The organism is Marinobacter sp. SBS5, assembly GCF_048285575.1.
GTDB lineage: Bacteria > Pseudomonadota > Gammaproteobacteria > Pseudomonadales > Oleiphilaceae > Marinobacter.
Window position 1 is genome coordinate 56,252 of sequence record NZ_JBLWAZ010000002.1, and the last position, 57,671, is coordinate 113,922.

Annotated in this window: 44 protein-coding genes and 2 tRNA genes (2 of these 46 running past the window's edge); 14 read left to right on the forward strand and 32 right to left on the reverse strand. The window is 53.1% G+C overall.

Annotated elements, in window-relative coordinates:
• From ACNQ6O_RS05895 to ACNQ6O_RS05905, 3 genes are all read left to right on the forward strand, one after another.
• Positions 1–24, forward strand: partial view of a peptidylprolyl isomerase gene (locus ACNQ6O_RS05895; RefSeq protein ID WP_418052329.1) — the 3' portion only. The gene continues 582 nt to the left of window position 1, outside the view; only the last 24 of its 606 coding nucleotides appear in the window; its start codon lies off the left edge, out of view; it ends in the stop codon at positions 22–24.
• A 5-nt stretch (positions 25–29) separates the two neighbouring features.
• Positions 30–1,916 carry a bifunctional tRNA (5-methylaminomethyl-2-thiouridine)(34)-methyltransferase MnmD/FAD-dependent 5-carboxymethylaminomethyl-2-thiouridine(34) oxidoreductase MnmC gene (gene mnmC, locus ACNQ6O_RS05900; protein WP_418052535.1) on the forward strand — a complete coding sequence of 629 codons (1,887 nt, stop codon included), beginning with the start codon at positions 30–32 and terminating at the stop codon, positions 1,914–1,916.
• Between the two features lie 97 nt (positions 1,917–2,013).
• Complete coding sequence (locus tag ACNQ6O_RS05905) at positions 2,014–2,649, forward strand: CBS domain-containing protein (protein ID WP_418052330.1); 636 nt, start codon at positions 2,014–2,016, stop codon at positions 2,647–2,649.
• A gap of 30 nt (positions 2,650–2,679) precedes the next feature.
• Here the strand turns inward: ACNQ6O_RS05905 and ACNQ6O_RS05910 are convergent, their stop codons facing one another.
• From ACNQ6O_RS05910 to ACNQ6O_RS05930, 5 genes are all read right to left on the reverse strand, one after another.
• Positions 2,680–5,349 carry a hypothetical protein gene (locus tag ACNQ6O_RS05910; RefSeq protein ID WP_418052331.1) on the reverse strand — a complete coding sequence of 890 codons (2,670 nt, stop codon included), beginning with the start codon at positions 5,347–5,349 and terminating at the stop codon, positions 2,680–2,682.
• Positions 5,350–5,503: 154 nt separating this feature from the next.
• Positions 5,504–7,540, reverse strand: coding sequence for an NAD-dependent DNA ligase LigA (ligA, locus tag ACNQ6O_RS05915; protein WP_418052332.1), 2,037 nt, complete (start codon positions 7,538–7,540; stop codon positions 5,504–5,506).
• Positions 7,541–7,563: 23 nt separating this feature from the next.
• Positions 7,564–8,559 carry a cell division protein ZipA gene (gene zipA / locus ACNQ6O_RS05920; protein ID WP_418052333.1) on the reverse strand — a complete coding sequence of 332 codons (996 nt, stop codon included), beginning with the start codon at positions 8,557–8,559 and terminating at the stop codon, positions 7,564–7,566.
• A gap of 120 nt (positions 8,560–8,679) precedes the next feature.
• Positions 8,680–12,174, reverse strand: a complete 3,495-nt coding sequence (smc, locus tag ACNQ6O_RS05925) for a chromosome segregation protein SMC (RefSeq protein ID WP_418052334.1) — start codon at positions 12,172–12,174, stop codon at positions 8,680–8,682.
• Position 12,175: 1 nt separating this feature from the next.
• Positions 12,176–12,853, reverse strand: a complete 678-nt coding sequence (locus ACNQ6O_RS05930) for a GntR family transcriptional regulator (RefSeq protein WP_418052335.1) — start codon at positions 12,851–12,853, stop codon at positions 12,176–12,178.
• 265 nt (positions 12,854–13,118) lie between these two features.
• On the opposite strand from ACNQ6O_RS05930, the gene ACNQ6O_RS05935 reads away from it, so the two are divergent.
• The gene (locus ACNQ6O_RS05935; RefSeq protein ID WP_418052336.1) at positions 13,119–14,045 is read left to right on the forward strand and encodes a GGDEF domain-containing protein; all 927 of its coding nucleotides are present in this window, start codon (positions 13,119–13,121) and stop codon (positions 14,043–14,045) included.
• Between the two features lie 11 nt (positions 14,046–14,056).
• Here ACNQ6O_RS05935 and rluB read toward each other — a convergent pair whose 3' ends face one another.
• The 13 genes from rluB to sdhC form a co-directional block, all read right to left on the reverse strand.
• Entirely contained in the window at positions 14,057–15,064 is a 1,008-nt protein-coding gene (rluB, locus tag ACNQ6O_RS05940; RefSeq protein WP_418052337.1) for a 23S rRNA pseudouridine(2605) synthase RluB, read from the reverse strand.
• A 39-nt stretch (positions 15,065–15,103) separates the two neighbouring features.
• Positions 15,104–15,766 (reverse strand): SMC-Scp complex subunit ScpB, encoded by a 663-nt coding sequence (gene scpB / locus ACNQ6O_RS05945; RefSeq protein WP_418052338.1) that lies wholly within the window; start codon positions 15,764–15,766, stop codon positions 15,104–15,106.
• A 16-nt stretch (positions 15,767–15,782) separates the two neighbouring features.
• Positions 15,783–16,610 carry a segregation and condensation protein A gene (locus ACNQ6O_RS05950; protein WP_418052339.1) on the reverse strand — a complete coding sequence of 276 codons (828 nt, stop codon included), beginning with the start codon at positions 16,608–16,610 and terminating at the stop codon, positions 15,783–15,785.
• Positions 16,611–16,648: 38 nt separating this feature from the next.
• Positions 16,649–17,863: a tryptophan--tRNA ligase gene (locus ACNQ6O_RS05955; protein ID WP_418052340.1), complete on the reverse strand. Its 1,215-nt coding sequence runs from the start codon at positions 17,861–17,863 to the stop codon at positions 16,649–16,651.
• Positions 17,864–18,058: 195 nt separating this feature from the next.
• Entirely contained in the window at positions 18,059–18,931 is an 873-nt protein-coding gene (gene sucD / locus ACNQ6O_RS05960) for a succinate--CoA ligase subunit alpha (RefSeq protein WP_418052341.1), read from the reverse strand.
• A complete protein-coding gene (gene sucC / locus ACNQ6O_RS05965; protein WP_114335559.1) occupies positions 18,931–20,097 on the reverse strand; it encodes an ADP-forming succinate--CoA ligase subunit beta in 1,167 nt (388 codons plus the stop codon). Before sucC ends, sucD begins: the two co-directional genes overlap by 1 nt.
• A 195-nt stretch (positions 20,098–20,292) precedes the next feature.
• Positions 20,293–21,735, reverse strand: coding sequence for a dihydrolipoyl dehydrogenase (lpdA, locus tag ACNQ6O_RS05970; protein WP_418052342.1), 1,443 nt, complete (start codon positions 21,733–21,735; stop codon positions 20,293–20,295).
• A 35-nt stretch (positions 21,736–21,770) separates the two neighbouring features.
• Positions 21,771–22,994, reverse strand: a complete 1,224-nt coding sequence (gene odhB, locus ACNQ6O_RS05975) for a 2-oxoglutarate dehydrogenase complex dihydrolipoyllysine-residue succinyltransferase (RefSeq protein ID WP_418052343.1) — start codon at positions 22,992–22,994, stop codon at positions 21,771–21,773.
• A 25-nt stretch (positions 22,995–23,019) separates the two neighbouring features.
• The gene (locus tag ACNQ6O_RS05980) at positions 23,020–25,857 is read right to left on the reverse strand and encodes a 2-oxoglutarate dehydrogenase E1 component (RefSeq protein ID WP_418052344.1); all 2,838 of its coding nucleotides are present in this window, start codon (positions 25,855–25,857) and stop codon (positions 23,020–23,022) included.
• Between the two features lie 315 nt (positions 25,858–26,172).
• Entirely contained in the window at positions 26,173–26,877 is a 705-nt protein-coding gene (locus ACNQ6O_RS05985; protein WP_418052345.1) for a succinate dehydrogenase iron-sulfur subunit, read from the reverse strand.
• A gap of 15 nt (positions 26,878–26,892) precedes the next feature.
• Positions 26,893–28,665, reverse strand: a complete 1,773-nt coding sequence (sdhA, locus tag ACNQ6O_RS05990; protein ID WP_418052346.1) for a succinate dehydrogenase flavoprotein subunit — start codon at positions 28,663–28,665, stop codon at positions 26,893–26,895.
• 3 nt (positions 28,666–28,668) lie between these two features.
• A complete protein-coding gene (gene sdhD / locus ACNQ6O_RS05995) occupies positions 28,669–29,010 on the reverse strand; it encodes a succinate dehydrogenase, hydrophobic membrane anchor protein (protein ID WP_418052536.1) in 342 nt (113 codons plus the stop codon).
• Complete coding sequence (gene sdhC / locus ACNQ6O_RS06000; protein WP_114335565.1) at positions 29,007–29,384, reverse strand: succinate dehydrogenase, cytochrome b556 subunit; 378 nt, start codon at positions 29,382–29,384, stop codon at positions 29,007–29,009. The genes sdhD and sdhC overlap by 4 nt, the downstream gene beginning before the upstream one ends.
• Positions 29,385–29,860: 476 nt before the next feature.
• Here sdhC and gltA point away from each other — a divergent pair, with 476 nt between their 5' ends.
• Together gltA and ACNQ6O_RS06010 are read left to right on the forward strand one after the other, a co-directional pair.
• Entirely contained in the window at positions 29,861–31,135 is a 1,275-nt protein-coding gene (gene gltA / locus ACNQ6O_RS06005; protein ID WP_418052347.1) for a citrate synthase, read from the forward strand.
• An 82-nt stretch (positions 31,136–31,217) separates the two neighbouring features.
• Positions 31,218–32,090 carry an NAD(P)-dependent oxidoreductase gene (locus ACNQ6O_RS06010; RefSeq protein ID WP_418052348.1) on the forward strand — a complete coding sequence of 291 codons (873 nt, stop codon included), beginning with the start codon at positions 31,218–31,220 and terminating at the stop codon, positions 32,088–32,090.
• A 91-nt stretch (positions 32,091–32,181) separates the two neighbouring features.
• Here ACNQ6O_RS06010 and topA read toward each other — a convergent pair whose 3' ends face one another.
• The 3 genes from topA to fadB form a co-directional block, all read right to left on the reverse strand.
• Positions 32,182–34,821, reverse strand: coding sequence for a type I DNA topoisomerase (topA, locus tag ACNQ6O_RS06015; protein ID WP_418052349.1), 2,640 nt, complete (start codon positions 34,819–34,821; stop codon positions 32,182–32,184).
• Positions 34,822–35,087: 266 nt separating this feature from the next.
• A complete protein-coding gene (gene fadA, locus ACNQ6O_RS06020; RefSeq protein WP_114335569.1) occupies positions 35,088–36,263 on the reverse strand; it encodes an acetyl-CoA C-acyltransferase FadA in 1,176 nt (391 codons plus the stop codon).
• A 33-nt stretch (positions 36,264–36,296) separates the two neighbouring features.
• Positions 36,297–38,444, reverse strand: coding sequence for a fatty acid oxidation complex subunit alpha FadB (gene fadB, locus ACNQ6O_RS06025; RefSeq protein ID WP_418052350.1), 2,148 nt, complete (start codon positions 38,442–38,444; stop codon positions 36,297–36,299).
• 341 nt (positions 38,445–38,785) lie between these two features.
• Between fadB and ACNQ6O_RS06030 the strand changes: the two genes are divergently transcribed.
• A complete protein-coding gene (locus ACNQ6O_RS06030; protein ID WP_418052351.1) occupies positions 38,786–39,604 on the forward strand; it encodes a hypothetical protein in 819 nt (272 codons plus the stop codon).
• Positions 39,605–39,711: 107 nt separating this feature from the next.
• Positions 39,712–40,143, forward strand: coding sequence for a universal stress protein (locus ACNQ6O_RS06035; RefSeq protein ID WP_418052352.1), 432 nt, complete (start codon positions 39,712–39,714; stop codon positions 40,141–40,143).
• Positions 40,144–40,178: 35 nt separating this feature from the next.
• Here ACNQ6O_RS06035 and ACNQ6O_RS06040 read toward each other — a convergent pair whose 3' ends face one another.
• The 4 genes from ACNQ6O_RS06040 to ACNQ6O_RS06055 all read right to left on the reverse strand — a co-directional run bounded on the left by ACNQ6O_RS06040 (position 40,179) and on the right by ACNQ6O_RS06055 (position 43,851).
• Complete coding sequence (locus tag ACNQ6O_RS06040; protein WP_418052353.1) at positions 40,179–42,116, reverse strand: ATP-binding cassette domain-containing protein; 1,938 nt, start codon at positions 42,114–42,116, stop codon at positions 40,179–40,181.
• 5 nt (positions 42,117–42,121) lie between these two features.
• A complete protein-coding gene (locus tag ACNQ6O_RS06045) occupies positions 42,122–42,919 on the reverse strand; it encodes an MOSC domain-containing protein (protein WP_418052354.1) in 798 nt (265 codons plus the stop codon).
• Between the two features lie 138 nt (positions 42,920–43,057).
• Positions 43,058–43,133 (reverse strand) — tRNA-Gly (locus ACNQ6O_RS06050).
• Positions 43,134–43,248: 115 nt separating this feature from the next.
• Positions 43,249–43,851 carry a DUF924 family protein gene (locus tag ACNQ6O_RS06055; protein WP_418052355.1) on the reverse strand — a complete coding sequence of 201 codons (603 nt, stop codon included), beginning with the start codon at positions 43,849–43,851 and terminating at the stop codon, positions 43,249–43,251.
• Positions 43,852–43,905: 54 nt separating this feature from the next.
• On the opposite strand from ACNQ6O_RS06055, the gene ACNQ6O_RS06060 reads away from it, so the two are divergent.
• From ACNQ6O_RS06060 to ACNQ6O_RS06070, 3 genes are all read left to right on the forward strand, one after another.
• A complete protein-coding gene (locus tag ACNQ6O_RS06060; protein ID WP_418052356.1) occupies positions 43,906–44,283 on the forward strand; it encodes a sirohydrochlorin chelatase in 378 nt (125 codons plus the stop codon).
• A gap of 36 nt (positions 44,284–44,319) precedes the next feature.
• Positions 44,320–45,225: a TIGR01777 family oxidoreductase gene (locus ACNQ6O_RS06065; RefSeq protein ID WP_418052357.1), complete on the forward strand. Its 906-nt coding sequence runs from the start codon at positions 44,320–44,322 to the stop codon at positions 45,223–45,225.
• An 86-nt stretch (positions 45,226–45,311) separates the two neighbouring features.
• Positions 45,312–45,387: transfer RNA gene (locus ACNQ6O_RS06070), tRNA-Glu, on the forward strand.
• Positions 45,388–45,398: 11 nt separating this feature from the next.
• On the opposite strand, the gene ccoM is transcribed toward ACNQ6O_RS06070, so the two are convergent.
• Entirely contained in the window at positions 45,399–45,554 is a 156-nt protein-coding gene (ccoM, locus tag ACNQ6O_RS06075) for a cytochrome c oxidase subunit CcoM (protein WP_418052358.1), read from the reverse strand.
• A 287-nt stretch (positions 45,555–45,841) separates the two neighbouring features.
• Between ccoM and ACNQ6O_RS06080 the strand changes: the two genes are divergently transcribed.
• Genes ACNQ6O_RS06080 through pta form a run of 3 tightly spaced genes read left to right on the forward strand, consistent with a single transcriptional unit; the run spans position 45,842 to position 51,646 of the window.
• Positions 45,842–48,259 carry an EAL domain-containing protein gene (locus tag ACNQ6O_RS06080; protein ID WP_418052359.1) on the forward strand — a complete coding sequence of 806 codons (2,418 nt, stop codon included), beginning with the start codon at positions 45,842–45,844 and terminating at the stop codon, positions 48,257–48,259.
• Between the two features lie 20 nt (positions 48,260–48,279).
• Complete coding sequence (locus ACNQ6O_RS06085) at positions 48,280–49,464, forward strand: acetate kinase (RefSeq protein ID WP_418052360.1); 1,185 nt, start codon at positions 48,280–48,282, stop codon at positions 49,462–49,464.
• A 28-nt stretch (positions 49,465–49,492) separates the two neighbouring features.
• Positions 49,493–51,646, forward strand: a complete 2,154-nt coding sequence (pta, locus tag ACNQ6O_RS06090; protein ID WP_418052361.1) for a phosphate acetyltransferase — start codon at positions 49,493–49,495, stop codon at positions 51,644–51,646.
• A gap of 33 nt (positions 51,647–51,679) precedes the next feature.
• Here the strand turns inward: pta and der are convergent, their stop codons facing one another.
• The 6 genes in view from der to ACNQ6O_RS06120 are tightly spaced (at most 60 nt apart) and all read right to left on the reverse strand, a layout consistent with a single transcriptional unit that may run on beyond the window.
• Positions 51,680–53,101, reverse strand: coding sequence for a ribosome biogenesis GTPase Der (der, locus tag ACNQ6O_RS06095; RefSeq protein ID WP_418052362.1), 1,422 nt, complete (start codon positions 53,099–53,101; stop codon positions 51,680–51,682).
• 60 nt (positions 53,102–53,161) lie between these two features.
• A complete protein-coding gene (gene bamB, locus ACNQ6O_RS06100) occupies positions 53,162–54,331 on the reverse strand; it encodes an outer membrane protein assembly factor BamB (protein ID WP_418052363.1) in 1,170 nt (389 codons plus the stop codon).
• Entirely contained in the window at positions 54,331–54,984 is a 654-nt protein-coding gene (locus tag ACNQ6O_RS06105) for a YfgM family protein (protein WP_418052364.1), read from the reverse strand. Before ACNQ6O_RS06105 ends, bamB begins: the two co-directional genes overlap by 1 nt.
• A gap of 49 nt (positions 54,985–55,033) precedes the next feature.
• The gene (gene hisS / locus ACNQ6O_RS06110; RefSeq protein WP_418052365.1) at positions 55,034–56,308 is read right to left on the reverse strand and encodes a histidine--tRNA ligase; all 1,275 of its coding nucleotides are present in this window, start codon (positions 56,306–56,308) and stop codon (positions 55,034–55,036) included.
• 39 nt (positions 56,309–56,347) lie between these two features.
• Entirely contained in the window at positions 56,348–57,466 is a 1,119-nt protein-coding gene (ispG, locus tag ACNQ6O_RS06115; RefSeq protein ID WP_418052366.1) for a flavodoxin-dependent (E)-4-hydroxy-3-methylbut-2-enyl-diphosphate synthase, read from the reverse strand.
• 34 nt (positions 57,467–57,500) lie between these two features.
• Positions 57,501–57,671 carry the end of a RodZ domain-containing protein gene (locus ACNQ6O_RS06120; protein WP_418052367.1) on the reverse strand. The gene runs 822 nt beyond the window's last position, so only the last 171 of its 993 coding nucleotides appear in the window; its start codon lies beyond the right edge, outside the window; its stop codon occupies positions 57,501–57,503.

Consider the following 57,671-nt stretch of genomic DNA (forward strand, 5'->3'; position numbering starts at 1 on the left):
ACCCGGATTACCGCTGAAGACTGATGTCGATCACTGGCCCCCTGAAACCGCCGGCCACAGAGCCGGCGGAATTGATTTGGCAAGATGGCGTTCCCGAATCGGCCCGTTTTGGCGATGTCTATTTCAATCGCAACGATGGTCTCTCCGAAACCCGGCATGTGTTTATCGAACCCAACAACCTGTCTGGGCGTTTCGCTCAACTGCCGAGCCATGGCCACTTTGTGATCGGCGAAACAGGGTTTGGATCGGGTCTGAGCTTTTTGACAGCTTGGGATGAATGGCAACGGCAAACTTCGCACCAGCAAAACACCGTACTGCACTTTATTTCCTTTGAGCGTTACCCGTTAACCCGCGAAGAACTGAAACTCGCATTAGCGCGCTGGCCAGAAGTCACCCCGTTATCAGTACAATTAATCAGCCACTATCCACCGCTAATGAAAGGTGTTCACCGCCTGGTTTTCGATGGCGGGCGAGTCAGACTCACTTTGTTTTTTGGTGAGCTTCGCAACGGTCTGGACCAACTCCCGTTTTATGCAGATGCGTGGTTTCTCGATGGCTTTGACCCACAGTACAACCCGGAGATGTGGTCCGATGAGGTCATTCAATCCGTGCGGGCTCACAGCCAACCGGGCACAACGTTCGCTACCTTCACCGCCGTGGGCCGAATTCGGCGATCCCTTGAAGCTGCAGGGTTCGAGACTCGAAAACTAACGGGCTTTGGCCGAAAACGTGAAATGCTCTCCGGAGCCTTAGCGAACGCCCCTAAGGCCACTGTACCAGCCCCCCTCTCCAATGACCCCGTTGCCATCATAGGCGCAGGTATCGCAGGAACGCTTTTAGCCCGCAATCTAGCCGAACGCGGCATCCCGGTATTGTTGATCGACAAAGCGGCCAATGCCGGCTCAGCGGCGTCAGGTAACCTACAGGGCGCGCTGTATGCAAAGCTCGGCATTGAATACAACGCACAAGCCGAATTGGCGGCAACTGCTCTGAGTTTCAGCCAGCGCTACTATCGCCCTTGGCAGGATGATTTCTGGCACCCCACCGGTTTGTTGCAACTGGCCACGACCGATAAAGAGTCCGATCGCCAGCGTAAATTTTGTGAACGGAACCAATATCCTGAAAACTTTTTGACCCCGGTGAGCGCGGCGAAAGCCTCAGAGCTTGCCGGCATTGACATCCCTGTTGAAGGACTTTGGTTTCCACAGTCAGGCTGGCTAGAACCCGCCAAAGCCTGTGAGCGTCTATCCCAGCACCCCCTGATCACACCCTTGTTTGGTTTTGAAGTTGCGCAGATTGAACGCGTCGAAGGCGGCTGGTCTCTGCAGGGTACTCAAAATACAAGCCATCAGGTTTCGCGATGGATCATCGCTTGTGGCCATCAAACGGCCGAGATTGCCCCTGTAACCGGCACGCTACGACTAAAGCCTATTCGTGGGCAGGTCACTTATTTGCCAGAGAGTACCGTGAACCCACCCGCCACGGTTATCTGTGGCTCAAAGTATTTAAACCCTGTTGCCCATGGGCAAGCGACCACCGGCGCAACGTTCGACATCAGAAATGACAACCCTGAGGTAACCGTCGAAGGCCATCAAGAGAACATGGACGAGCTCCTGCGCATGCTACCGAACCTTCCTGTATCGCAGGCGCCTTCAGCTCAGGCTCTTAAGGGCCGTGTCGCTTTCCGATGCACCACCCATGATTATCAACCGGTGGCTGGGGAACTACGCACGGCATCGGGCACCAAAGTAGAAGACGCGTACCTATTTACAGGGCTTGGCAGTAAGGGCTTGGTTTGGGGGCCGTTACTCGCGGAATATCTGGGCGACCTGATCGCAGGGCAACCACCTTGTTTACCCAATCACCTTAGTCGGCGCGTGGCTACTCTGCGCTTGTACCCCAAGCCTGAGACTTAGCACTGGAGCAATAAAACTGAAGTTTTCGACGCTGCGGCCGATAAGCGTTTAATGAAGCTCACAAGGATATGGTCGAGCGACCATTGCAGGTGTTGTTATGTCTATTCATGTCAGTGAACCCGGCCGTCCCATCGGTACTCGCCTTCCAGAGATATTTCGGAATCGTAGCGTTGGCGACGTGACCGAACTTGAGCCTTCCAGCGCGGTGTCGAATAGCCATAACGAAGCCACGGACGCAGAGTTTCAGCAAGCGGCCAACAGCGGCCGGCACAGGGCGTTGCAACAGTACGGCACGGTTGCGGCCGGAGAAAGAAAAGAAGAACGGGTTTACCTTCCGGTCTCGGAGATCGCTTCCCCGGCGCAGTACGCCATTCCCGCCACTGCCACCATGAGCCAAGCACTAGCGGTGATGGAAGACAATGCCGTACACCACTTGGTGGTGATGTCGGACGATAACATTGCGGGATTAATCGACTTCAGATGGCTACTATCCTGGATACACGAAAACCGTGCTGAAACCGACACCCAAAGCCTGCTCAACATAGAGCTGCCTGCTTTTCTGACCGCATTCCCGGAGACCGATGCGCACCAACTGGCCCGGTTGATGCTCGCCCACCGTCTTGATGCAGCGCTTATTGTAGATGCCGCTAGTGGTCAGCCCTCTGGCATTGTCACAAGCACTGACTACTTAAAACTCTATGCCAGCGCGAGCAGACACGAGAGAGCCGTCTAGGCTCCCTCTTTCCTACCTCACCTGTTCTTATCATGGCGCAACAGATGTCAACAATACGCCTTCAGGGCTGAAGACGAGCAGCTGCCGTTCGCCTGCCACATTCACCAGCGCCATTATCTCGTCGTCACGGTAATTCAGCATATCCAGGAATGTCATATCCGTGGGGATCTGAGTACTCCAGTTTCGGTAGGCTAAACCATCCTGTGCGCTTCTGCGCGCCAGAATGCCATCGTTGCTGGTCGCACTTGGAGAACCTTCCTCCAGCTGCCCATCCGTATTGCCCCCCAGCACGATATCACCGTCAAATAACAGGCTTTGCGTGAGTGTTTCATTCGATGTGTCAGAAAAATCATTCACTTGATAGACGTACCTGGGTGCACCATTGCCCCCTAGCCCCCATACAAACCCGGCTTGGCTATTTTGGCTATGGCTCCGTGTCAGCTCATTGACCTCGTCCTCGACTTCCTTAATGTCGTAGCTCAACCCATTTGAATTACCCACCAACCAGGCCAAACCAGCACCGTACACACCGTTTTGCAATATCTCTGAGGCATCTTCGCCAACCTGCACAACATTCAGCTCTGCATTTACACGGCCTGTGGCAAAAAACGGCCCAATAGCACTGGTGCCGTCGAGCGTAACTGGCGCTTGGCCAAACAAAACCAGAGAAGAAGAGCTCAGGTCACCAGCCACTAATTGATCATCAGCATTCGACCCAAGCACCCTGGTGCCTTTCAGCTCAGGGGTGCCGGCGTTGTCTCCAACTTCGACCAAAAACACATCTATACCTCCGGCATTGCTCTGACCTACCCAGCTACCCTCGGTATCACCCGCCAACACCACCACGGGCTTGCCCCGGTCTGAGCTCAAACCTACCCAACGGACATAATCATCAGCGTTTGAACCGGCTTCGTACGCATTGCTCCAGACAGGCAAGTAAGTCGAACCATCAAACCGGAAGAGACCCGCATAGGCGTCGTGGCCGCCTTTGGCACCTGGCGAGGAGTAACCAACGGCCAATTCCTGATAGGTCACTCTCGGGGTTGCGCTACTGTCGATTCGCTCAGCAACACTGATGTACACGTCGGCATTGGTCACCCCTGCTCCAACAGTAACTGTGTCTAGCAAGGTGCCTGCTTGATCGTATATACGAACTTCAGAATCCGTATCGGTATACCCGGCCACAAACAACCGGCTGGCATGGCCCAGCTCGATATCCGTTGGTGTAAACCCGGTAAAAGTTTGCGCGGAAATCAGCCGATTCAGGTTAACCCGTAGCAGGCTATCGCCGGCGCCCCGCGCATACCCTTGGCGCCCAGCTTGGTAGGCATCATCCACCGCCAGGATTAAAAACAAATCGTCATAACCGTCGTCTGAGTCCAGGTTGTATGCCTTACCCTGAATACCGAACTCGACCTCATTCTGATCCGCTGGAAACACAAGTTCCGGCATCGGCAATCCATCGGAGTCTAAGATTTCGAAGTGCGTACCTTTCTTGGCACCGGAGCCTTTACCCTGCTCCGCAAACCGAACCATCACCTCGCCGTCTCTATCACCGGTCAATATCGCTTTATAGGTGGTGGGAGTGCCGCGGTCATCCGCGTTGATGGCATCTTTTGCTCCACCCTTCAATGTTTGAACGGAAACCACAGGCTCATTATCAGCGATGGTGATTCCAGCGCGGGTGCCTGTGTTTTTTGCCCCGAGCGACGCAATACCTTCGCGCACTTCCGTCAAACGGATGAACGCTAGCTCACTGGGCTCTGGAATGCGGTCATCGACTACCTCTAAGGGGATGTAGCATTCGGTGATGCCCGGTTCTAACGTCAGTACGCCACGATCGTAAACCTTGGCGTTATTCTGCTGGTAGGTGATGTAGGCAAGTGGATTCCCGTCTTTATCAACGGCTTTATCTGATTCAGAGCCAAGGACGACAATATCCTGACCTACAATCGCGCGCCCAGTATTGGATGTGCCGTATTCGCATTTTTGGTGGGGAGCACTGATGCCGGCGTCGCAATTTTCCGGATCGAAATCGCTATCCAGTTGAAACGCAACGAGTATACGAGTAACAGATGGTTTCTCCAGCGACACCTTTGCATAGGTACGGTGAGTTGTAGTGGTGGTTTCTTCCGTTTGGTCGAAAGAACCATCATCCTGATAGGTGTTCAGGTCAAAAGAATGCTTTCCGGCAGCACTAAGATCCGGTGCCGCACAAGTACGCGCGTTAGACTTTTGCTCAACCTCAGCAGCCTCACCTTCGGTGAACTCCGCCGCCTCAATCGACATCATGTTGCGCTTAACTTCAATATCGAACGGTTGGAAGCCCGACATTTTGCCATCGGTGCTGACAATTTCGACATTCGTGTTTTTGCCAAGATCCGCTTCACCGCGGTTCCCGCCGGAAAGACCGGGTACGCCCCGCATAATAATGCCTTGCCGGGCTTTGTTTGAGGTATCTTCCAGCGCAAGCCAAGAGGGGGCGTTAACCAACGAATAATCGAGGATATCCTCACCGCCGTAGGCGCCCCAATTGTAGTAATACTCAACACCAAGATAGGCGGTCGGCGCCGGTGTGCCTATTAAAGTAGGCTGATCGGGATCTTTTTCGGTTTTGCAGCCAGCAGTCACTAAAGCGAGAAGCGCAAGGCTGGCCAAGCGGCCTGCCAGAAAGGTACGGGGAGACAAATCGGCACGCATGCAAAAATCCGTTTCTTGACGTTGTTGTTAGGACGGTGGCTAGGCCCGCGGTTACGAACCTGAATTACACACCGTTACAGATCAACGTCATGGTAGCCAATTTGCTTAGAGCAGGACCTGCGCGAGTTCTCAGATTCACCCGGCAGGCATGTGGTCAGATTTCCACTCCGTGTTGATTTAAAAAGGCCAAAAGCGCATCTTCATCCAACACCTTCACACCAAGCTGCTCGGCTTTCACAAGCTTGGAACCTGCAGCTTCACCGGCTACCACGCAGGCGGTTTTCTTGGAGACACTGCCGGCAACTTTTGCACCCAGGCTTTCCAGCTTCTCCTTCGCCTGATCCCGGGTCATTTGTGACAAGGTGCCCGTCAAAACCCAGGTTTCACCAGCCAACGGCTGCTCATCGGCATCAGCCACCTGCTCTTCTTGCCAAGTCACGCCTGCGTCTTTCAAAGCCTGCAAGGTTTCCTGGTTGTGCGCTTGATCGAAGAAGCTTCGAATGTGCCCGGCCACGATAGGGCCAACATCTGGCACTTGCTGCAACGACTCTTCATTCGCTTCTGAAATAGCTTCCAGCGTACCGAACCAAGAAGCCAGAGATTTAGCAGTGGCCTCACCGACTTCCCGAATCCCCAGAGCATATAGGAAGCGCCACAACACGGGGTTGCGGGAGCGATCAATCGCTGCGACAAGATTGCTGGCCGATTTATCGCCCATGCGTTCCAGACTGGATATCTGGAATTTGGTTAAACGGTAAAGGTCTGCAACGGTGGCAACCATATCTTCATCCACCAACACTTCAATCAGGCGGTCACCCAAGCCTTCAATGTCGAGGGCTTTACGGGAGGCATAGTGGCGAATGGCCTCTTTACGCTGCGCGGGGCAATATAGGCCGCCAGAACAACGTGCGACCGCTTCGCCTTCAATTTGCACGATGTCCGACTCACACACCGGACATTGAGTGGGCATCATTACCCCTTCGGCGTTTTCTGGGCGCTTCTCAGGCACCACTTTTACGACTTGGGGGATCACATCACCAGCCCGGCGAATAAACACCGTGTCACCAATATGGACATCCAACCGACGCACTTCGTCCATGTTGTGAAGCGTTGCATTGGATACGGTCACACCGCCTACAAACACTGGTTTCAAACGGGCGACGGGAGTCACTGCGCCTGTTCGTCCAACCTGAAACTCCACGCCTTCAATGGTCGTAAGCTCTTCCTGAGCCGGAAACTTCTGGGCGATGGCCCATCTGGGCGCGCGAGACACGAAGCCAAGCTGGTTTTGAAGATCCAGACGGTTCACTTTGAACACAATGCCATCAATCTCATAGGGCAAGCTGGCCCGCTTATCCATCAAGTCGTTGTAGGCTTCGAGGCAGGCTTTGGCTCCTGTCGCCAAACGCATTTCAGGATTAATCCGAAAGCCCCACTCTTTTACCCGCTGCAAACTTTCCCAATGCGTGGCCGGCAATTGCTCTTCGTCCAGAACCGCCATGCTATAGGCGCACATCTCCAAAGGCCGCTTAGCTGTGACGGTCGACTTTTTCTGGCGCAAGCTTCCCGCCGCTGCGTTGCGCGGATTCACAAAGGTTTTCTCACCTTGGTCCGCCAGCCCTTTGTTGAGCTTTTCGAATCCGGCTTTGGGCATGTAAACCTCGCCCCTCACCTCCACGAGATCAGGGAAATCATCCCCACGCAATTTGAGAGGCACCGACGGAATGGTTCGAATGTTGGCGGTAATGTCTTCACCGGTAGTCCCGTCACCGCGGGTTGCCGCTCGCGTGAGTATGCCTTTCTCGTAGTGAAGACTGACTGCCAAACCATCCAGCTTAGGCTCGCACACGTACTCGACGGGCTCGTCCGTACCCAACCTGTCTCGCACCCGGCGGTCGAATTCCTGAAGCTCTACTTCACTGAAGGCATTGTCCAGCGAAAGCATGGGAACACGATGGGTGACCTCAGCGAAACTGGTATCAGCGGCACTACCGACTCTGCGGGTGGGTGATTCTTCAGAGGCAAGTTGCGGGTGCTCTGCTTCTAGTGCTTGCAGCTCCCGGAACAGACGGTCGTATTCAGCATCTGGGATTCTAGGGTCATCCAGAACGTAGTATTGGTAATTATGATCATCGAGCACTGCGCGTAGTTCTTCTACGCGCAGCTGAACTTCTGAAGGGATTTGTGTCATCAGGTGGGTGTCCTGGTTAAGCGTTACACCCGGTGGAAACGCTGTTTACGTTCAAACTCACGGATGCGCTGGCGACAATGTTCAATGGTTTGGGGGGTCATGACACTTCGACGCTCGTCTTTCAGTTCACCGCCCATGTTACGAACCACGCACTGGGCGGTCTCAAGCATGAATTCGAACGCTTGCATCGCATTGGTCGGACCGGGCAAGCTCATGAAGAAACTGATGCCTGGAGTGCTGAGCGCAGGCATATCTTCCGGACGGAAGGTACCGGGCTCAACCGCACTGGCCACACTGAATTGGACCGGCGTAGTGGTATCACTGCCTTCATGGCGGTGATAAATATCCAGATCACCGAATTCCAATCCACAGGCTTCAAACAAGTTTTTAAGAACAGCTCCTGCGAAGGGCTTTTCTTGCGGGGAAAGCACGTTAATGACCAAAACTTCCTTGGCTTCTGGCCGATTGGCGCCAGCCAAAGGCCGGTTGGCATCCCGTTGAGCAACTTCACGGTTTGCAGTGTCTTCTTGAACGTCCGAAACCACCTCATCACGCTTTGGCGATGAACCCGCATTGTCTCGCGTGAAGTCATCTACCGTTTGAGCCGCAGCGGCATCCCGGCTGTCACCGCCTGCGACTGGATTCACCTGTTCTGATTCGTACAGGTGAACGGCTTGTTCCGGCTCATCAGGGGCATAGGCGTCTTGTCGTTCAGCACCCCATCCAGACTCGGGTGCAAAATCCTGATCGTCATCCAGGCTGCTCAAGGAGTCCGAATGATCCGATTTCAAATAGCCTTGCTCTTCGAGCGTTCCTCTCGAAACTATTCGTGCCCCCCCATTGGGCAGTTCAGGATTGAAGTCTGGATCCAGTGGGGAGTCGTCCAGCTCATCCACGCCCATTCCAGACGATATCGCAATGGACTCTTTCCGGGCACGGTGCATTCTTCGGATGCCATCAACGACGATTCCGATAATAACCAGGGTACCTATGGCAATTAACCATTCCCTAAGTGACATAATTCTGCTGTCCTGTTGGCAGTTTGCAACGTTGTTACTCTAAGAAAAGCCCGTAGCGAATACAACGCACACCGGGCCCAGATGGCCGTATTGTCATGGTTGGTGACTTTTCCACCAACCCTAGGCTTCGGCCAAAGCCGCCGCCTCATCTACATCCACAGTTACCAATCGGGAACAGCCGGGTTCGTGCATGGTAACCCCCATCAGCTGATCCGCCATTTCCATGGCAATCTTGTTATGGGTAATGTAGATAAATTGTACCTGTTTGGACATTTCTTTCACCAGATTTGCGTAACGCCCTACGTTGGCATCGTCCAAAGGCGCATCCACTTCGTCCAGCATACAAAATGGTGCCGGGTTCAACTGGAAGATCGAAAATACCAGCGCAATGGCCGTCAGCGCCTTTTCGCCACCCGACAGCAAGTGAATAGTACTGTTCTTCTTCCCCGGGGGGCGCGCCATGATGGCAACGCCGGTTTCCAAGAGGTCATCGCTGGTCAGCTCCAAGTAGGCGCTACCACCGCCAAACACCTTCGGGAACAACGCCTGCAAACCGCCATTAACCTGATCAAAGGTTTCCCTAAAGCGTTGCCGGGTTTCCCGGTCAATCTTACGAATGGCGTTATCCAGGGTTTCCAGCGCTTCCATCAGGTCATCGTTTTGCTCGTCCAGATAGTTTTTACGCTCACTCTGAACCTGATATTCCTCAATGGCCGCCAAGTTAATCGCGCCTAAACGCTGAATGCGGTTACCGATTTTGGTGAGTTCTTCGGCCCAAACCTTTTCATCCGCATCTTCTGGCAACTCGCCGAGCACTTCCTGCAACTTCACACCCAGCTCTGTGAGCTGTTCAATGTGGTTACCCGAACGGATTTCAAGCGCTTGCGATTCCATTTTAAGCTTTTCGAGGTTCGCTCGCACATCCTGAACAACATGGTCTGTGCGGCTTCGTCCCTGCTCACGGTCACGGACTTCTTTGTCGATATCTTCCAAAGCGTCTCTGGCGGCACTCAGCTTTTCTTCCTCTGCCAAGCGTCTTTCCAGCAAGCCTTCCAGTTGCAGCTTGAGATCCTCGATGGGCTCCTCTGAACCTTCTCGGGTTTCACGCAACACCTCAAGGCGCTCTTCAAGGCGTTCTTTTTGCAGCTGCATCCGGTCAATGGTTTGCTTCAGAGCGTCACGCTGGCTTTGCAGGGTTTGCAGCTGCAGCTGTAATTGATGAGCGTGATCACGGTCATGACGTGCTTCCTGACGCAACCGGTCAAGGTTTTCCCGAAGCGTGTCTCGCTGCTCCAACAACCGCTCTTTCTCTTCATCGCTGTCTTCGCTAGAAGCCAGTGCCATATCCCATTCTTCTTTGGCTTCCTGAAGCTGAATTTGTTGCTCTTCGAGGTTGCCACTCACGTCTTCGATATCATCGTAGATGCGGGCAATGCGGGCATCAATCTGCTCAGCCCTTGCCTTCAGTCCGCTCACCTGTGAGGACAGCGCTGACAGCTCCCGTTGAACTTCACTCAACCGACCCTGAGCATCTTCCCGAGCGGTTTCAGCGCGTTCTCCCTGCTCTTTCAGCTGCTCTAACTGAGCGTTTGCCAACGCCAGCTTCTGTTCGGCTTCAGCCAATTGAAGCTGAAGTTCATCTACCTTCTTCTGCCGTTCAATAACGCCAATCTGGCCCACGTCTGAGTCAGGCATCAACACCCAATCCCGGGCGACCCAGACGCCCTCCCGCGTGATCACACTTTGGTTGACATCCAGACTCGAGCGGCGAGCCAATGCTTCTGCAGTGGAGTTCGCCGTATCGATATGGCTGACCAAATTCTCAATAGCCCCAAGCCCGCTGACCTTAGCGACCAGCCCGGACGTTGCTGCGCTACCCGGCGTTTGCTGAGCAACTACCGCAACCCCTTTGGGTGCATGGGCCATTACATCGTCAAGATTCTCGAGCCCTGGTAAAGCCAGGCCTTGAGTAAAGCGGCCAATCACCTGCTCTACCGCAAATTCCCAGCCACTTTCTATGTTGAGCTGAGCGGCCACGCGAGGCGCGTCCGAAAAACCGTGCTCGGCAAGCCACGTTTGCAAGACATCATCCTGCCCGCCCATTTGCTCATCCAAAAGCGCCTGCTGGGATTCCAACGATGCACGAAGGCTTTGCACTTGCTGGCGATGACTCGACACCTCTTCTTCAGCGTCTTTCAGGCGCTGCCTCGACTGATACACATCGTCTTGTAACCACTGAATTCGTTCAGCCGCCTCTTCCCGTTGAAGCTCGAGGGTTTCTTGCTGTTCGAGCAGCTCTTCAAGTTCGGATCTATCTAACTGACTTTCGAGCAGTTCTTGCTCGTCTTTCAGCTTTAGATGGCGGGACTGTAACTGGGCGATAGCATCGTCAAGCGAGCGTATCCGCGATTGGGCAAGTTCCGCCTGACGACGCGCATCAGAAGAACGCGTACTGAACTCATCCCAACGATGCTGCCAGTCAGCCATAGCCTCTTCGGCCAGCTGTAATTTCTCGCCCGACTCCTCCGAACGCATAGCCAGCGCTTCTTGCTCAGGCTCAATCATGTTGAGCTCTTCAAGAATGGTGGCCAGCTTGTCTTCATCCTGTTCCAGTTCACGCTGTATTTCGCGTTGATTAGAAACCGCCTGGTCCAACTCCGCCGCGGCTTGGCGACTGCGGTCACGGTGATGTTCAAGGCTCTGTTCTATGCGGGCAATATCTGCTCCGGCCTCATAGTATTTGGCCTGAGCACGATTGAAATGTTCGGTGCGTTCGTGATGAGCCTCACGCAGGGATTCCAGTGAGGTCTCGAGATTGACCCTTTCGGTCAGCAGCTTTTCCAGCTCAAGCTCGGTATCGCGAATTTTCTCGCGCCAGGTTTGCAAGTCGTTATCAAGCGCCTTCCAACGGAGCACTGTTAACTCGGCCTTCTTTTGCCGCTCTTCAAGTTTGTAAGCCTTATACTTTTCTGCGGCGGCGGCCTGACGCTCCAGATGCTGCAGCTGCCGGCCAAGCTCTTCCCGCAGATCGGTTAATCGTTCGAGATTTTCCTGGGTGCGCTTGATGCGGTTTTCCGTTTCTCGCCGGCGCTCTTTGTACTTGGAAATACCCGCTGCTTCTTCGATGTAAACGCGCAGCTCTTCAGGCTTGGCTTCGATCAGACGAGAAATCATCCCCTGCTCGATGATGGCGTAGCTACGAGGCCCAAGACCGGTTCCAAGGAATAGATCGGTAATGTCACGGCGGCGACATTTCGAGCCGTTCAGGAAGTACTCCGACTGTCCTTCACGGGAAACCCGCCGTTTGACCGAGATTTCGTTAAACTTAACGAACTCACCAGGAGCCTTACCGGCATCGTTATCGAAGACCAACTCGATGGATGCCTGACCAACCGGCTTGCGCGCAGTGGAGCCGTTGAAAATAACGTCTGACATAGATTCACCGCGCAGGTATTTGGCGGAACTCTCGCCCATAACCCAGCGCACAGCATCAATGATGTTCGACTTGCCACAACCGTTCGGACCAACCACTGCAGTGAGATTGGTCGGAAATGGAACGGTTGTGGGATCGACAAACGATTTGAAGCCGGCCAGTTTAATGGACTTAAGCCTCATATCAGGCGTTCTCCTCCATGAGAATATTCAAAATCTGTGATCGTTGGTGCTCGCCGTAATCCTGAATAACTTGCTGAAGCTGGGCCGCATCTTCTTGGATGGCCGCATCCGCTAGTTTTTGAAATAACAGGCCGGTTTCTGCGGTCTCGCTGGGGCGATTCTCCAGCACTACGTAATAGGTTCGACTAATGGCCGGGCGGAAGTTTTCTAGTGTTTCCTGCAGGAACGGGTTTTCGACCAACCGACAGGCGCTTCGGACCAGATCGAAACCAGCATCAATAACCTGCTCAGGATCACTCCTCGATGTACTCAAGTCACCAAGCGCCGAACCGTGTTTGCGCACCTGCCCTGCTAGCCCGCTGAGCTCATGCCCGGACCAACGGTCAAGCACCTTGCGCCCAAGCATGCAAAGCAGATCAATATAAATATCATAAAGAGCATTCACTGAGCTGACGGTCATTTCAGAGACCACCGCCCCCCTGCGCGGGTATATCTCCACCAGATGCCGGCGTTCGAGAATAAGCAACGCCTCGCGAACAGAACCACGACTGACGTTGAGTTCACCGGCCACTTTAAGCTCCTGAATACGCTCACCGGGCTTAAGGCTCCGGACGACAATACGCTGGCCAATATGCTGGGCTATTTGTTCTGAAAGACTCTCGGGGGCCTCAAATCTCATGCTAAAACTGCTCACCTATGACGTTTGCGTTCGTGCGCGGAAGTTTATCACAGGCGTCCAAACGGCCCACACCCTTGTCGGACATTTTGATTGCGGCTGCCTTACAAACGGCAATGTACTGCCGAAACATTGACGCAAATGAGAGAATCAAACGTCAAAACGGCAAAAAGCAATCTTATGTGTATGGTTTTAATGCAGAAACAGAACCTGGCACTAAAGATGCTTAGAGATAATCATCTTTATTTTCCGGAACGAGCGAGCTGCCGTGAAAAACCTGACATCAATCCAGTCTTCTAAATCTCAACCTGCCAAGCTGGCAGCACTTAGACAGGCATTTCAGGCATGGAGCCAAGAGCCAGACCCACTGGCACGACTAAACAAAAGACTCTCAACAACTCTGTCTCTGGAAAACCAGCTGGAGATAATAGCGGAAGAAATTTCCGCAACGATCCCCTTCGACTCTATGCAATACCGTCACCGGATTGCCCGTCAGGACTTTGTTTTTTCCACGGGCGTCGGCGGCCCGCACCGCTGCGAATACCGCCTCTCACTGGAAGGCAGCCATTATGGCTGGCTTACCTTTCACCGGCGCCATAAATTTAGCGAGGAGGAACTGACAGGGTTCGAGATGATGCTATCGGCAATCATCTGCCCCTTGCGAAACGCCTGCCAGTTCATTGCCATTGAACAAGCAGCGTTGACCGACTCGCTTACTGGCATCGGGAATAAGCGAGCGCTTCAAGAAGAACTCACTCGAGCGAGCTCACTTGCTGACCGTCTCGAGGCACCTTGCAGCTTAATATTGTGTGACCTGGATCATTTCAAGCGCATCAACGACAACCACGGTCACGTTGTGGGAGACCACATACTGTCTAAAGCTGCAGAAAACCTGGAACGGGCGATACGAAACTCTGATTCCGTCTTTCGGTTTGGCGGGGAAGAGTTCGCCGTCTTGTTGCCTCACACCGATATACAGGAAGCAAAAACAGTGGCAGAGCGCATTCGCTTGGCGCTGGAGAGTATACGCGTGGACGGTGGCGAAGCACCCATTACCGTAACGGGCAGCTGCGGTATCGCCGCCCACCTACCTACCGAACAAACCGAGCAGTGGCTTGCTCGTGCCGATGAGGCTCTTTATCAGGCGAAAGCCGGCGGCCGCAATTGCAGCCGCGTCTTTGCCTCTATTCCATAACGGAACCGGGGTTACGCGCCCCGGTTATTGCGAGCCGGGCGTGTAGCGCCAGCCGTCTTCTTTTTAGTATCTCGCTTAGCCTTAGGCTGACCAGCATCACTAACCTGCCAACTACCGCGCTTGGATTTATGCACGGATCTACCGGGGCTCTTACGGAGTTTCCGATCATGCTCGGCTTGCTCTCCCGGCGTCTTCTGGGGAACAGGCACCGACTGCAACTCCACCGTGCGGCTGAGCAAATCTACCGCTTTCTGATCCAACTCTTCCCACTTGCCTAACGACAGACGGCTGGGCAGGAAAATAGGCCCGTACCGAACCCGCTTAAGCCTGCTCACACGGACACCTTGGGATTCCCAAAGACGACGCACTTCGCGATTACGCCCCTCGAGCAAGGTGACATGGAACCATTTGTTCATGCCGCTGCCGCCGGCTTCAGAAATATCGGAGAACTGCGCCATGCCGTCTTCCAACAAGACACCCTGAAGCAACCGCTGAATCATGGCCTCATCAACTTCACCAAATACTCGAACGGCGTACTCCCGGTCGATCTGGCGAGACGGGTGCATCAGTCGGTTTGCCAGTTCACCATCGGTGGTAAACAACACCAGACCGGTGGTATTCAGATCCAGACGCCCGATAGAGATCCAGCGTTGATCTTTCAAACGCGGCAAACGATCGAACACCGTGGGCCGGCCTTCAGGATCTTTACGGGTCGTCACTTCACCTTCCGGCTTGTTGTAAATCAGAACTCGGCGCACAACCTGGCCCGCCGAGGAGACATCCAACTTCTTGCCGTCCAGTTCAAACGTATCTTCTATCGTCGCTTTCTGACCAGGCACCGCTGGCTGACCGTTAACCAACAGACGGCCGGAGTCCATCCAGCCTTCGATCTCCCTGCGTGAACCTACGCCGGCGCGCGCCAAAAGTTTCTGAATACGCTCGGGGCCTTCAGATAATGATTTATCACCCTGCGCAGTCTTCTTGCCTGCGCGTGGTTTTCCGGGGCTAGATGCCGCCATGTATTCTTTCCTTAATAAGTATCTGACACCTTCGCGGTGTCAGTGAATTGTCTGCTCTGGGGGCAATTCGTCCAGATCTTGGCCATCAGATGGATCACCTTCGACCGAGGGGACTTCAAGCTCGCGCTCACCCTGCATGCTCTTCTCAATTTCCCGGCCAATCTCTTCCAAATCCCGCACTTCTGACAAAGCGGGCAACTCGTCAAGACCGGCGAGGTTGAAATAATCCAAAAATTGTTTGGTGGTGGCATACATCGCCGGCCTACCCGGCACATCGCGGTGCCCCACAACACGGACCCACTCTCGCTCAAGCAGGGTCCGAATGATATTGCTGCTTACCGTAACACCTCGAATTTCTTCAATCTCGCCTCGAGTAATTGGTTGCCGGTAAGCAATCAATGCGAGCGTTTCCAAAAGCGCCCTGGAATACCGCTGAGGCTTTTCTTCGAACAGTCGGCCTACCCATGGCGCGAACTCTTCTCTCACCTGCAAACGGTAGCCGCTGGCGACTTGCTTCAATTCAAACCCTCTACCCTCACACGCTTTTTCCAGCATGACCATGGCATGCTCCATGACCTGGCGTGACGGCTGCTCGTTTTCAAAAAACAGTTCTCGAAGCTGCTCAAGCGACAAGGGTTTTCCAGCAGCCAACAAGGCCGCCTCCGCGATGGCCTGAATTCTGACAATATCGTCTTCGTTCATGGTAGTCGGTAATCCTTCAGCTGACGGCTCGAGCTCTGACGTGAATAGGCCCTAGCACCTCTGCTTGCACAAGCTCGATCAATTGCTCTTTCACCAATTCAAGCGTTGCCAGAAAGCTCACCACAACGCCCAGCCGGCCTTCTTCAACGGAAAACAGGCTTTCGAAGGTGACAAAGCGATCACCCTGCAATACGGAAAGAATGTGTGACATCCTTTCTCGAGTGGACAGACGCTCTTTTTCAACGTGGTGACTGGTAAACAAATCCGCGCGTTTCAGCACACCTTGCAGCGCCAGAATCAACTCCCGCATATCAACATCGGGATGCGGCTGGCTGGATGGCAATTTCGGCAGCGCGGCTGAGCCCGCAAAACTATCGCGCTCCATTCTCGGCATCTGATCAATATCTTCAGCTGCTTTTTTGAACCGCTCATACTGCTGCAACCGCCTAATAAGCTCGGCTCTCGGGTCGAGTTCCTCGTCGTCGTCACTTTCTTGTCGCGGTAAGAGCATCCGGGATTTAATCTCGGCAAGGGTGGCCGCCATAACGAGGTATTCAGCCGCCAACTCAAAACGCATAGACTCAACTGCCCCTATGTACTCCATGTACTGGCGGGTAATTTCGCTGACATCGATGTCCAGAATATTCATATTCTGACGTCGGATCAGGTATAGCAATAAATCAAGAGGCCCTTCGAAGGCCTCCAGAAAGACTGCGAGGGCATCCGGCGGTATGTAGAGATCTTTGGGAACATCAACTATGGGCTTACCGGAAACCAAGGCAAGCGGCACCTGCTCCATCTCACCGGATGAAGCATCGACTGGCTCTTTGATCTCTTCCGTCATACCACCGTGGCCTGTCTCAATGATTAGCCGCGCCCGACTCAGCGATAACCAAGCCCCATGGCTTCCCGAACTTCTTCAAGGGTATCTCTTGCGGCATCCCTCGCGTGCTCTCTACCTTCCTGCAGGATTGAGTACACCAAATCCGGGTTGTCTTCATATTCTTTGGCCCTTTCGTGCAGCGGCTTTTGCTCTTCCACGATGGCTTCGATCAGCGGGGTCTTGCACTCCAGGCAACCGATGCCTGCGCTGCGACAACCTTCCTGAACCCAGGCGCAGGTTGCTTCGTCGGAGTAAACCTTGTGCAGACCCCAAACCGGGCACTTCTCAGGCTCGCCCGGATCCGTGCGACGAACACGTTGCGGGTCGGTCTGCATGGTGCGGACTTTCTGGGCAACACTATCCGGGTCTTCCCGCAGCCCAATGTAGTTATTGTAGGACTTGGACATCTTCTGACCGTCCAGCCCTGGCATCTTGGATTCCGGAGTTAGCAACGGCTGCGGCTCCGGCAGGATCACTTTGCCGCCGCCTTCGATGTAACCGTACAGGCGCTCACGGTCACCCAGCGAAATATTCTGCTGCTCTTTCAGTAAAGCCCGCGCGATTTCCAGCGCCTCGGTGCTCCCCTCTTCCTGATAACGTTTTTTCAGTGAGCGGTACAATTTGGCGTTTTTCTTACCCATTTTCACAATGGCCGCTTCAGCGAGTTCTTCAAACCCGGGCTCTCGGCCATAGATGTGATTGAAGCGGCGAGCGATTTCGCGGGTGATTTCCACGTGTGAAACCTGATCGGCTCCGACCGGCACCTTTCCGGCGCGATACAGCAAAATATCGGCGCTTTGAAGCAACGGGTAACCTAGGAAACCATAGGTCGCGAGGTCTTTTTCACGCAACTTTTCCTGCTGGTCTTTGTACGTCGGAATTCGTTCGAGCCAGCCCAGCGGCGTAATCATCGACAGTAGCAGGTGCAATTCTGCGTGTTCAGGGACCTGAGACTGGATAAACATAGTCGACGAGCCAGGATTCACACCAGCAGCCAACCAATCCACCACCATATCCCAGACACTTTGTTCAATGCCGGAAGGGTCGTCATATTGCGTGGTTAACGCATGCCAATCGGCGACGAAGAAGAAGCACTCGAATTCGTGCTGGAGTTTAACCCAGTTTTTCAGCACACCGTGGTAGTGGCCGAGGTGAAGCTTGCCGGTCGGACGCATGCCGGACAAAATTCTTTGCTGGGAATCGACGGAACTCAAAGCACAAACTCCTTCTTTCTATTTATAGAGCGCCTGAATGAGCGTGAAGTCACGGGGTTAGTCATCAGGCTGACCGGGCATTATAGTCTTAACACCCGCCCGCGTTAAACAAACAGGCTGAAAACAATCGCCCTCAAACGAAAAACCCCCGGCATTCTTACGAATCCGAGGGTTTTTCACAGGTTGTGAAAAGGCTTACCAGCCAGTCACTTCCTGCAGGGCTTTGCCAATGTCAGCAAGGCTGCGCACGGTTTTAACACCGGCGTCATTCAGAGCTGCGAATTTCTCATCCGCGGTACCCTTACCACCTGAAATGATGGCACCTGCGTGGCCCATACGCTTGCCTGGAGGCGCAGTTACGCCGGCAATGTAGGAAACAACAGGCTTGGTGACGTTATCTTTGATGAAGGCTGCCGCTTCTTCTTCAGCAGTACCACCGATTTCACCAATCATCACGATAGCCTCAGTCTGCGGATCTTCCTGCAGCAGCTTGAGGATGTCGATGAAGTTGGAACCCGGGATTGGATCACCACCGATACCTACGCAAGTAGACTGGCCGTAGCCGAAGTCCGTGGTCTGCTTGACCGCTTCGTAAGTCAGGGTGCCGGAGCGAGATACGATACCGACTTTACCTGGCTTGTGAATGTGGCCCGGCATGATACCGATCTTGCTTTCGCCCGGTGTGATGACGCCTGGGCAGTTAGGCCCGATCATACGAACGCCTTTACGATCAACGTATTCTTTGGCGTACAGCATATCGATGGTCGGAATGCCTTCGGTGATGCACACGATCAGCTCGAGACCGGCGTCTGCCGCTTCGATGATGGCATCTTTACAGAACGGAGCTGGCACGTAGATCACGGTAGCCTGAGCACCGGTCTGTTCTACGGCTTCACGCACGGTGTTGAATACCGGCAGACCCAAGTGAGTAGTGCCGCCCTTACCCGGGCTTACGCCACCAACCATTTTGGTGCCGTACTCGATAGCCTGCTCAGAGTGGAAAGTACCCTGTGCGCCGGTAAAGCCCTGGCAGATAACCTTGGTGTCTTTATTAATCAGGATGCTCATTATTTACCCCCTGCGGCTTTAACGACTTGCTCTGCAGCATCAGCAAGGCTGCTAGCGGCGATGATGTTCAAGCCACTGTCAGCCAGAACTTTGGAACCCAGCTCAGCGTTGTTACCTTCAAGGCGAACAACCACGGGAACTTTAACGCCTACTTCCTTCACTGCACCGATGATGCCTTCAGCAATCATGTCGCAACGAACGATACCACCGAAGATGTTAACCAGAACGGCCTGTACAGCGTCGTCAGACAGGATGATCTTGAACGCTTCAGAAACACGCTCTTTGGTCGCACCGCCACCAACGTCCAGGAAGTTGGCTGGTTTACCGCCAGACAGCTTGATGATGTCCATGGTACCCATGGCCAGACCAGCACCGTTAACCATGCAACCGATGTTGCCTTCAAGCGCAACGTAGTTCAGTTCCCAAGCAGCAGCTTCCGCTTCACGGGCATCTTCCTGTGAAGGATCGCGCATTTCCTGCAGCTTCTTCTGACGGTACAAAGCGTTGCCATCAGCGCCAATCTTGGCGTCCAGACAGTGCAGATCACCGGCCGGAGTGATAACCAGCGGGTTGATTTCCATCAGTGCCAGGTCGTAGTCTTCGAACAGCTTTGCCAGACCCATGAAGATCTTGGTGAACTGGCCAATCTGCTTGCCTTCAAGGCCCAGCTGGAATGCCAGGTCACGACCTTGGTATGGCTGAGGGCCAACCAGCGGATCGATTTCAGCGCGAAGGATCTTTTCCGGTGTTTCTTCAGCAACCGTTTCGATCTCAACACCACCTTCAGTGGACGCCATGAATACGATACGGCGAGTACCACGGTCTACAACCGCTCCCAGGTAAAGCTCCTGATCGATGTCGGTCAATGACTCGACAAGAATCTTGCTAACTGGCTGACCGTTTTCGTCGGTCTGGAAAGTGACCAGATTCTTGCCCAACCACTGCTCGGCAAACGCACGGATCTCGTCAGTGCTCTTGACCAACTTTACACCGCCAGCCTTACCACGGCCGCCAGCGTGAACCTGTGCTTTGACAACCCAGCTGTTGCCGCCAATTTTTTCGGCAGCTGCAACTGCTTCTTCCGGGGTATCACAGGCGATGCCTTGTGAGACAGGCAGGCCATATTCAGCGAATAGCTGTTTGCCCTGATATTCATGCAAATTCATAGTTAATGTCCCGCTATTTGATGGAGGATAACCACGTACGGAGAAGAACCCGCTGCTCCCCACTTGGGAAGTCTTAAATGCGAATTCGGTTTGATGAGCAGGGGATCACCTCAGCTCACCATGTCCGCAACCAGAAATCGGTTGTTGTTATAGCGAAGGGGCGCTCTTACGGGCGCCCCTTGCTTCTGGTCTGCGTTACTTCTTTTTGCGACGGTTGGCGACGTGAATCGCCCCACCCGCAACGGCCAGGGCCGCTTCATGCACAGACTCAGACAGAGTCGGATGCGCAAAGCAGGTCAAAGCCAAATCTTCAGCGGTAGAACCGAACTCCATGGCGATCACGCCCTGAGCAACGATTTCTGACGCTTGGGGCCCAACAACGTGGAAGCCAAGAATACGGTCTGTCTTCGCATCTGCGATGATCTTGACCATACCGCCCGTGGCATTGGCAGCCATAGCACGACCGTTAGCTGCAAACGGGAAAGTGCCAACGTTATACTCTTCACCTTCCGCTTTCAGCTGTTCTTCGGTCTTGCCTACCCAGGCCACTTCCGGAGCCGTGTAGATCACGTTAGGAATGCAGTCGTAATTGACCTGAGGCTTGTGGCCAGCAATACGCTCAGCAACCATGACACCTTCCTCAGATGCCTTGTGTGCCAGCATCGGGCCACGCACGATATCACCAACAGCCCAAACGCCCGGCGCTTCGGTCTTGCACTTGTCATCGACAAAGATAAAGCCACGCTCGTCCAGATTCACACCGGAGTCTTCTGCCAACAGACCATCAGTATAAGGACGACGACCAACAGCTACGATCAGCTTGTCGAACTTCGCTTCCTGCTTACCTTTGGAATCTTCGTAGCTCACGTTAACCAGCTTGCGCTTTACTTCAGCACCGGTCATGCGAGCACCCGTGATAATATTCAGGCCTTGCTTTTTGAAGTGCTTCAGAGCGTCTTTGGCAATCTGCTGGTCAACCACTGGCAGGAAGTTATCTTGTGCTTCCAGAATGGTGACTTCTGAGCCCAAACGAGCCCAAACACTACCCAGCTCAAGACCGATAACACCTGCACCGATTACACCCAAGCGCTTAGGAACTTCAGTGAACTCAAGCGCACCTTCAGAGTCCACGATGTATTCACCGTCAAACGGTGCAGGTGGAATCTCGACCGGCTTTGAACCACTCGCCAAGATGACGTTCTCGGCTTCGTAAGTCTTGGTTTTACCGTCTTTATCGGTAACTTCTACCTTACGACCATTAAGCAATTTGCCGTGACCGTGAATCGACGTTACGCCGTTAGCCTTGAACAGACCGGCGATGCCACCGGTCAGCTGCTTAACGATACCAGCCTTACGCTCCATCATTTTGGCGACGTCGATATCGACGCTCTTGGCCAAAATACCCATGGACTCGTAATCGTGGCTAGCTTCCTCAAACTTGTGAGTCACTTCCAGCAACGCTTTGGATGGAATACAGCCTACGTTCAAGCAGGTTCCACCCAGTACCTGGCTTTTGCCGTCTTCAGCAGTCCAGGATTCAACACACGCAGTTTTCAGACCCAGCTGGGCAGCCTTGATAGCCGCCACGTAACCGCCGGGGCCTGCACCAATGACAATCACATCGTACTTATCGGACATAATTTTTCCTGTTCTCAGATTCGTTGAGTATCAGCTTACACGTCCAGCAGGATACGCGCCGGGTCTTCAAGCATTTCCTTGATGGCTACCAGGAATTGAACGGCGTCTTTGCCGTCAATCATACGGTGATCGTATGACAGCGCCAGGTACATCATTGGCAGGATCTCAACCTTGCCGTTCACCGCCATTGGGCGCTCCTGGATCTTGTGCATGCCCAGGATTGCTGTCTGTGGCGGGTTCAGGATTGGCGTAGAAATCAACGATCCGAAAATACCACCGTTGGTGATGGTAAAGGTACCACCGGTCATATCGTCAATACCCAGCTTGCCGCCTTTGGCCTTGTTTCCGTATTCAACGATCTTTTTCTCGATATCTGCCAGTCCCAGTGCGTCAACGTCACGGATAACAGGCACAACTAGACCACGTTCGGTAGAGACCGCAACACCGATATCCTGGTATCCGTGGTAAACCATGTCGTTGCCGTCGATGGATGCGTTAACAGCCGGGAAGCGCTTCAGCGCTTCGGTCGCAGCTTTAGCAAAGAACGACATAAAGCCAAGCTTGATGTCATGACGCTTAACGAAGCTTTCCTGATACTGCTTACGCAGCTCCATGATCGGTGCCATGTTCACTTCGTTGAACGTAGTCAACATAGCCGCGGTCTGTTGAGCTTCAACCAGACGCTTCGCGATGCTGGCACGCAGACGCGTCATCGGAACACGCTTCTCTGGGCGCTCGCCTTGTGCAACGGTAACTTCAGGTGCCGCAGCAGGCTTAGAGGACGCAGAACCCGAAGACTTCTTGCTCTCGATGTGGCTCTGAACATCTTCCTTAGTAACACGGCCATCTTTGCCGGTGCCTTTAACAGAAGCCGGATCAACGCTGTTCTCTTCCGCCAACTTACGTGCTGCCGGGCTCAAGATCGCATCGCCGGATGCCGGAGCATCTTCGCTCGCATCGGACTTATCTTCGGCCTTGCTGGTATCCGCCTTGCTTTCTGCAGGCTTGGATTCACCCGCGGCGCCTTCTTTAAACTTACCGATAACTTCACCGCTTTCGCAGGTATCGCCTTCGGCTTTTACGATTTCTTCAATCACACCGTCAGCCGGAGCAACCACTTCGAGCACAACTTTGTCGGTCTCAATGTCGACAATCAGCTCGTCACGTGAACAGGCTTCGCCTGGCTGCTTATGCCAAGTCGCGACGGTGCCTTCGGCAACCGACTCAGGGAAAACTGGGGCTTTAATCTCTGTTGTCATTACAATTCCTTAGCTCGGTAGCTCGTCAGATTTCGAACGCGTCGTTAACCAATTTCTTCTGCTCTTCAATGTGTACGGACATATGTCCACACGCAGGAGCAGCGGAAGGCTCACGACCGGCATACTGAAGGTAGAGTTTTGGGTTCAGGCGTTGCAGTGCATTACGCATATGGTGCTGACTTGGGTACCAAGCACCCTGGTTCATTGGCTCTTCTTGACACCAAACCACATTTTTCAGCTTAGGATACTGACCCAGAATTTCATCAAGGTCGTCAGCCGGGAACGGGTATAGCTGTTCAATGCGAACCAGCGCGACATCATCACGCTCATCTGCTTTCTTCTTATCCAGCAGATCGTAATACACCTTACCGCTGCACATGATCAGGCGCGTCACCTTCTTCGGATCAGGCAGATCCTTTTCGGGCAACACAGTCTGGAATGTGCCAGACGTCAAATCGTCCAAGCTTGAAATAGCTTCTTTATGGCGCAGCAGGCTCTTCGGCGTGATCGCAATCAACGGCTTCCGCAACGGACGCTTAACCTGGCGTCGCAACATGTGGAATACCTGGGACGGCGTCGTCGGCACACACACCTGAATGTTGTGCTGCGCGGACAGCTGAAGGAAACGCTCCAAACGGGCTGAACTGTGTTCCGGCCCCTGCCCCTCATAACCATGGGGCAGCAGGAGTGTCAGACCGCACAAACGGCCCCACTTGTGCTCGCCGCTGGTCAGGAATTGGTCGATAACCACCTGAGCACCGTTGGCGAAGTCACCAAACTGCGCTTCCCAGATAATCAATGCGTCCGGCTGAGTGGTTGCGTAGCCGTACTCAAACGCCATAACGGCTTCTTCAGACAGCAGAGAGTCATAAATGTCGAAACTCGGCTGGTCTTCCGACAACGCCTGAAGCGAGATGTGCGAAGAACCGTCCTTCTGGTTATGAAGTACCGCATGACGGTGGGAGAAAGTACCACGTCCAACGTCTTGACCCGTCAGGCGGATCTGGTGCCCTTCGTTGAGCAGTGTCGCGTACGACATCATCTCACCGTAACCCCAGTTCAGAGGCAACGCGCCTGCCGTCATCTTCTCACGGTCATTCACGATCTTGGACACCTGACGCTGCACGCTGAAACCTTCCGGAACCTGCGTCAACTTGGCCCCCAACTTCTTGATCGTTTTGGCCGCTACGCTGGTTTTACACTTGGCCGTCCACTCATGCCCGAGGTAGGGAGTCCAGTCCACATACAGGTCTTTGTTAGGCTCTTTAACCAGCGACTTGACCACGTGCTCGCCATTGTCGAGCGCATCCCGGTAATCCATTTCCATCTGCTTGACTTCATCCTCGGTGAGGATACCGTCCTGCATCAGCTGATCGGCGTAGATGTTTCGCGTGGTTTTCAGTTTACGAATCTTTTCGTACATCAACGGCTGGGTGGCAGCAGGCTCGTCAGCTTCGTTGTGACCGCGACGACGGTAGCAAACCAGATCGATGACGACATCACGTTTGAACTCGTTGCGGTAATCAACGGCCAGGTGGGTCGCGAACATCACCGCTTCGGGATCGTCTGCGTTAACGTGAAGAATAGGTGCCTGGACCATCTTGGCCACGTCAGTACAGTATTCCGTAGAACGAGCATCTTCCTGCCTGCTCGTGGTGAAACCAACCTGGTTGTTAATCACGATGTGAATGGTACCACCCACGCCGAAGCCCCGTGTCTGGGACATCTGGAAGGTTTCCATCACCACACCCTGGCCCGCAAAGGCCGCATCACCGTGCATCACGATCGGCAACACTTTGGTTCCGTCCGTGTCGTTACGGCGATCCTGACGCGCTCGAACCGAGCCCACAACAACCGGAGCAACGATTTCCAAGTGCGACGGGTTAAACGCCATAGCCAAGTGAACTTCGCCACCCGGAGTCATGACGTTTGAAGAGAAGCCCTGGTGGTATTTCACGTCACCCGAACCGGAATCCGCGAGCTTCTTGCCCTCGAACTCGTCAAACAATTCTTTGGGGTTCTTACCGAGCGTGTTGACCAACACGTTCAAACGGCCACGGTGCGCCATGCCCAAGACGATTTCTTTGGCGCCGTACGAGCCGGCACGCTGAATCAATTCGTCAAGACAAGGGATAAGGCTCTCACCGCCTTCAAGGCCGAAACGCTTAACACCCGGGTAACGGGAGCCCAAATACTTCTCGAGCCCTTCAGCAGCCGTCAGACGCTCCAGAAGATGCTTGCGCGTTTCAGTCTCATACTGAGGACGAGAACGTACCGGTTCCATGCGCTGCTGGAACCAGCGCTTGATGCGCGTGTCCACCACGTGCATGTATTCAGCGCCGATACTTTGACAATAGGTTTGACGAAGCCCGTCAACGATGTCTCTAAGCTTCATTGTCTCAGAACCGAAGCTCAAAGAGCCGGTCTGAAACTCTAAATCCAGATCGGATTCATGCAAGTCATGAAAAGCCGGATCAAGATCTTCTACAGGTTCACGCTGCCAGACACCCAGTGGGTCAAGCTTGGATTCCTGATGACCACGGAAACGGTACGCGTTAATCAGCTGTAGAACACGGATCTGCTTTTTGTCAGCATCGGATGTGGCGCTGGCCGGAACGCCGCCACTGGCCAAAAAGCGCTGGTTTCGCGAGATGTGTTCAAACTGTTCACGGATCGTCGAGTGAATAACATCACGGCCTTGCTGGCCATCGACGCTCGGGAGCTTATCGAAGTAGCTCCGCCACTCTTCAGGAATAGCATTGGGATCTGTCAGGTAGGTTTCAAAAAGCTGTTCAACATAGGCTAGATTTCCACCCTGTAAGTGGGAAGTCTGCCATAACTGCTCCATGATGCTTTCGTGCATTTTGAATAGCTCACCTTGGCTGGTGCGGGGGAGCGGGTATGGTCGGCCAGTGGTATTTTCCAGTCAATACGGGTTATTACGGCATGACAACCGGATACCACAACCATTACGGAAGATTCCGTCCCCTGTGATTTTTTGTACTCAGCGACACTGCAAGGAAACCAAAGAGAGGGAAACCAGGCAGCGGAGTCAGTTTGCATCCTGGTAAGACTTTTGACTATAAGCCTTTGGTTGAAGGCCCCGCATAAGCGAGGCCCTCAGGAGTGCTAACTGGCATCGGGTAACCAGTATAGCTATTTCTTCGAGATTTGCCGGTCAGGTGGCCCTTTGCAGCAGCAAATTCCGAATGTGGCCGATCGCCTTGGTGGGATTCAGACCTTTCGGACAAACGCTTACGCAGTTCATGATACCCCTGCAGCGGAATACGCTGAACGGATCATCCAGCTCGGCCAAACGCTCAGCCTGAGCCGTGTCACGACTGTCTGCCAGGAAGCGGTATGCTTGCAGCAGGCCAGACGGACCAATGAACTTATCCGGGTTCCACCAGAAGGACGGACAAGCTGTGGAGCAGCACGCACAGAGAATACACTCGTACAGACCATCCAACTTCTCACGTTCTTCAGGAGTTTGCAGGCGCTCAATGGCGGGCGCCGGCTTATCGTTAACCAAGTACGGCATAACCTTTTCGTACTGCTTGTAGAAAAGGCCCATGTCGACAACCAAGTCACGAATGACTGGCAGACCTGGCAGAGGGCGCAAAACCAGCTTGTTGTTCTTGACCACGTCGGAAACAGGCGTAATACAAGCTAAGCCGTTCTTGCCGTTCATGTTCATGCCGTCAGAACCACACACACCTTCGCGGCAGGAACGACGGTAACTCATGGAAGGATCTTTCTCCTTCACAAGGTTCAGAACATCCAGAACCATAAGGTCTTTGCCTGCAGGAATCTCAACTTCAACATCCTGCATGTAAGGGGCGTTATCAGCTTCTGGATTGTAGCGATACAGACTTACCAACATATTCAGAATCTCCCCTTAGTAGGTCCGGACTTTCGGCTGGAAGGTCGGAACAGTCTTCGGCGCAAAGTTCACGTCACGCTTGCCCACACGCTTCTCAAGCGGGAAGTACATGGAATGCTTCAGCCAGTTCTCGTCATCACGCTCAGTGAAGTCGTTACGTGCATGTGCACCACGACTTTCTTTACGCTCATTCGCAGAAATAGCAGTAGCCAGCGCAACTTCGTACAGGTTATCGAGCTCAAGAGCCTCAATACGCGCCGTGTTGAACGCCTTACTGGTATCGGCCAGCTTGGTCTTGCGAACACGCTCACCGATTGCTTCCAGCTTCTTCAGACCTTCTTCCATGCTCTTACCGTCACGGAACACACCGAAGTACAGCTGCATGCAGTTCTGCAGGTCCTTACGAACCGCAGCTACATCTTCACCTTCAGATGCACTGTTCAGGCGGTCCAGACGAGCCATGGCACGCTTGATATCTTCATCGCTGGCGCTATCTACTTCAAAGCCACCACGGATCTGCTCTTCAATGTGCAGACCAGCCGCACGACCGAAGACAACCAGATCCAACAGGGAGTTGCCGCCCAAACGGTTAGCGCCGTGTACAGATACACAAGCTGCTTCACCACAAGCAAACAGACCCGGAATAGGCTGATCGTTACCGTTTTCGTCCTGAGACAAAGCCTGACCACCAACGTTGGTCGGGATACCGCCCATCATGTAGTGACAGGTCGGAACAACGGGAACCGGCTCTTTAACAGGGTCAACGTGAGCGAAGGTACGTGACAGCTCACAGATGCCCGGCAGACGCAGGTTCAGAGTTTCTTCACCCAGGTGATCCAGCTTCAGCAGTACGTGATCCTTCTCAGGGCCACAACCACGTCCTTCCAGAATTTCAAGAACCATGGAGCGCGCAACAACGTCACGGCCCGCCAGGTCTTTCGCGTTCGGAGCATAACGCTCCATGAAACGCTCACCTTCAGAGTTGATCAGATAACCACCCTCACCCCGGCAACCTTCTGTTACCAGTGTACCGGCACCGTAAATACCGGTTGGGTGGAACTGCCACATTTCCATATCCTGAACCGGGAACCCGGCACGCAGGGCCATACCAATACCGTCACCGGTATTGATCAGTGCATTGGTCGTGGACGCATAAATACGACCAGCACCACCCGTCGCCAGAACGGTTGCCTTGGACTTGATGTAGGCAACTTCACCAGTTTCGATCTCAATGGCCACAACACCAACAACTTCGTTCTTGGAGTTCTTAACCAGATCAACCGCGTACCACTCATTCAGGAAGCTGGTGCCGCCTTTCAGGTTTGCCTGGTACAACGTGTGCAGAAGAGCGTGACCAGTACGGTCAGCTGCAGCACAGGTACGAGCAGCCTGAGTCGGGTTATCAGGACCCTTGGACTGACCACCGAAAGGACGCTGATAGATGCGGCCCTGTTCGGTACGGGAGAACGGCAGCCCCATGTGCTCAAGCTCGAATACCGCCTGAGGACCTACAGAACACATGTATTCGATAGCGTCTTGGTCACCGATGTAATCGGAACCTTTAACGGTGTCGTACATGTGCCAGCGCCAATCGTCATTGGGATCAGCACTCGCGATCGCACAAGTAATACCACCCTGAGCGGATACAGTGTGCGAACGGGTTGGAAATACTTTCGTGATACACGCGGTGTTAAGACCAGACTCAGTCAGCTGGAGGGCGGCTCGCATACCAGCTCCACCACCACCGATAACAATCGCGTCGTAAGACATGGTTTTGATGTTAGACATCGATTAAAGCCCCCAAAGGATCTGAATGCCCCACACGACATACACAAACATCACAATGATGCAGGCTGCCTGCAGCAAAAAGCGTGGAAGTGCCGCTTTAATGTAGTCAGTAGAAACGGTCCACAAACCAACCCACGCGTGTCCGGCAATAGACAGCAACGCCAGCAGGCTAAAGATCTTGAACCAACCCTGATTGAACAGCGCCGCCCAAGCCTGGTAGTCAACGTCAGTCGTAATAAAGAAACCCAACAGGAACAGCGTATAAAGCGCCAACACGTAGGCTGTAGCACGCTGAATGATCCAATCCTGAATCCCGTTACGACCGATATTCGTTACACTGTTCATGCCCATACCCAGACTCCTGCCAGAATAATCAGAACAATGGAAACCACTAGCGTGATTTTCGCGGCAAGGCGACCGCTCTCAAGCTCTTCGCCGATACCAGCGTCCATCAGCAGGTGCTTAATACCCGCAACGAGGTGGTACAGCAGAGCAGACAGGATGCCCCAGGTAATCAGCTTTGCCAGGAAGCTGTCCAGCAGTTCATTAACGCGATTGAAGCCATCTTCTCCGGACAAGGAGAGATCCAAACCGTACATCAGAAAAGCAACACCCACGAAGATGATGATGCCGCTAATGCGATGCAGGATCGATGTAATGGCTGGCAGCGGAAAATGGAACTTGCCGAGATCGAGATTTACTGGTCGTTTGCTATTCACAGCGCTCTCACACTCTCTTTTGGTTCCGCAAAACCGATATTCCGGCAGCGGATGGTTAGTATGTTGGGACCGGAGAATCGATACGAAACCGATAACCGATTGGTTCAGGAGGGCGGATGACAACCCGATAGCTTGCTATGCTCTAGCCTGCAGGCAGGCGCATCCCCGATTCCGGGCTACGGATTATAAGGAGACACCTCGGTAATTACAAACCTGCAACTGCGCCGAAAGCCTTGCCAGCCGCACAACCGTCTCCCCTATTTAGCTTATTGACAAAAATTTTTCGGAGCCTGAAGCGCCGAAAACCCGTGGTTCAGGGCCCTCTTTTGCTCATGTAAATCCGTGTTTTCATCATCAATAGATTGACAAAAAAAGCTGACACCCTATATTTTGCCGCCAGTTTTGCGATAATACGCGCCTTCTCGCGCATCGATAAATGCAAAGAGCTGCTAAACCTAATAGAACAGGAGAGCACCATGACCGACAGGAAAGCCACGCTCTCGGTGGGAGATAAGTCCATTGAGCTTCCGATTTATTCCGGCACCGTCGGCCCTGACGTTATTGACGTACGCGGGCTAGTCCAGGAAGGCGTTTTCACATACGATCCAGGTTTTGTTTCTACCGCAGCCTGCGAATCTGCTATCACTTACATCGATGGCGCTAACGGCGTTCTGCTTCACCGGGGCTACCCGATCGACCAGCTTGCCGAAAAATCTGACTTTCTTGAAGTGTGCTACCTCCTTCTTAACGGCGAACTGCCGAGCGAAGAAGAGAACAAGCGCTTCCACAACACCATCAAAAACCACACAATGCTGCACGACCAGATGCGCAATTTCTTCAACGGCTTCCGCCGTGACGCGCATCCGATGGCCATCATGTGTGGCGTTGTTGGAGCTTTGTCTGCGTTCTACCACGACCAAATGGATGTCGGCGATCCGAAACAGCGCGAGATCACCGGGCACCGCTTGATTGCGAAAATGCCAACCATCGCAGCCTGGTGCTACAAGTACTCCGTAGGCCAGCCATTCATGTACCCGCGCAACGATATGTCATACGCAGAAAACTTCCTGCAGATGATGTTCGGCACTCCGTGCGAAGAGTACAAACCGAACCCGGTTCTCGCGAACGCGATGGACAAGATCTTTATTCTGCACGCAGACCACGAGCAAAACGCTTCTACTTCCACCGTACGCTTGGCCGGCTCCACTGGCGCCAACCCATACGCCTGTATCGCCTCTGGTATCGCAGCATTGTGGGGGCCAGCACACGGCGGCGCGAACGAAGCTGTTCTGGATATGCTGGCTGAAATTGGCGATGAGTCCAACATTGAAAAGTTCATCGCGAAAGCGAAGGACAAAGACGACCCATTCCGTCTGATGGGCTTCGGCCACCGGGTTTACAAGAACTTCGACCCGCGCGCCAAGGTTATGGCTCAGACCGCTCACGAAGTACTGAGCGAACTCGGCCTGGAAAACGATCCGCTGCTGAAGATCGCCCAGCGTCTGGAAAAAATCGCCCTGGAGGACGAATACTTCGTGAAGCGTCAGCTGTACCCGAACGTCGACTTCTACTCCGGCATCATTCTGAAGGCTATCGGTATCCCAACATCCATGTTTACCGTTATCTTCGCAATGTCCCGCACGATTGGCTGGTTCTCACACTGGAATGAAATGGTCAGCGGCGCCAACCGCATCGGCCGTCCGCGCCAGCTGTACACCGGCTCTCCGAAGCGCGACTACCCAACCAAGTAATTGTTTGGGGAACATCGAAAAACACACAAAGGCCGCTGATTTCAGCGGCCTTTGTGTTTATAAGGAAAAAAGGAGTTCAACAATGACAACAACAGCCGCTTTTATTGGTTTAGGCGTTATGGGTTACCCCATGGCCGGACATTTGGCCAAATCAGGCATCTCGGTTCAAGTCTGGAATCGTTCCGGCGACAAAGCCGAGAAATGGGCCTCCGAATTCCCCGGAAAATCCTGCCAGACGATCTCGGAAGCCGTCCAGAATGCCGACTTCGTGATGACTTGCGTGGGCGCCGATAAAGACCTACTGGCCGTTTATGAAGGCCCGGGCGGCATTATTGAAAACGCCCCCGCAGGTGCAATCCTTATTGATCACACAACCGCCTCTGCTGGAATCGCCGAACACCTCTCGGCGGCCGCTTCCAAGGCCAGCCAAGGCTTTATCGATGCACCGGTCTCCGGCGGCCAACAAGGCGCTGAAAACGGACAGCTAACTATCATGTGTGGCGGCAACCAAGAAGCCTATGACAAAGCCGTAGCGGTCATGGAACACTATGCTCGCGCACTGAACCTGATGGGCCCCGCTGGAAGCGGCCAGAAAACGAAGATGGTGAACCAGATCGCCATTGCCGGCCTGATTCAAGGGCTTTCAGAGGCGCTGCATTTCGCAGAACAGGCGGATTTGGACATCAAAAAGGTAGTGGATGTCATCTCCAAAGGCGCTGCTCAGTCGTGGCAGATGGAAAACCGCTCAGCCACCATGGCGGATGGGAAGTTCGATTATGGCTTCGCTGTGGACTGGATGCGGAAAGACTTGGGAATTTGCCTGCAGGAGGCGAATCGTAACGGCGCAACCTTGCCGGTTACTGCTCTGGTGGATCAGTTCTACGGAGATGTACAAAAGATGGGCGGGAGCCGCTGGGATACATCTTCGTTGATTCAGCGGCTTCGCAAGAAGTAAGCGGAACCGTGATAGCCCGCGAATAAGGTCAATCAACCCTACGGGATGCGCCCTTCTATCAGGCACTTCCCGTAGGGTTAGATACCAAGAATTACTTTTTCTTGTCTCTCGGAACCCAACGCCCGTTCTCGTACCAAGCAGACCAACCCGTCGCTTTGCCGTCTTTCTCCGACATCACGTACTGTTCTTTGGTTTTTCGGCTGTAACGAATCACGGTTGGGTTGCCCTCGGGGTCCTTCTCCGGAGCATCCATCAAGTAATCATGCTTCGGATCAATTTCCTTACGGTGCGGTTTGATCTCCATCACCAAAGGCGGCCTGGTTTCCCGGTTCTTCGGAAACTTACTCGCGGCCAGGAACAACCCAGAGGCACCATCACGCAGAACATAGGTGTCATCAACCTTCTGACACTGCAGCTCAGGCATGGGCACCGGATCCATCTTGGGTGGCGCAGGCTCCCCACTCTTTAGCAACTTACGCGTATTTTTACAGTCGTCACTCGTGCAACCAAAGTACTTGCCAAAACGGCCGGTTTTGAGCTGCATCTCAGAGCCACACTTATCACATTCAAGCGTGGGACCATCGTAGCCCTTAATCCGGAATGTGCCCTGCTCCACTTCATAGCCCGAGCAATCAGGATTGTTACCGCACACATGCAACTTACGGGTTTCATCAACCAAATAGCTGTCCATGGCGGTACCGCACTGGCCGCAGCGGCGCTTCATTCGTAGAAGACGCGTTTCACCTTCACCTTCCACGTCTTCATCAGCACTGACGACTTCATCACCCGACACCAGGTTAATCGTCGTTTTGCAGCGTTCCTTAGGCGGCAAGGAATACCCTGAGCAACCCAGGAACACGCCCGTACTGGCCACGCGAATCTGCATGTTACGGCCACAACTTGGGCAAGGTATGTCCGTTTCGGTTGGCGTATTGGCGCGCATGCCGCCTTCCGTCTGACTCGCACTGTCGAGCTGTTTACGGAACTTAGCGTAGAAATCGTTAAGGACCTTCTTCCACTTCACTTCGCCGCCAGCAATGTGGTCCAGCTCATCTTCCAAGCGCGCAGTAAAGTCATAGTCCATCAAATTCGGGAACGACTCGGCCAAACGCTCAGTGACAATCTCGCCCATTTTCTCGGCGTAAAAGCGGCGATTCTGCAAGCGGACATAGCCGCGATCCTGAATGGTCGAAATGATCGACGCATAAGTGGAGGGCCGGCCAATCCCCTGCTTCTCCAACTCTTTAACCAGGCTCGCTTCTGTATATCGTGGCGATGGCTTGGTGAAGTGCTGGGTGGGATCCAGCTTGCTTAGATCGAGCACTTCATCAACCTTGATATCAGGCAACGCCACATCTTCATCTTTCTTGGACGATTGCGGCGCCGCCTTCAGGAAACCTTCAAACTTAACGATGCGCCCACGGGTGCGCAGCTCGTAGTCACCATTGGCAACCACAATGGATGTACTCAGGAATTCCGCATCGGCCATTTGGCAAGCAATGAACTGACGCCAGATCAAGTCGTACAGCTTCTCAGCGTCTTTCTCAAGACCGGAAATATCAGACGGCCTGCGAGTCACATCCGATGGACGGATAGCCTCGTGAGCCTCCTGAGCGCCTTCTTTGCTGCCATACAAGCGCGGAGCGTCCGGCAGATAACGGTCACCAAACTGCTTTTGGACAAACTCGCGACAGCCTTCAACCGCATCTTTGCTGAGGTTGGTCGAGTCCGTACGCATGTAGGTGATGTAACCTGCCTCGTACAGACGCTGAGCCAGCATCATAGTTTTCTTAACGCTGAAGCCCATGCGATTACTGGCAGCTTGTTGCAGCGTCGATGTGATGAAGGGTGCGGACGGTTTTGAACGCGTCGGCTTGTCCTCACGCTTAGCAACTTTGAAGCCACCCTCTTTGAGGCGAGCCACATGCTCGTTGCTCTGAGCTTCATTGACAGGGCGATAAGGCTTACCGGCGTGTCGAGTGACCTCAAAGCGTACCGGTTGTTTTGCTTCGTTCGGGCTCAAGTCAGCGTGCAACTGCCAAAACTCTTCCGGTATAAACTTGCGGATTTCTCGTTCGCGCTCAACGATCAGGCGGACAGCAACCGACTGAACGCGCCCTGCAGACAAACCACGTGCAATTTTGCTCCAGAGCAGAGGCGAAACCATATAGCCCACAACCCGGTCCAGAAAGCGACGCGCCTGCTGAGCGTTTACGCGATCAGTATCGAGATTGCCCGGATCTTCAAACGCTTCCTGTATTGCACGCTTGGTGATTTCGTTAAACACAACTCGCCGATATTTTTCAGGCTCACCACCGATGGTTTCCTGGAGGTGCCATGCAATAGCCTCCCCCTCTCTATCCAAATCCGTTGCGAGATAGATGTGGTCTGCATTCTTAGCCAAACGCTTCAGCTCACTCACCACTTTCTCTTTGCCCGGCAGGACTTCGTAACGCGCACTCCAGTCGCGGTCCGGATCGACACCCATGCGTGCGACCAACTGTTCCCTGGCTTTACGCTTCTTGTGTTCGACCTTTTCCTCGGGACTCAACTTACGTGTAGCAGCCGCCTGCTTAGCCCGCTCTTTCGGGTCAGACTGACTACCACTGCCACTGACTGGCAGGTCACGAATGTGGCCGACGCTCGACTTAACAATGAAGTCAGAGCCCAGATACTTGTTGATGGTCTTCGCTTTCGCTGGAGACTCGACAATAACGAGACTTTTACCCATATCGGAGATCTATATCCTTGGCGGCGAATCGGTTAATAACTGAACAAACCGCAAACTCGCATAAAAATCAGGCAACTGGAAACGTAAGGGTTGCCATTGTGTATAGGCTCACTGTTTTACAGGGTCAAGAATGGCAAGACAACCCATTCTTTAACTTGAAACGGTCTTTTTCTGATTTTTTGGCACCAAAACGGAGCGCCAGAAACAGGAAGGCCCGGCATAAGCCGGGCCTTCCTGAGTAAGCGTTACTGATCTAAATTACTCGATCAGAGACGCTCCCAGACCGTCGCGATGCCCTGGCCCAAACCGATACACATGGTGGATACACCAAGCTTACCGCCTTTGGCCTGCATGACGTTCAGCAGGGTGGTAGAGATACGGGCACCAGAGCAGCCCAGCGGATGCCCAAGAGCAATCGCGCCACCGTTCAGGTTAACCTTCTCTTCCATTACACCCAGAAGCTTAAGGTCTTTCAGTACTGGCAGAGACTGACCAGCAAACGCTTCGTTCAGTTCCCAGAAGTCGATATCTTCAACTTTCAGGCCTGCACGCTTCAGCGCTTTCTTGGTAGCCGGAACCGGGCCGTAACCCATGATCGCGGGATCACAGCCAGCTACAGCCATGCTGCGGATCTTAGCGATTGGCTTCAATCCAAGCGCTTCAGCGCGCTCTGCAGACATCAGTACCATAGCAGCGGCACCGTCAGTCAACTGTGAAGAAGTACCAGCAGTCACGGTACCGTTCTTCGGATCAAAAGCCGGCTTCAGCTGGCCCAAGGATTCCGCAGTGGTTTCCGGACGAATGGTCTCGTCTTCTTCGATCAGCTTCACAAAGCCATTTTCGTCGTGACCTTGAACAGGAACGATTTCGTTCTTGAAGCGACCCTCAAGCGTGGCTTCGTGAGCCAAGCGGTGAGAACGCGCACCGAATTCGTCCTGCTGCTCACGGGTGATACCGTGCATTTTAGCCAGCATTTCTGCAGTCAGGCCCATCATGTTGGACGCTTTAGCAGAGTACTTAGATGCAGCCGGGTTGTGGTCGAAGCCAGCAGTCATAGGTACGTGACCCATGTGCTCAACACCACCAACCATGAATACATCACCGTTACCGGTCATGATGGCCTGGGCCGCAGTGTGGATGGCGCTCATAGCGGAGCCACACAGACGGTTTACGGTTTGTGCTGCAGACTCGTGCGGGATACGGGTCAGCAGAGAAATCTGCCGAGCCACGTTAAAGCCCTGCTCTTTAGTCTGGTTTACACAACCCCAGATTACATCTTCAACTTCTTTTGGATCGAGCTTCGGGTTGCGCTCGAACAGTGCGTCGATCAGCGTAGCCGACAGGGTTTCCGCACGTACGTTACGGAAGCAACCGTTTTTGGCACGACCCATCGGAGTCCGTACGCAATCGACGACGACAACGTCTCTCGGATTAAGGCTCATTGATCTTTCTCCGTTCGGAAATCTCTTTCAGGGTTAGCCAAAGAATTTTTCGCCAGTCTTGGCCATTTCACGCAGCTTCTCGGTCGGGTGATACAAAGGACCCAGATCTGCAAACTTGTCTGCCAGTTCAACGAACTTATCTACACCCATATCATCGATGTAGCGCAGTGCACCACCACGGAACGGCGGGAAGCCGATGCCGAAGATGAGACCCATATCTGCGTCGGCCGGATCTTCAACGATGCCGTCTTCCAGGCAGCGAACAGTTTCCAGACACAGAGGGATCATCATACGAGCGATGATGTCTTCGTCGCTGAAGTCGTTCTTGGCTTTTACTACTGGCTCAAGCAGCTTGTAGGTTTCTTCGTCTACAACTTTCTTCTGCTTGCCCTTGCGGTCCAGCTCATACTTGTAGAAACCAACATCGTTCTTCTGACCGTAACGGTTGTTTTCAAACATTACGTCAATAGCTGTGGTTTCAGCATGCTTCATGCGATCCGGGAAGCCTTCAGCCATGACTTCACCAGCGTGCTTGCCAGTGTCCATGCCTACAACGTCCAGCAGATACGCAGGACCCATCGGCCAGCCAAACTTTTCCATAACCTTGTCGACTTTCTGGAAGTCGGCGCCGTCACGGACCAGACCTACAAAGCCACCAAAGTATGGGAACAGTACACGGTTAACCAGGAAGCCCGGGCAATCGTTTACAACGATCGGAGTCTTACCCATGGCCTTGGCGTACGCAACAGTCGTCGCGATAGCGCGATCACTGGTCTTCTCGCCACGGATAACCTCAACCAACGGCATCATGTGTACCGGGTTGAAGAAGTGCATGCCACAGAAATTTTCCGGACGCTTCAGGTTTTTAGCCAGAAGGTTGATGGAAATTGTGGAGGTGTTAGAAGTCAGGATAGCGTCTTCGCGAACCGCATCTTCGGTTTCACGCAGTACCGCATCTTTAACCTTCGGGTTCTCAACAACAGCTTCAACAACCAAGTCTACGTTCTTGAAATCACCGTAGTTTAGGGTCGGAGTGATGCTGTTCAGAACGTCGGCCATCTTGCCAGCGTCCATACGGCCTTTATCAACACGCTTGGACAGAAGCTTCTTGGCTTCTTTCAGGCCCAGCGCGATGCCGTCCTGGTTGATGTCCTTCATGATGATCGGCGTGCCTTTCAGTGCAGACTGGTAAGCAACACCACCACCCATGATGCCGGCGCCCAATACCGCGGCCAGTTTCACATCAGAGGCTTCTTTTTCCCAAGCGCTGGCTTTCTTCTTCAGCGCCTGGTCGTTCAGGAACAGACCTACCAAGCAAGCGGCAACGTTGGTCTTAGCCATCTTAGCGAAGCCTTTGGCTTCTACTTCAAGGGCCTTGTCGCGAGTCATGCCAGCATGCTTCTGCATGGTCTTGATCGCTTCAACTGGAGCTGGGTAGTTCTTACCTGCTTTACCAGCAACAAAGGCTTTAGAGATCTCGAACGCCATCATGCTTTCCATAGCGTTCAGCTTAATCTTGCCCTTCTTCTCTTCGCGGCGCGCCTGGTTGTCCAGTTTGCCTTCGTTGCACTGGTTGATAATGGCAACAGCAGCGGCAACCAACTGGTCAGGAGCGACAACAGCGTCAACAGCGCCAACTTTCAGAGCGGCATCAGCACGATTCTCAGTACCACCGGCAATCCACTCAACTGCGTTGTCTACACCTACAAGACGAGACAGACGAACGGTGCCACCAAAGCCTGGGAAGATACCCAGCTTGGTTTCCGGCAGCCCTACCTTGGCTTTAGGGGCCATTACACGGTAGTCGGTAGCCAGACACATTTCGAAACCACCGCCCAGAGCGATACCGTTGATAGCGGTAACCGTCGGGAACGGCAGGTCTTCAACTGCGTTGAATACTTCGTTTGCCTTCAAGTTGTTGGCAACAAGCTCTTCCTCAGAACCCGCGAACAGCTCGGTAAACTCGGTGATGTCTGCACCAACGATGAAGCTGTCTTTAGAGCTGGTTACTACCAGACCCTTCAGGTTCTTCTGGGATTTGAGTGCTTCAGCTGCGGCGCCTAGCTCTTCGATGGTGAGACGGTTGAACTTATTGACTGACTCGCCTTGCAAGTCAAAGTCCAACTGAGCGATCCCACCGTCGATCTCTTTAACCGTGATGGCTTTACCTTCGTAAATCATCAACTGATCTCCAGTCTGTGTTTGGAACTGCTGACAGCCAGCCAACGCATAGCGTTAAACCGGCTGTTTGTGCAGCGAGATTTCGGTCACTGCCCGATCTTTCCGATCCAAAATTCATACAGTTGTTTGAATCGTGAGGGCACACGATGAAAAAAAATGGAGCGTTTGTCAATTTGTTTCTTTCGGAAGCCCAGAGAAACTTCTCAAGGAACTCGAGCGGAACTGGCTCACGGAACACTCCGCAACCGCCGGAAACTACTTGATAAGCCGACTGAGTTACTTTAACTTCGCTGAACAATAATAGTCCACAATAATAAAACCGCATTACGGAGACTCTTCCGATGACCGGCAGTCGCACGCGTTTCACCTCAATCATTACGGCAATCTTATTTTTCTCGCTGGTAGCCTTTGGCGCCCGGGCTCAGGAGACGGGCGGTGAATTTCTGGCTGACCTTCACGACTTTCGAATCAACAACTACCTCGCCGTGGATGCTTTCTACAATTTCAGCGCATCGGGCGACACGGATACCCTGAACCGCATCGTGGTCGCCATCAACAAAGCAAACGACGCCATGAATTCGGTCATTTCGAGCACCAGCGGCGTACTTTCCAGTGATCAAATTGAGGGCCTGAACCAGTCCTTCGACAAGTTCAAAAATCTTATGCGAAGCAACATCAATGAAGTTCGCGACCGAGGCTACCCCGATCTTCGCTTGATGGCAGACATGGCCGACCAAGCTCTGACAATGAACATGACCGCCGCAGAGCTATACGGAGTCGCGCAGGAAAACAGTGGCGCGAAAGCCGACAACCGGATTGAGTCTGCCAGATCTGCATCGGTTCTAATGGCACAGATGATGGCGCGTTACGCAGCTCGCACCCATTCGTCTGTATCGCAAACGTTTCAAGGCGCGACCACCGAAATCCCGCTGGATGAACAGGCCGAAGCCTTCGATAACCACCTGAAAAACGTGAACTCTGGCTCGCCCACAGGCGACCTTAAGGCAACCCTAAGTGACGTTTCTTCGAAGTGGCAGTTTATTAGAAGCTCTTACGTCAACTACAACGACAACAACGTATCCTTCATCATCGACCGTTACTCGAAAGGCATCATTGATGGCCTGGCTTCCGCCATCGAACTGATGAGCAGCAACAGGTAAGGCTATTTCCGCTGGGGCAGCTCTCACTGCCCCTCCCCCCCCTTTCATCAATTACCTAACGGTACTATGCTTGGTTCATGCCTTATAAATCACAAAGGAGTGAAACCATGCCGACGTACAAACGAATGCTGGTGGCGATTGATTTAACGGAAGAGGCCCCGCAAGTTTTGGACAAAGCAAAAGCGATCTGTGAAGCCCACGGCGCCAAGCTCATTCTTGCGCACGTGGTTGAGCCGGTCGGCTATGCGTATGGCGGTGACATCCCCATGGACCTCTCGGAACTGCAGGACCAATTGGATAAAGCTGCGAAAGAACAGCTAAGCAAGTACGGCGAGCAATACGGCATCAACAAAGAAGATCAAATCGTGACCGTAGGCCGTCCCGAGTCTGAGATACACCGTCTCGTGTCCGAACACCAAATCGACCTGACGATTGTTGGCAGTCATGGCCGAAAAGGCTTCCAGTTACTGCTAGGCTCCACAGCCAACGGGGTATTGCACGGAACCGAGTGCGACGTCATGGCGATCAGAATTCACTGATTCCGAAAAGTGGGGGCAATCTTTCGCCCCCGACTTCATTCGCCGGCCTGCTCTTCCAGCTCCATCCAGCGCTCGATCACAACCTCCAGTTGCGCCTCAGCTTCACTTAACGCCTCCAGAATGGAAGCCACTTCATCGGGCGCCTTAGAATAAAAGTCTGACGCAGAGATCTCTTCCTGTAACGCTGCTACGCGAGTTTCAAGCTGTTCGATTTTGCCCGGCAATTGTTCAAGCTCAAGCTTGAGCTTGTAGCTGAGTTTGACCGGCTTCGGCTTTGAAGGCGGCTCAACACCAGCCGTACCGGACTTAGCACTGACAGCTCCAACCCCTCCCTTACCGCGCTTATCTTGCTTATCCGGCCGACTCCCCGAGGCTTCCGAGGGAAAAGTGCCGCCTTGGCGACGCCAATCACTGTAACCGCCAACATACTCCCGCGCCGCGCCTGTGCCATCCAGGAAAATAACATCAGTCACTACGTTATCGAGAAATTCACGGTCGTGACTGATAACGAGCACCGTACCCTTGAACTCGGACACCTGCTCTTCAAGCAATTCCAGAGTCTCTACATCCAGGTCGTTGGTCGGCTCATCCAACACAAGAATATTGGCAGGCTTACTAAACAACTTCGCCAGCAGCAATCTCGCTCGCTCTCCCCCTGAAAACACACTGACCGGAGAGCGTGCCCGCTCTGGTGTAAACAGGAACTCTTGCAAGTAGCCCAGTACGTGTTTGCTCTGGCCGTTGATCTCTATGAATTCACGCCCTTCAGAGAGGTTATCAAGAGCATTCTTTTCCAGATCCAGCTCACCACGAAGCTGATCAAAATACGCAACTTTCAGATTCGTACCCAGCCTTATGCTGCCTGAACTGGGCTCCAGCTCTCCCAAAAGCAACCGAACCAACGTCGTTTTGCCCGTACCGTTTTCACCCACCAAACCGATTTTGTCGCCGCGCAGAACCGTTAGCTCCAGATCGCGAATGATCGGAGACTGCCCCGGATAAGCGAAATCAGCGTGACTGGCTTCAGCGACCAACTTGCCGGAACGCGCCGCCTCTTCGACAGCGAAGCTGGCAGTTCCTCCACGAACACGTCTTTGGCGGTGCTCCTCGCGCATCGCCTTCAAATGACGCACACGACCCATGTTCCGGGTTCTCCGAGCTTTGATACCCTGACGGATCCATGCTTCTTCCTGCTTTAAGCGCTTATCGAACAGTGCATTTTGCCGCTCTTCTTCTTCCAGCGCCTTTTCTTTGAGCTCAAGGTATTTATCGTAAGTCGCGGAAAAGCTAACGAGCTGCCCCCGGTCCAACTCAACGACTCGAGTCGCCATCCGGCGGATAAACGCCCTATCGTGACTCACAAACAGCATCGCGCCACGGAACTGGGCCAACGCATCCTCTAGCCACGCAATGGCCGGAACATCCAAATGGTTCGTTGGCTCATCTAACAGCAAAACATCCGGCTCAGCCACCAAAGCTTTGGCGAGCAATACACGCCGCTGCCAGCCGCCAGACAGAGTGTTCAGAGCCCGGTCCGGCTCTACACCATACTGAGCGAGAATGGTGGTTACCTTTTGATCCAGACGCCAGCCGTCCAGCGCTTCGAGCCGCTCCTGAACCACCATCATTTTGTTCAGACTGGCTTCATCAGCTTGCTGAGACAAATGATGAAACTGAGCAAGTAGCTCACCAGTTTCAGGGAAAGCTGATGCCACCACTTCATAGGCTGTTCGTTCATCTCCGGATGGGAGATTCTGGGGAAGTACTGACAATACAGCGCCTTCTTCCAATCGAACCACACCGCTCTCAGGCGTTACTTCACCCTTCACAATTTTGAGCAGTGTCGACTTACCCTCACCGTTTCGACCCAGCAAGCACACCCGCTCGCTCGGTTCGAGAAGCAAAGAAGCACCATCTAATAGCGGGTGCATACCAAACGACAGGGATATTTTATCCAGGGTTAACAAAGGCACTGTATTCAACACTCCTGCTCGAAAATAGAAACGGAATCCCCAACAACAATCCTTCCAGGGCTCTCATGCACGGCGTTTTGACCAAATATCACTCCGCCCTCGGTTTTTCGGTAACCTGACAGAGTCTTAAGAGGCTCAGTATTCGGGTCTTTCTCTCCAGTGTCCGGATCAACGGTTGTCAGCACACACCGAGAACACGGCTTGACCACACTAAAATTCACACTACCAACGGTTAACGCACGCCATTTATCTTCATCCCAAGGTTCTGCGCCGGAGATCAGAATGTTCGGGCGAAACCGCCGTATGTCTACTGCTTGCGCAAGCCGACTATTCAGTTCACCCAGAGATGCTGTATTCGCAATCAGAAAAGGGAAGCCATCCGCAAATCCCACTCGGCGAACATCCACTACCCGTTCCGGATCAACACGACGAAACGTTGAGTCTGGCATATAAACCAGCCGCAACCGCTCACCACAAAAGCGACTCAATGCCTCATTAACAAGGTTCTGCGCGACACCGGCGACAACTTGGTCGCGCCATACCGTTACTCGCTGCTGCTCAGAGGTCGGCTCCAGCATAAATCTACCTTGCCCCGGAATATCAATACCTACCACCCCATCATTAAGCTCGGCTTTAATTAATGCCAAGCGCGGCAATCGCCTCTGGGTGACAAACTTGCCAAGCTCGTCAACGATCATCCACCGGCGATCCCTGGAAGGGCCAAAATCATCCAACTCGAGGTACGGCACCGAGATACCGGCAAGCGATTTAACCGGGTATATATAGAGGGACTGCACGTTCATAGAGAACTCTTTGAGCACGCTGTTAGGAAAATGAGACGACAGAGTATAACCGAGGCAGATGGCTAAAGCAGAAAGGGGGTAAATTACTGAACACCAATAGCAAAAAACCCGACACAAGGGTCGGGTTTTTCTAAATTCTGGAGCGGGAAACGAGATTCGAACTCGCGACCCCAACCTTGGCAAGGTTGTGCTCTACCAACTGAGCTATTCCCGCTTTTCGGCTGTGAGGCATTGCCTCTCAACGGCTGCGTATTCTACTGATCGCGGGCCGGTCGTCAACAGTTTTCTAAAACTTTTTTTGCAAAAAAATAGATCGATCAAATAACAACCTACTGACCATAACGGGAACCACCCCGTAAATAAAATTCCTCCTCTTCTGAAGAAATCCGCCCTAGCGCTCTGTTTCGATGTGGAAACCGCCCATACTGCCGAACAACCTCTCGGTGATCCTCCGCAGACTGCACAAAACTCTCTAGAAACTCGCCGAGCAAGCCGCCCTCTGTTGCTGCCAATTGACGATAACACTGCACCGACAACTCCTGATCTTCCGAACGCTCAGAGTGCTGAAGCGGCATATAAACGAACGCTCGCATAACCGATGGCAAGGCCACATCAAAGCCTCTGCGCATCGCAGCCTTACAACGCTCCCTCGCGAGCCGGTCGTGCTCAAAGGCAAGCGAAGTGCCTCGGTATATGTTCCGGGTAAACTGGTCCAGCAAAATAATCTCAGCCAAGCAACCGCCGGGGTTCGCCCTCCAGCTCTCCAGCCCTTGCTCTGACGCAAACACAACCAGAGACATAAAGCGCCGCCTTATCTCCTGATCAAAAGCGCGGTCAGATCGAAACCAACGGCCTCGATGAAATTTGTCTGGAAGTCCCTGATCATCCAATTCGCCAAACCAGAAATCCAAAAGCTCTTTCCAATCGAACATTCCCCAACTCCCTGATACATTAACCTAACCACTGCAGATCAAACCGGAGACGTTATGACCGACACGCACCATATCATTTTGCTCGCCCATGGCAGCAGCGACAAACGCTGGTGCGAAACGTTCGAGAAGCTCGCAAAGCCCACCCTCAACTCTATAGAGAACTCCACTATCGCATACATGGAGCTAGCTGAACCGTCTATGGATACGATCGTTGCTCAAGCTAAAGCACAAGGAGCCAAGCAATTTACCGTGGTTCCCTTATTTCTTGCGGCCGGTCGACATTTACGAAAAGACGTACCAGCAATGATCAAAACGATCTCAGAGGAACACGAGGTGACCATGAGGTTGGCAGACCCGATTGGCTACAACCCTCAACTCGGCTTGGCAATCAGAGATGTCGTGCAAGAAGAATTGGCAAAAACAGCCATCTAAAGAGATCGGTTAACAACATTAATTGGGGAGACCGGCATGTCGAAGAAAATTCTTGTCACTGGAGGCACAGGCTTCATCGGCCGGGAATTATGCAAACAACTGCTAAAAGACGGGCATTCCCTCACCGTATTAAGCCGCCAGAAACCCGCAACGGTTAAGGCCATCTGCGGCAAAGTTGAGCCGGTAACCGACCTCAACCTGCTAAAAGCTCACCCGGGCTTTGATGCGGTTTTTAACCTTGCAGGCGAAGGCATCGCAGACAAACGCTGGTCCCCAGAAAGAAAAGCAGCCCTATTAGACAGTCGCGTCGCACTGACACTCAGCCTGGTTAAAGTAATCAGAACCTGGAACCAGCTGCCTGAAGCCTTGATCTCAGGATCGGCAGTCGGCTTCTATGGCGATCAACAAGAACACCTCGTTACAGAAGACACAACACCAAACCCGGAGTTTACCCATCAGCTTTGTTCAGAATGGGAAGATGCGGCACTTTCTCTTCAGGCGGACGGAGTTCGGGTTTGCCTTTCTAGGACGGGTCTGGTTGTAGGGAGGAACGGGGGCTTTCTTGCGCGAATGCTACTGCCCTTTAAGCTAGGTCTGGGAGGCAAGCTAGGTTCCGGACAACAATACATGCCGTGGGTGCATAGAGAGGATGTAGTGGCGGGCTTGATTTGGATGTTTGAGAATCGCCTCGCCCAAGGCCCTTACAACATGGTGAGCCCCAACCCCGTTTCTAACGCTGAGTTTACACGCACACTTGCAAGCGTACTGAAGCGACCCGCATTCCTCCCAGCACCAGCATCCGCTCTAAAGTTGGCTCTTGGTGAAATGGCAGGACTACTTCTTACCGGGCAGAAAGCGATACCAGCGCGACTGCAATCGGAGGGTTTCGAGTTCCACTACCCCGATTTACAAGCCGCATTAAGCGAGTGCGTAAAAAAATGAAACTTTTTCAAAATAATCATTGACAGCCCAGCGATCGATACTTAATATACGCGCCATCTCGACGAGGCAAGTCAAGAAAACGTTGCGTCCCCTTCGTCTAGTGGCCTAGGACTCCGCCCTTTCACGGCGGCAACAGGGGTTCGAACCCCCTAGGGGACGCCAATTTTTTCTCTCTAAGACAAGCCAACGTGGCCTCTGTCAGTCTTTCCTTTCACTTTTTCTTCGTGTCGCTCCTGATCTTTTACAACAAAGATCCCAACACCGACGAAAAAGCTGATCATAAGCAACACAGTTGCTATTCCAGCAAACACAACCACATCTATAAACATAAATACCCCCAACACAGCTCTAGCTGGTCTAAATTGACTAAGCTCAGGTTACGCGGTGTGCAGAAACTTAGTATTGACCTGCATCAAGTATGCGCCTTTGTTAGCCCGGCCATCCAAAGCTGAGAAGCACTCCTCCCTTTACTGTTCCCCATACTCAATTCCTAAGCATTTGAAAAAGACTGCTGCTATAGTCAGTTTCTAAATCATTAGTTAACGCGTTCAATTTAGGAATGCCCCGCAAATGGCGGCCCAGCTCCGGAACATCATGCGGTGACCAAACCAAAAACATGCCAGATATTTCCAGTCGTCTGAGACGATTTCGAAGCACCTCCCCCCTTTCCTTCCGGCTACTGAGCTGGATACTTGTCTTTAGCTCGGCCCTGACACTGCTGGCATCAGGCGTGCAAATATACTCTGACTACAGAAAAGATCTGAATGACATCGAAAACAGAATGGAAGTCATTGAATCAGGCTATGCATCAAGCCTAACCCGGAGCCTGTGGGCCCTGGATCAAACGCTTCTGCAAACCCAGATGGAAGGCATTCTGAGCCTACCTGATATTTCTCATCTGCGGCTGCGTATCGAACCCGATTCAGAGCTGGTTATGGGCAACATAGCTGCCGGCTCAAACACGCTTAGCCACAGCTTCGATCTTGAGCATCACGAAGGAGAGCTATTCAATCTCGGTCGCCTGACAATCACGGCAAGTCTTGATCGCGTATATGAGGATCTTCAAACCAAGATTGGTGTCACCCTGATCACACAATTCTTGACCATCTTTGTGGTCTCTATCGTTATCCTCTCTATTTTCCGCCATTTGGTAACCCGGCATTTGACCGCCATGGCGGAGTACACGCGCGATTTATCGCTCGCTGACCTATCTCGCCCGTTGCAACTGGACCGTCACGAGCCTGCTAGCAACCTCAAAGATGAGTTAGGCATGGTGACAGACGCCATCAACCAGATGCGAGAAAGGCTCAATGAAGACATAGCCCGTCGCGAACACGATGCCGCCGAGATCCTGAAGTTTTCTAAAGCCATTGACCAAAGCCCCTCCTCCGTTCTTATTTGCGATAAACACTGGCACATTGAATACGCCAACCGGAAGTTTCTGCAACTTACCGGCCACCGCCTCGAGGAGATTCAAAACCAGCATCCTTCCAGCCTCATTAGTCAAAGTATGGATGAGCGGGAAGCCCAACAACTTTGGCAATCTGTACGCCTCCAGGTGCAGCGCGTAGGAGTATGGCAAGGCGAAATTAATAGTGCGCGATCTAATGGCGAACGCTACTGGGAACAGCTAGTGATCACGCCGATCAAAGGGGCCAATGATGAGACAACCGGTTACCTGATTCTGGGGGAGGACATCAGCATTCGAAAACGTTATGAACAACAGCTGTTAAGGCAGGCCAATTACGACATCCTCACAGGCCTACCGAACAGAATGCTTGCCCTCGATCGCTTGAAGCTCGCCATTGCTCAAGCACGACGAGACAGCACGCAAGTCGGGGTGATGTTTCTCGATCTAGACAATTTCAAGCACATTAACGACACGCTTGGCCATGACGCCGGCGATACTTTGCTGGTTGAAGCGGCCCGCCGGGTATCCAGTTGCCTACGCGGCACAAGTACCGTCGCTCGGCTAGGCGGCGACGAGTTTCTGGTTATCCTCCCCGGACTGACTGATCAGGCCGATGCGTGCCAGGTTGCACAGCGTATTTTGCTGACCTTCTCATCCCCTTTCATGCTTCATGCTCAGGAAGTATTCGTTACAACTAGCATCGGAATTGCCATTTTTCCAACCGACGCCGATACGAGCGGGACACTACTCCAACATGCCGATGCCGCCATGTATGAAGCCAAGCACCAAGGTAAAAGCTCATACGCACTCTTCACTCCGGAAATGACGGAAGTTTCTCATGAACGACTCCATATGGAGTCGCATATGAGAAAGGCATTAGAACTCAATGAGTTCCAACTGGTTTATCAACCAATTGTTGATACATCGTCAGGCAAACTGATTGCAGCCGAAGCGCTGTTGCGCTGGAATAATCCTTCACTCGGTACGGTGATGCCTGACCGCTTTATCCCACTGGCGGAAGAAACCGGCATGATTATCCCAATCGGTGAGTGGGTGATCAAAGAAGCCTGCAAGGCTGCTCAGTGCTGGCAAGCTTTAACGGGCTACGGCATTGGTATTGCAGTCAATGTATCGCCCAGACAGTTTAGAGACCCTGGATTTACAGATGTGGTGCACCGAGCTCTCACTGACAGCAACCTCAAAGCTGAGCTTCTCGAATTGGAGATCACCGAAAGACTGATTCTGGATAACACGATAGAAACTGCCGACATTCTCAGACAACTCGATGTCGCCGGTGTTCGGTTGTCGGTTGATGATTTTGGAACCGGTTATTCTGCTTTGAGCTACCTCAAAACTTATCCCTTTGATACGCTTAAAATTGATAAGTCTTTCATTCAAGACGTTCTTACGGATACCGATGACCTCGCACTGGTCAGAGCCATCATTAACATGGCTCACAGCTTAGGCCTGAAGGTCATCGCTGAAGGCGTCGAAGAAGAAGCACAAACCCACTTTTTGAAATCGGAGCATTGCGATTATTCCCAAGGCTACTTCTACAGCCGCCCCCTGCCTGAGCAGGAATTTATCCACTGGCTTGAGAACAATCATCGAGCCGCTATCTAAGCACTAAAACGGCACCATCCATGGACGAATCGATACTGGTCGTGAACAGCGGCAGTTCATCTGTAAAGCTCGCGTTATTCGACAAACACCATCAGAAAAAAGCGTCGGCGCTGGCCGAAAGACTCAACAAACAAGATGCTATTGCGCATATAAATGGCAGCCCCGAGCCCATAGAACTGCCAAAAGGCGCTAACCACCAACAGGCGCTCCAGATACTCATCGAAACCTTCACTCAAAAAGAACTTCTTAAAGGCTCGCCTATCGCCATCGGCCATCGGGTCGTGCACGGTGGCGAGACCTTCCGAGAAGCCGCCTTGATAGACTCATACACGATTACGGCCATCAAAAAGGTTTCCAGCCTTGCACCGCTCCACAACCCTGTGAATCTGGTTGGCATTGACGCCATGCAAGCGTTATTTCCAGCGGTTCCTCAGGTGGCTGTATTTGATACCGCGTATCACCAAACTTTGCCCGAAAAGGCTTACCGGTACGCCCTGCCAAAACACTGTTACGAAGATTGGGGCGTGCGCCGTTACGGCTTCCACGGGACCAGCCATTACTTCATGGCTCAAGAAGCGGCTCGACTGCTTGGTAAACCCGTGGATAGCACCTCAATTATCTCAGCGCATTTGGGGAATGGCTGCAGCATCACCGCCATACAATACGGCAAGAGCGTTGACACAAGTATGGGACTCACCCCACTGGAAGGACTTGTGATGGGCACACGCAGTGGTGACGTCGATCCGGGCTTGTTCGATTACCTGTCCGGCCGCGGCGTTCGCGCAAGCGAAGTCCACGCCATGCTGAACAACGACAGTGGCTTAATGGGATTATCTGGCCATACCAACGATATGCGCACACTGTGTGAACTCGCCGAGCAAGGCGACAAGCCCGCCCAATTAGCGATAGACGTTTTCTGCTTCAGGTTAGCGCGTTATATCGGCGCTATGACAGCCTCGCTTACTCACCTGGATGCCGTGGTATTCACCGGTGGAATCGGCGAGAACAGCGCTCAAGTGCGGCAAGAAACCATCAAACATCTCGGGCTGCTTGGCTTGGAAATCGACCCCGAACGGAACCAGCAACACGGCAGGCAGACAGAGAGCCAGGTGAACCATGCTGATTCTCGGTTCCCGATTCTCGTGATCCCTACGAATGAAGAATTGGTGATCGCTCGTGCGGCCAGCCGGCTGGCCAACGCCTGACAACACACGAATTTAAACTGGATAGATCATGGCAAAAAGTCTTTTTATCGCGCCGACCTCAATGAATTCAGGTTTGACCTCCGTTTGCCTCGGGCTGCTCCGCGCGCTGGAACAGGAAGGAGTCAGTGTTGGTTTTTACAAACCTTTCACTCAGTCCGTCCATCAAGGAGAAGCCATTCACAATGGCGGCAAGGACTCCTCGGTTGCTTTTGTACGGGCGCACGGTGAACAAAAAGTCCCAGACCCAATCCCTCTGAAAAAAGCACAACAACTACTGAACCACGGAAAAGCAGACCTGTTGCTGGAAAACGTGGTTGGCGAATACCAGAAGGTCGCCAAGGAAGTCGATGTCGTTATTATCGAAGGTCTTGTTCCCGACAGCGGCGAAACTTACATCGCACGCCTGAATGTGGAAGTAGCGCGCAACCTTGGCTCCGAAGTGATTCTCGTGAGCGCCCCAAAAAACTGCTCGGCGAAGGAGCTGGATGAGGAACTCGATTTCTCCGCTCGCTTATTCGCAGGGCCTTCTGACCCGGAAGTCATCGCTGTCATACTGAACAAAGTAGGCGAGCCACGACAGTCCCGCCCGGATTTATCGCTCCAATCCAAAGACAACACTCCCGAGATCGATTTTCAAACGTCCTGCAAGGTGTTTTCGACCGGGCGCTTTCATCTATTAGGTAAAATCCCCTGGGACCCTCAGCTTCTGGCGCCGCGCGTGTCAGACGTGGCCCGAGAGCTAGGCATAAAGGTGCTCCATGAAGGCCAAATGAACCATCGCCGGATACAGAAAGTAGCCGTGTGTGCCCGCACCATCCGAAACATGACCGACATATTGAAACCCGGCACGCTGTTGGTCACTCCGGGCGACCGGGACGATATCATCGTGACGACAGCCGTTGCAGCCCTGAACGGCGTTCCACTTGCGGGCCTAGTGCTTACCGGTGGCCTACTGCCCGACGACAACGTCATCGAACTGTGCCGGCGAGCACTCGATACGGGGCTGCCTATTCTTGGTTCGGACAACAACACCTATGAATCCGCAAACAGGCTGGCTAGCCTTTCACCTGCAGTCCCTATTGATGATACCGAACGGGTTGAGCAAACCATGGAAGCAGTTGCTAAAAGCATCGATACGGCATGGCTTGAAGAGCACCTGAAAGTAACCCGACAACGTCGTCTTTCACCGCCGGCCTTCCGCTACCAACTGTCTGAGCGCTCCCGTGCGGCGGATAAACGTATCGTTCTTCCCGAAGGCAGCGAACCCAGAACCGTGCAAGCCGCGATTATCTGCCACGAACGGCGCCTTGCCCGCTGTGCATTGATCGCCTCCGCACAAGAAGTGCAGTCCGTGGCCGACTCGCTGGGCGTGCAAATACCAGACGATATGGAAATCATTGATCCACTATCGGTACGTGAACGCTATATCGCCCCCATGGTAGAGCTGCGTAAACACAAGGGCCTGACGGCGGATCAAGCGGAAGCACTCCTTGAAGACAACGTTGTACTTGGCACTATGATGGTTGCCATGGACGAAGCAGATGGACTGGTTTCCGGTGCCATTCACACCACGGCCAATACCGTTCGCCCTGCCCTGCAGTTGATCAAGACTCACGACAACGCCAAGGTGGTCTCTTCAGTCTTTTTCATGCTGCTACCGCAACAAGTGTTGGTGTATGGCGACTGCGCGATTAATCCCGACCCAAATGCCGAGGAGCTGGCCGACATAGCAATTCAGAGCGCTGAATCAGCCGAGGCCTTTGGTATTGAACCGGTCGTGGCCATGATCAGCTACAGCACCGGTGAATCCGGTACCGGACAGGATGTGGAGAAGGTACGGGAGGCAACACGCATTGCCCGTGAACGCCGGCCAGATCTCTTGATTGACGGACCTTTGCAGTACGATGCAGCGGTGATCGAAAGCGTGGGCAAATCGAAGGCACCCGACAGCAAAGTGGCTGGCAAGGCAACCGTCTTCGTATTCCCTGACCTCAACACTGGCAATACAACTTACAAAGCCGTACAGCGTAGCGCGAATGTCGTCAGCGTTGGCCCAATGCTGCAGGGCCTACGAAAGCCAGTTAATGATTTGTCGCGAGGGGCTTTGGTAGAAGATATTGTCTTCACCATCGCACTGACAAGCGTTCAGGCTAAACAGGTAGAAGATGCAGGAGCGGCCTGAGCCGCTCTCTGATCAGGTAGGTAATCCGGCAGATTAGCGCTTCGTACTTTTCTGCCGGACTCTCTTGACGACACGACCTTTCTTAATGTCGTTGTCCTTCTTAACCTTTTGCCTTGGCGTGAGTCGATCCACCTTATTGGCAAAGGGGTTTTCACCCCCGCGGAACTCGAAGCGAATCGGTGAACCAACCACCTTCAGCACTTTGCGGAACGTGTTTTCCAGATAGCGCTTGTAAGCACCCGGCAGAGAGCCCACCTGGTTACCGTGAACCACAATGATGGGAGGGTTCGAACCACCTTGGTGAGCGTACCGCAACTTGATTCTGCGACCGTGAACCATCGGTGGCTGATGCTGAGCGATCGCGTCTTCGAGAATGGCGGTCAACCGGTTCGTCGGCCATTTAGCCATCGAGGATTCGTAGCTGGCCTGAACCGACTCATACATCGTGCCGACACCGGTGCCGTGCAAAGCTGAGATGTAATACTTATCGGCGTAATCGAGGAAGTCCAAACGACGGGCCACTTGCTCTTTTACTTTCGCCCGATCTTCAGAGTTCATGCCATCCCACTTGTTGATCGCAATAACCAACGAGCGGCCAGCGTCCAGCACAAAGCCGATCAAGTGCAAATCCTGGTCAACCAGCCCTTCACGAGCATCGATTACCAGAATCACAACGTGGGCATCATCAATCGCTTGTAAGGTTTTGATGATGGAAAACTTCTCGACCACTTCCTTTACATTCTTTCTACGGCGCACACCCGCCGTATCGATCAAGGTGTATTCGTGCCCATGCCGTTCATAGGGAATGTAAATACTGTCCCGAGTTGTGCCTGGCATATCGTAAACAACCACTCGTTCTTCGCCGAGCATGCGGTTAACCAGTGTTGACTTACCCACGTTTGGACGTCCGACAACACCGATACGAATGCCTGGATAGCGATCCGCCCGGTCTTGCTCTTGCGGCTCTTCAGGCTCTGGAAGCAGATGTTCAAGCAAAGAACGGACGCCGCGGTTATGAGCAGCTGCGATCATGAAAACGGACTGAAAACCCAATTTATAAAAATCAGCCGCCGCCACATCGGGATCTTGACCATCGGTTTTATTCACTACCAGATGGGCCTGCTTGTCCGAGCGGCGCAGATGGTCGGCGATCACTTCGTCACCGGCGGTCAGACCTGCACGGCCATCCACCAGAAACAATACAATGTCTGCCTCTTCAACGGCCTGAAGGGACTGCTGGGCCATTTCCGAGTCCAAACCGGCCTCTTGGCCTGTGAGTCCACCAGTATCGATAACAATAAATTTTCGATCCTCGTAGAAACCTTCTCCGTATTTTCGATCACGAGTTAGCCCGGGAAAATCCGCGACCAAAGCGTCCCGAGAGCGGGTCATTTGGTTAAACAAGGTGGACTTGCCTACGTTCGGGCGTCCTACAAGGGCAATTACTGGGGTCATAATTATCTGCTATACAAAGAAACAAAAACCCGGCCTGAGCCGGGTAATTTCAGCGGGGCTTCAGTCGTCCTGTTCAAGCTTGAGAACCGACATTTTGCCACCGTTACCATAAACCAACAGGTTACCATTACTCAGTACCTGGACAGGTACGCGGATACCGTCACTATCATATTTCGTTTGGCCAACCAAACGACCGTCACTCATCTGTATGACGTGCAAATACCCTTCGTAATCTCCTACCACCAAGTATTCACCGGCCACCGCTGGGCGAGTCACCTGTCGCCAAGCCAAATCGCTCTGCAGCCATAACTCACGTCGGTCGTTACCACGCAAAGCGACGACATCACCGTTCGCTGCTGCGAGGAAAATGTTGCCATTGCCGATCGCAGGCGAGTAGTAACTGGACGCAGTGCGGCTCCAGATTTCTTGTCCTGAACGGATGTCGATCAACGCCAATTTGCCCTGATACCCGACCACCATAATGGCCGAATCCAGTACCAGTGGCTGGCCGCCAATATCAACCAACCGCTCTAATTCCGTGCGCCCTTGCGCCTGGCCTACCTGATACTGCCACACAGGCTGGCCATTCTCAGCTGTCAGGGCAATCACACGGCCATTGGCGAATGAGGCAATGACAATATCAGCACCTACGAGGGGAGCTGCAGCTGTGCGCATCGTGAGCACCGGCACTTGCGCTTCATACTGCCAAATCTGTTCCCCCTTCTCGGTGTCGAAGCTAATCACGCGTCCATCAGTGGTTTGGACAACCACCAGAGAGCCGTTCGACTGGGGCGCTGCCAACACTTCGGTTGGCAAATCAACACGCCAGTTTTCACTGCCATCTTCACTGGACAGCGCAACCAACTCCGCATCACGGGTTACGAGATAAAGCTGTCGTCCATCGGCTCCCGGGCCTGCGAAAATGCGGTCGTCGAGCTCTTTCTCCCAAACCACTTTCCCGTCTTCCACCGATACGGCAACCACTTCGCCATCTGCAGAGGCAGCGTATATTACGTCACCCGCATACAGGGGCGCTAACTGAAGAAACTCACCGTCATGGCCGTTACCAACGGACATTCTCCAAACGCGTTCAAAACCGACGGAGGTTTCTATCTCGGGCACCGGTGCCGGCTGCTCAAACGTATCCGTTGCGCTACACCCTGCCAACAAAAAGACAAAAGCCGCGCATACTGACGCTAGTCCGAACGGTTTGTTACGCCCCAAAGGCATCAAGCGCCCTCCCCGACACCAAGGTCAGACAGTTTCAGCTCCAGCAAGTCGCCACCACGGGCCTGCCCTTGCTCTCTAGCAGTAAGATACGCTTTGCGTGCACCTTCGGTGTCGCCTTTCGAAAGCAAGATATCGCCTTGCAATTCAGAAAATACCGCTGCAAAGGTGTGCGCATCGTTTACACCGTCCAAGGTCGCCAAGGCAGCATCGTGCTCACCTGCTGCAAACTGCGCCTGAGCGAGGCGATTCCGAATAACCAACGACAAGGCCTTATAGTCAGCGGCCTTGTCCAATGCCCATTGCAGAGATTCAACAGCCGCCTCTGGATTGTTCTCTACCATCATCTGCTGACGTGCCAGCACCAAGTTGCCATAAATGGCGTAGGCACTGCTGCTATGCTCTTCACGCAGAGACTCTGCCACGAACTCAACAGTGTTTGTGCTGTCTTCACCGCCTGTAGAGAATGCGGTCAGCAACGTTGTAAACTGATTTGCGGCTTCCGCACGTTCTTGGGCCTGATGGTTTTGCCAAGCCTGCCAGCCAAATACGATGGCCAACGCTGCGCCAATACCGATTAGCAGTGAGCTACCGTTCTTTTTCCACCAGTCCTTGATTGCCTGGACCTGTTCTTCCTCGGTGCGTAACTCAGCCATGAAAACTCCTGTTAATTATTTGTTGTTGCCCGTTAATCGGTCGAATTCATTACACAAGTGCGGCCAGAACACTCGCCAGCTCTGACTGTGAGACTTCCTGTTGAGGCTGATCATCTCTCAAGGGCTTTAAGCCTGCTGTGCCATTCGCCACTTCGTTTTCGCCAAGAATAACCGCATAGCGAGCACCGCTGCGGTCAGCTTTCTTCATCTGGCTTTTGAAACTTCCGCCGCCGCAATGAGTAATCACAACTTTACCGGGCAATTCATTTCGCAACGTATTCGCAATCGACATGGCCGAGGCCACACTCTGGTCACCCATAGCAGTCACATAGACATCCGCCTGATTGTTAACCTCATCCGGAACCAGATTAAGCGTTTCCAGAAGCAGTATCAGACGCTCTAGCCCCATCGCAAAACCTACCGCTACCGTTGGTTTGCCACCTAACTGCTGTACCAGGCCATCATAGCGCCCACCGGCACAAATGGTGCCTTGCGCGCCCAAGCTTTCGGTAACCCATTCAAATACAGTCTTACCGTAATAATCAAGGCCACGAACCAGCGCTGGATTCACCGTATACTCAACGCCTGCAGCATCCAGCAAAGCCTTGAGCTGTTCAAAGTGCGCGACCGACTCTTCGTCCAAGTACTCACTCAAGCTCGGCGCGTTAACAAGCAGTTTGCGAGTATTCGGATCTTTGCTGTCCAGAATACGAAGCGGATTAGTCGTTAAACGGCGCTTGCTGTCTTCGTCCAATTCGTCCCGATACTGTTCGAGATAGCTAACCAAGGCTTCCCGATACACTTTACGAGCTTCGCTGGTGCCGATGGAGTTGATCTCCAGACGGGCATGGGTAGACAACCCAAATTCTTCCCACAGGCGCGCGGTTAGCATCAAAAGTTCAGCATCGATATCCGGGCCGGCCATGCCAAAGCACTCAACACCAATCTGGTGGAACTGGCGATAACGGCCTTTCTGCGGGCGTTCGTGACGGAACATTGGGCCGGTGTACCAAAGGCGGCGGGTCTGATTGAACAGCAAACCATGCTCTTCCGCAGCTCGAACACACCCTGCAGTACCTTCCGGGCGCAGTGTCAGGCTGTCACCGTTGCGGTCGTCAAAGGTATACATTTCTTTTTCGACGATGTCGGTGACTTCGCCGATAGAACGCTTAAACAGGTCCGTCTGCTCCACAATCGGCATACGGATTTCCTGATAGCCATACTGCGAAAGCACTTTGCGAACCGTTGATTCAACGTACTGCCAGATAGGTGTCTGGTCCGGAAGAATGTCGTTCATCCCCCGGATTGCCTGAATTTTAGCCAAAGTAAAACCCTGATTGCTTCTTAATTAAATGTATGGAAATCAGTCTTCGGACTTAGCAATTAAGAGCGAGTCCTGCTCTTCGCGACGAGCAACCTCTTCTCGAATCAACCGCTCCAAGTCATCCGTCAGCGTCTCATTGACCAACTTTTGGTTTGGCTTTCCGTGAAGATAAAACAGATTCTTCGGTGAACCACCGGTCAGGCCGATATCGGCCTCGCGAGCTTCGCCGGGGCCGTTAACAATGCATCCGATGATCGCAACGTCCAACGAACGATTCACGTCTTCCAGCCGCGCTTCCAGATCGTTCATGGTCTGAATAACGTCGAAGTTCTGTCTGGAGCAGCTTGGGCAGGCAATAAAGTTAATGCCGTGGCTACGCAACCGAAGACTTTTCAGAATATCAAAACCGACTTTGATCTCTTGGACAGGATCGGCAGCCAGCGATACCCGTATGGTGTCGCCAATGCCGTCCATCAGCAACATCCCCAGACCGATAGAGGACTTCACGGTGCCAGAGCGGAACCCGCCGGCTTCAGTAATGCCCAGGTGCAATGGCTGTTCAATTTGTTGAGCGATCAAGCGGTACGCCGCGACTGTCATGAACACTTCGGAAGCCTTCAAGCTGACCTTGAAGTTTTGAAAGTCATGACGATCCAGAATATCGATGTGGCGCATCGCAGATTCAACCAATGCCTCAGGCGTCGGCTCACCATATTTGCGCTGCAATGCCTTCTCAAGAGAACCCGCATTCACCCCGATACGAATGGGAATGTTGCGATCTTTAGCGGCATTGATCACAGCACTGACACGATCATCACGACCGATATTTCCCGGGTTGATTCGCAGACAGTCGACGCCCAGTTCAGCCACACGAAGCGCGATCTTATAATCGAAATGGATATCCGCTACCAAGGGCACCGATACTTGTTTGCGTATCTGACCAAATGCTTCTGCAGCCTCCATAGACGGCACAGAAACACGAACGATGTCGGCCCCCGCCTCCTGAATGGCGTTGATTTGACCTACCGTGGCAGCCACGTCACAGGTATTGGTGTTGGTCATGCTCTGAACCGCGATAGGGGCATCACCACCTACGGGCACATCACCAACCATGATCTGCCGGGATTTACGTCTTTTGATCGGGGAATCTTGTTTCATGGACAGGAACCAACACTATATCCGGACGTTTAATTCAGGGTTCGAGTGTGAACTCTGACCGATTGTTCACGACACGAAAGCTACCCTTATCGAGCGTTTCATCCTGAAACCGGATAGCTTCCAATGCACTCATAGCGCCGACAACCACCTTCAACGGCGGTGTACCACGCACATCTACCTTATTACCCTGTCGGCGCAAACCACT

Bases quoted from the DNA above. Each gene is read 5' to 3' on its own strand.
- ACNQ6O_RS05905 (WP_418052330.1), top strand. From the start codon at position 2,014: ATGTCTATTCATGTCAGTGAACCCGGCCGTCCCATCGGTACTCGCCTT.
- ACNQ6O_RS05910 (WP_418052331.1), bottom strand. From the start codon at position 5,349: ATGCGTGCCGATTTGTCTCCCCGTACCTTTCTGGCAGGCCGCTTGGCC.
- ligA (WP_418052332.1), bottom strand. From the start codon at position 7,540: ATGACACAAATCCCTTCAGAAGTTCAGCTGCGCGTAGAAGAACTACGC.
- zipA (WP_418052333.1), bottom strand. From the start codon at position 8,559: ATGTCACTTAGGGAATGGTTAATTGCCATAGGTACCCTGGTTATTATC.
- smc (WP_418052334.1), bottom strand. From the start codon at position 12,174: ATGAGGCTTAAGTCCATTAAACTGGCCGGCTTCAAATCGTTTGTCGAT.
- ACNQ6O_RS05930 (WP_418052335.1), bottom strand. From the start codon at position 12,853: ATGAGATTTGAGGCCCCCGAGAGTCTTTCAGAACAAATAGCCCAGCAT.
- rluB (WP_418052337.1), bottom strand. From the start codon at position 15,064: ATGGCGGCATCTAGCCCCGGAAAACCACGCGCAGGCAAGAAGACTGCG.
- scpB (WP_418052338.1), bottom strand. From the start codon at position 15,766: ATGAACGAAGACGATATTGTCAGAATTCAGGCCATCGCGGAGGCGGCC.
- ACNQ6O_RS05950 (WP_418052339.1), bottom strand. From the start codon at position 16,610: ATGACGGAAGAGATCAAAGAGCCAGTCGATGCTTCATCCGGTGAGATG.
- sucD (WP_418052341.1), bottom strand. From the start codon at position 18,931: ATGAGCATCCTGATTAATAAAGACACCAAGGTTATCTGCCAGGGCTTT.
- sucC (WP_114335559.1), bottom strand. From the start codon at position 20,097: ATGAATTTGCATGAATATCAGGGCAAACAGCTATTCGCTGAATATGGC.
- lpdA (WP_418052342.1), bottom strand. From the start codon at position 21,735: ATGTCCGATAAGTACGATGTGATTGTCATTGGTGCAGGCCCCGGCGGT.
- odhB (WP_418052343.1), bottom strand. From the start codon at position 22,994: ATGACAACAGAGATTAAAGCCCCAGTTTTCCCTGAGTCGGTTGCCGAA.
- ACNQ6O_RS05980 (WP_418052344.1), bottom strand. From the start codon at position 25,857: ATGCACGAAAGCATCATGGAGCAGTTATGGCAGACTTCCCACTTACAG.
- ACNQ6O_RS05985 (WP_418052345.1), bottom strand. From the start codon at position 26,877: ATGTTGGTAAGTCTGTATCGCTACAATCCAGAAGCTGATAACGCCCCT.
- sdhA (WP_418052346.1), bottom strand. From the start codon at position 28,665: ATGTCTAACATCAAAACCATGTCTTACGACGCGATTGTTATCGGTGGT.
- sdhD (WP_418052536.1), bottom strand. From the start codon at position 29,010: ATGAACAGTGTAACGAATATCGGTCGTAACGGGATTCAGGATTGGATC.
- gltA (WP_418052347.1), top strand. From the start codon at position 29,861: ATGACCGACAGGAAAGCCACGCTCTCGGTGGGAGATAAGTCCATTGAG.
- ACNQ6O_RS06010 (WP_418052348.1), top strand. From the start codon at position 31,218: ATGACAACAACAGCCGCTTTTATTGGTTTAGGCGTTATGGGTTACCCC.
- topA (WP_418052349.1), bottom strand. From the start codon at position 34,821: ATGGGTAAAAGTCTCGTTATTGTCGAGTCTCCAGCGAAAGCGAAGACC.
- fadA (WP_114335569.1), bottom strand. From the start codon at position 36,263: ATGAGCCTTAATCCGAGAGACGTTGTCGTCGTCGATTGCGTACGGACT.
- fadB (WP_418052350.1), bottom strand. From the start codon at position 38,444: ATGATTTACGAAGGTAAAGCCATCACGGTTAAAGAGATCGACGGTGGG.
- ACNQ6O_RS06030 (WP_418052351.1), top strand. From the start codon at position 38,786: ATGACCGGCAGTCGCACGCGTTTCACCTCAATCATTACGGCAATCTTA.
- ACNQ6O_RS06035 (WP_418052352.1), top strand. From the start codon at position 39,712: ATGCCGACGTACAAACGAATGCTGGTGGCGATTGATTTAACGGAAGAG.
- ACNQ6O_RS06045 (WP_418052354.1), bottom strand. From the start codon at position 42,919: ATGAACGTGCAGTCCCTCTATATATACCCGGTTAAATCGCTTGCCGGT.
- ACNQ6O_RS06055 (WP_418052355.1), bottom strand. From the start codon at position 43,851: ATGTTCGATTGGAAAGAGCTTTTGGATTTCTGGTTTGGCGAATTGGAT.
- ACNQ6O_RS06060 (WP_418052356.1), top strand. From the start codon at position 43,906: ATGACCGACACGCACCATATCATTTTGCTCGCCCATGGCAGCAGCGAC.
- ACNQ6O_RS06065 (WP_418052357.1), top strand. From the start codon at position 44,320: ATGTCGAAGAAAATTCTTGTCACTGGAGGCACAGGCTTCATCGGCCGG.
- ccoM (WP_418052358.1), bottom strand. From the start codon at position 45,554: ATGTTTATAGATGTGGTTGTGTTTGCTGGAATAGCAACTGTGTTGCTT.
- ACNQ6O_RS06080 (WP_418052359.1), top strand. From the start codon at position 45,842: ATGCCAGATATTTCCAGTCGTCTGAGACGATTTCGAAGCACCTCCCCC.
- ACNQ6O_RS06085 (WP_418052360.1), top strand. From the start codon at position 48,280: ATGGACGAATCGATACTGGTCGTGAACAGCGGCAGTTCATCTGTAAAG.
- pta (WP_418052361.1), top strand. From the start codon at position 49,493: ATGGCAAAAAGTCTTTTTATCGCGCCGACCTCAATGAATTCAGGTTTG.
- der (WP_418052362.1), bottom strand. From the start codon at position 53,101: ATGACCCCAGTAATTGCCCTTGTAGGACGCCCGAACGTAGGCAAGTCC.
- bamB (WP_418052363.1), bottom strand. From the start codon at position 54,331: ATGCCTTTGGGGCGTAACAAACCGTTCGGACTAGCGTCAGTATGCGCG.
- ACNQ6O_RS06105 (WP_418052364.1), bottom strand. From the start codon at position 54,984: ATGGCTGAGTTACGCACCGAGGAAGAACAGGTCCAGGCAATCAAGGAC.
- ispG (WP_418052366.1), bottom strand. From the start codon at position 57,466: ATGAAACAAGATTCCCCGATCAAAAGACGTAAATCCCGGCAGATCATG.